Origin of the sequence: Oceanobacter antarcticus, from assembly GCF_044962685.1 — a bacterium.
GTDB lineage: Bacteria > Pseudomonadota > Gammaproteobacteria > Pseudomonadales > Oceanobacteraceae > Oceanobacter > Oceanobacter antarcticus.
The window spans coordinates 1-57,671 of record NZ_JBBKTX010000022.1 but is presented as its reverse complement, the minus strand read 5'-3'; the positions used below and the strand labels follow the sequence as shown (position 1 = coordinate 57,671).

Genomic DNA, 57,671 nt, shown 5'->3' with positions numbered 1-57,671 from the left:
ACACCAATCTGGATGGTTTTTTCAACGTGGTGCAGCCGTTAACCATGCCGATGGTACGGCGGCGCAAGCCGGGCCGAATTGTGGCCATGTCATCGGTATCCGGCATTACCGGCAACCGCGGCCAAGTGAACTATTCCGCTTCCAAAGCCGGTCTGATTGGTGCCTGCAAGGCGCTGGCGGTCGAACTGGCCAAACGCAACATCACCGTCAATTGTGTTGCCCCTGGCCTGATTGAAACCGATATGATCGAAGGCGTGCATATCGATGAGGCAATGAAAATGATTCCGGCCAGACGTATGGGCCGTCCGGAAGAAGTGGCAGCCGCAGTCAGTTTCCTGATGTCTGAGGATGCGGGTTATGTGACCCGCCAGGTGATTTCTGTCAACGGTGGTATGTGCTGATGAAACGCGTTGTGATTACCGGCATGTCGGCCATTTCACCGATTGGCCAGGACTGGGACACCATTGCTGCCAATCTCAGGGCCTTAACGACTGGCATCCGTTATATCGAAAGCTGGGACAAATACGAAGGTCTGAATACCCGCCTGGGTGGCCCGGTCGATGACTTTGAAAAACCGTCACACTATACCCGTAAGGCTGTACGCAGCATGGGCCGGATGTCGGTGATGGCCACTCGCGCCACCGAACTGGCACTGCAACAGGCTGGCTTGCTCGATGATCCATGTATTCAGGATGGCCGTATGGGCGTGGCTGTCGGGTCGTCCTCCGGCACCCCGGATGCCATTGGGGAATTTGGCCAGATGCTGTTTAACCATTCGGTGAACGGTCTGAACGCCACCTCTTATGTACGCATGATGCCGCATACCGCACCGGTGAATATTGGCGTGTTCTTCGGCTTGAAAGGCCGCATCATCACCACCTCCAGCGCCTGTACATCCGGCAGCCAGGGCATTGGTTATGCCTACGAAGCCATCAAATATGGCCATCAAAAAATGATGGTGGCCGGTGGCTGTGAAGAACTCAGCGCCACTCAGGCAGCGGTGTTCGACACCCTGTTTGCCACCAGCACCAATAACGCCAACCCGGATCTGGCACCACGCCCGTTTGACCAGGATCGTGACGGTCTGGTGATTGGCGAAGGCGCCGGGATTGTGATTCTGGAAACGTTGGAATCTGCCCTTGAACGAGGAGCCACCATTCTGGCGGAAATCGTTGGTTTCGGTACCAATTCGGATGGCGCACACATTACCCAACCCAACGCCACCACCATGCAAGTAGCCATGGAAATGTCGCTGCGCGATGCCGGACTAACCCCGGCTGATATCGGTTATGTCAGTGCCCACGGCACCGCCACCGACCGTGGTGATGTGGCGGAAAGCCAGGCCACCTTTCAGGTGCTGGGGAAGAAACCGATCAGCTCATTCAAGAGTTTTACCGGCCACACCCTGGGGGCTTGCGGCGCGCTGGAAGCCATTGTCAGCATCCATATGATGAATGAGGGCTGGTTTCACGCCACCGCCAACCTGACTCATCCCGACAGCGACTGTGCCGATCTGGATTACATTATGGGGCAGCCGCGTCACCTTGAGACCGACCATGTCATGAGCAACAACTTTGCGTTTGGTGGTATCAATACCTCACTGATCCTGAAGCGCTGGCGCTGATTCTGAAACGCCAAACAGCGGGCATTCAAACATCAGCTCGCTGGTGTCAGCCCCGGCAAATCTCCACGATGGCATTCAGGCGACGTTCCGCCTGACTGACAAACGGATTGGCCTGATCCCAGGCATAACCGGCCAGAATCGAGCTGATCATCTTGCGAATATCAACGTTGGCACCGGCGTAAAAAATGGCATCCTGAAAACGGCCGTCGTACCAGGATTCCACAAACACCCGGAACACATCCACCCCCTGCTTCAGCGGTTTGGCGTAGTCTTGCTGCCAATCCACCGCGTCACCCGACAAGTGACGATCCAACACTTCCGCCGCCAGGCTGGCGGATTTCAGCGCAATCGTCACACCAGACGAAAACACCGGGTCGAGAAATTCCCCGGCGTTGCCCAACAAGGCGTAACCCGGCCCGCACAGGCTGCTGACGTTGGCGGCATAGCCATGAATTTCCCGCACTGGCTGATTAAATTCAGCCTTGGCCAGCAGCTGGCTCAGCGCCGGATCTTGCTGCACCAGAGTACGTAAACGGGCTTCCGGCTTCAGTTCGCTATAACGCTCAAAAAACGACGGTTCTGCCACGACACCCAATGAACAAGTACCGTTGCCAAACGGAATCAGCCAATACCAGACATCCCGATGTTGCGGGTGAATGGTGATCAGAATTTTATTGCGGTCGTGTTGCTCATCACCGATGTGGTCGACCACATGGGTAAATAACGACTGCCGCAGTGGGAACCCGGAGGGCGACTCCAGCGCCAACAAACGCGGTAACACCCGGCCAAAACCGCTGGCATCGAGCAGGAAGCGACCTGCTATGCTGAATGGCTTGCCGGTGGCATCCAGGCCACTCACCGTCACCCCATCGTCCCGGTTATCGACCGCTGTGATTTCATGCTGATAGTGAATACTTACTCCCTGCTCAGCCGCTGAATCGGCAAGGATCTTGTCGAAATTACCCCGCTGAACCTGAAACGTGGTGCCCCAGCCTGGGGTAAACTTTTCACGAAAATCGAAAAAACTGTACTGCTCCTGGTAACGAAATGCGGCACCGTTTTTATACTGAAAACCAGCCGCTCGCACTGCATCCAACATACCGGCCTGCTCGATGAATGCCATGCACTGTGGCAACAGGCTTTCGCCAATCGAAAAGCGTGGGAACGTCTGCTTTTCCAGAATAACCACCCGGTATCCTTTGCGTTTCAGCAGGGCTCCCGCCACCGCACCAGCAGGGCCGGCACCAATAATAACGACGTCTGCTGACTGCTTCCGATCCGTCATGCTTCATCCTTTGATAGTTGATTTTGATTACTCTGGGTACGCCGCGATGGCGTCCGTGCAGAGCCGGCGTTAATACCACAGAATACGAATGACGCCTATCTCGGGCTGATGCTCCGTCAGGGCGGCGGTAACCCAGACCCGCTGGCATAATACCGGACGAGAATGGATAATAGCCGCCTTTTTACCTTCCCCCGAAAATGCCCCAGCAAAGGATACTGTCGTTGAATACTTTAGAGTTCCAGATCAAGCAACTGATCATTGATACCCTGAATCTGGAAGACATCCGTCCTGATGACATCGAAAACGACGCCCCTCTGTTTGGCGACGGACTCGGACTGGATTCGATTGATGCACTGGAGCTGGGTGTGGCGATCAAGAAACAGTTCAATATCGCCCTGACCGACGACTCTGAAGAAAACCGTCAGCACTTCGCCTCTGTCAGTGCGCTGGTGAAACTGGTCGAATCCCGAACCCAAGCCTGATTCGAGGCCAGCCACGTGAGCTATTGCTTCATTATTCCCTGCTACAACCATTCCACCACATTGCAGGCAACGCTGACGGGCTTGCAGCCGTACCACCTGCCCATAGTGGTGATTGACGATGGCTCAGCAGCCGAACACGGTGTCCGTATCCGTCAGGTCTGTGATGGTTTTAATAATGTTGAGCTACTGACTAAAACGGTTAACGCCGGTAAAGGCGCTGCGGTGATCTCTGCTATCCAGCTCGCCAGCCAACGAGGTTACAGCCATGCCCTGCAGGTGGATGCTGATGGCCAGCACAACCTGGACGATATTCCACGGTTGATCGAACGATCCCGAGCGCATCCCGAAGCGCTGGTTAGCGGCCAACCGCTTTACGACAGCTCAGTGCCCAAGGCGCGCCTCTACGGCCGTTACGCCACCCATGTATGGGTATGGATCGAAACCCTGTCATTGACCATTCCAGACTCCATGTGCGGCTTTCGTGTCTACCCGCTGGCAGCGTTTGTAGCACTCAGCAACAAGGTACGTATTGGCAGACGCATGGACTTCGATACCGAGGTGATGGTGCGTCTTTACTGGCAAGGGACGCCGGTACTGTTTATACCTACCCGAGTTATCTATCCGGAAGGAGGCACCTCCAACTTCCGGGTCTGGCGTGACAATCTGATGATCAGCTGGATGCACACCCGTCTCTTCTTTGGCATGCTGGTGCGCCTGCCGATGCTGCTGGGTCGGAAACTGCGACCCGCTGCGGCGCTGCAGAAACGGCCATGAAGCAACAGCCGCCCAGCGACCCACCATCGAACAAGAGCCAGCATTGGTCTGACGTGACCGAAAAAGGCTCCTCCTTGGGCATGACACTGCTGTTGTGGTTTTACCGTTATCTAGGGCAACCAGCGTTTTCGGTGGTGGCATTTTTTGTGATTGGCTGGTTCTACCTGAGCGCCAGGGTACAGCGGCAGGCGGCACAGAATTTTCAGCACAGAGTCGCACAACACCGGCTCCGATTGGGTATGCCCGAATGGCAGCCCAGACCCTTTCGTCAGTTTCTGGCGTTTGGCTTTTCTGCCCTCGACAAAATTTCGGCCTGGGCCGGGGACATCCATGTTAATGATGTCGATTTCCGTAATTTTCAGACCATGCAGCAAGCCGTCGGCAGTGGCCAGGGGGGCATCATTCTGATTTCCCATCACGGTAATATGGAAATCTGCCGGGCGATTGGCCAACAGATTCCGACCCTGAAAATCAACGCGGTGGTGCATACCCGCAATGCCGTCAAATTCAATCAACTGCTGCAAAAAGTCGCTCCGGATGCCGGTCTGAACCTGATCGAAGTGACGTCGTTCGGCCCGGAAACAGCCGTTATGATGCTGGACAAAATCGAGCGTGGTGAGTTTATTGTGATTGTCGCCGACCGGACGTCGGTGCAACATCGTGAGCGCAGCCTGACGGCTGATTTTCTTGGTGCTCCCGCCTACTTGCCCGAGGGGCCGTTTATTCTGGCCTCGATTCTGAAGTGTCCGGTGTATTTTATGGCCTGTTTACGTGGTGACGACAATCGCTTCCTTGTTGACTTTACCCCTTATACCAAGCGCCTGCTGCTCGACCGCAAACACCGCCAGCAGGCACTCGCTAACGCCGCTCAGGATTATGCCCACTGGCTCGAAGGGTTGGCGCTGCGCTTTCCGACTCAGTGGTTCAACTTTTTCGACTTCTGGGAAAAACCCCGCCCATCCAGGGACAAAAATCCATCAAAGACACCCTGACCTGCCGCTGCTGCTGCTGTCGGTCGTTCTGTTCCAGGGGCAAGAAACCGGATACCCGGAAGCAATTGCTTTTATTCCGCCAGGGTAACCTTGGGTATACTGGTACCATCCCAGCCGGAGCCAAACCATGAAACTGATTATCCTCGACCGTGATGGTGTCCTGAACCAGGATTCCGACGCCTATGTCAAATCGGCGGCGGAATGGATTCCTATTCCCGGTAGTGCCAGGGCAGTCGCCCGGCTGTGTCAGGCGGGTTATCAGGTCGCGGTAGCCACCAATCAATCGGGCTTGGCCCGTGGCTATTTCAGTCAGCACGACCTGGATGCGATGCACGCCAAAATGACCGCACTGGTCGAGGCCGAAGGTGGCAAAATAGCCCATATCGCCTGGTGTCCCCATGGCCCGGATGATCACTGTCTTTGCCGCAAACCCCTGCCCGGCCTGATCCACCAGATTGAACAGGCGCTAGGGATCTCGGCCCGAGGGGCTATCATGGTGGGAGATTCAATTCGGGATCTTGAAGCCGGTATCGCCGCCGGATGTACTCCGATTCTGCTACGTACTGGCAAAGGCCGGGCAGCGGAAGGCAAGCTGGCGACGGATTCATCGTTGCAGGCCGTTACCGTCTTTAATGACCTGGAAGCCTGGGTGAATCAACTGCTCGGCCCGGAAATTTAACAAATACTGTCTCGGTGGCATGGTTTGTCGAGCAGGGATCAGGTAATTTGCCTCATGGATTGTGGTGCCCACAGGGAAACAGTCATAGGAAATGACGTAACAATCAAAACCGCATGGCAATGGTATAAACACGCCGACAGTTTGATTTTCAACAAGGCTTCTTCAGCACTATGAACAGCTCCAGTCCTTCGGCCGTTGCCGATACTCCAAACCCTCCCCTCAGCCATAAACTGCGCAGTGTGCTGTTTTATATCTGGCTGGCGGTAGTGACTATTATCTGGTTTATACCCAGCCTGCTGGTCGGTTTGTTTTTACCGCTCAAGGCACGCAATTATTGGGTCATGGGTATTCATTGCCGGCTGGTAATGTTTGGCTTGCGCTGGATCGTCGGCATTCGCTGTGAAGTGGAAGGGCGCGATAACATCCCCAGTGATGGCCGTGGTTACGTGATTATCAGCAAACATCAGAGCACCTGGGAAACCTTTATGCTGCCGACGCTGATTTACCCACACGTTCAGGTGGTCAAGAAGGAGCTTTCCTATTTGCCATTTTTTGGCTGGGGTTTGCAGCTGATCCAGCCGATTTTTATTGATCGTAATAAAAAAACCAATGCCCTCAAGCAGGTAATCCAGCAAGGGGAAATACGGCTGAAGGCGGGTATTCATGTGCTGGTATTCCCGGAAGGCAGCCGCATCCCGTCAGGCAAACGCAAGGCATTTTCCAAGGGTGGTGCCATGCTGGCGACGAAAACAGCCGCACCGGTGATTACTGTCGCCCATAACTCCTCTGAGCGCTGGCCTAACACCCATTGGGTCAAATCTCCCGGCGTCATCCGGCTGGTTATTCGTGAAGCCATCGAGACGGAAGGGTTAAGTACCGCCGTATTAAACGAATTGACTGAAACCTGGATCAACGAACAAGTGGATCGTATTTCCGCGCTGCCGTTCCAGGGTGAATATGTAGAGGCAGCGACCAGCGGCAAGCGCTTCTGAGACTGACTGCCACAGCCCGACATGCCACACTGACAGACAAATAAAAACGGCTCCTTGTTCAGGAGCCGTTTTTATTTGATCCGCTTCTGCCTCTTTATAAGCCGCCGCCGATTATAAGCCGCCGCCGACAAACGTTTAATCCTTACATCGGAACGTCGACCGCCAGACAATTCAGCTCAGGGAAGTCCCATTCACAAATTCACAAGAGTCCGAGTCGAGCATGAGATTGCAGCAGCACCCGACTCTGGCTAGAGTCAGCGTTCTATTCCCGATGAGCATTCACGATGCGTAGCCAAAACAGCCTGTTTTCGCGTTATTTACCCAGTATGCAACCTGGTCACCTACAATGGATTGGCCTGCGTCCGGCGCGTCGTGAAACTGTACAGGTGGTAGAGCAAACTCGAGCAGTAGCGACATTGGGACTAATAGGTGACAGACGCTGTGAGGGCACCCCAGGTAGCGCCCGTCAGGTAACGCTGATTAACGCCGAACACATCCAGCTAATCGCCAGTTTGCTCGGCTTCGACAGCATCGACCCTGCCCGATTACGGCGTAATCTGGTGGTGTCCGGTATAAATCTGCAGGCACTTAGACATCAGCGTTTTCAGATTGGTGCAGCCATCTTCGAAGCGACAGCCCAATGTCACCCGTGTGGACGCATGGAGGAAGTATTGGGGCCTGGCGGAACAGCAGCGATGCTTGGGCATGGGGGGTTGTGTGCGAAGATTATTCAAAGCGGTGAGATTCGAGTCGGAGATAAGGTAGTGCCGTTACTGGAGCAGCCGGGGTTGTTCTAGCAACTTGCCCGTCAGACAAGTCGATAATGTTTCATGTGGAACACTGCTGCTTCTTGTTCTTATATTCGTGCGGCTGTGATAGCACATAAACCTGACCACTATTACCAACACGATATTAGATTCCAATATTTGCCGCAGTGTTCAGTGTTATTTGATCCATAAAAAACGACCCTCCCCTACGGGAAAAATCGGTTTTTCCCAGCGTGGGCAAGAACAGTGTTTCACGTGAAACACCGTTCTTGCCCTATCCCTATCAGCCAGCAGATCATTTACGCCGTGAGCGACTACTCAACCATGCCTTTGATGTCGACCACCGGATTAACCTCTGCCTCGTAATCCACACCTGCAAGGCCAAAACCGAACAAACGCAAAAACTCAGCCTTGTAACCAACAAAGTCGGTATCGGTTGCGATGGTTTCAGTAGTGATTTTATCCCACGCATCTTCAACCGCTTGTTGTACTTCTGGCGTCAACTCCAGCTCGTCAACACGGGCCCGGCCTTCGTCATCCAATCGCGGGCTGTCGCTATACAGGCATTCGGTGTAGAGACGGTACAACTGTTCGATGCAGCCTTCATGGGTGCCCTGCTCTTTCATCACTTTGAACAACAAGGACAGGTACAAGGGCATGATTGGAATAGCCGAACTGGCTTGGGTAACCACTGCTTTTAAGACGGCAACACGGGCATCACCACCCTTGGTCGCCAGCTTTTCGCGGATAGTGATAACGCGCTTGTCCAGATCCTGTTTAGCCTGACCAATAGTGCCACCCCAATACAGATCCCAGGTCACCTTGTCGCCAAGATAAGTGAAAGCAGAGGTCTTGGCACCGTCGGCAAGAACACCGCCTGCATCCAGTGCATCAATCCACATTTGCCAGTCCTCACCACCCATGACAGCGATGGTATTGTCGATATCTTCCTGGGAAGCAGCAGGCAGGGTAAATTCCTGAATGACTTCTTTATCGGTATTGATACCCAACAAGGTGACGTCTTTACCAATAGGCTTCAAGGTCGATGTGTGCACCACATCCGTTACCGGGTGCTGGCGACGGGGTGCTGCCAAGCTGTAGATCACCAGATCTACCTGGCCCATATCTGCTTTGATGGTATCTATGGTTTTTTGCTTGAGTGCATTGGTGAAGGCGTCGCCATTAATGCTTTTGGCGTACAAGCCTTCTGCTTCGGCAAACTTGTGAAAGGCAGCGGAGTTATACCAGCCTGCTGTGCCGGGTTTTTTCTCGGTACCTGCTTTTTCGAAAAACACACCCAGAGTATCTGCACCGCCACCAAACGCTGCGGCGATACGAGCGGCAAGTCCGTAACCCGTCGAAGCACCAATCACCAGTACACGTTTCGGCATATCGATCTTGCCTTGTGCCTTGATGAAGTCAATTTGCTCTTTAACGTTTGCTTCACAACCCGTTGGATGGGTGGTCACACACATAAAACCGCGAACTCTCGGCTTGATAATCATGAATCATTCCTGTCGATCTGGATTACGGGATATCCGAAGTACTCGTCTGACAGCAACAAGCAGCCTTCGGCCAATGCGGGTGTCATTGTATCTTGCCGCTGTCCATATAGCAGCCACCCTTTGAGACAAGCACTTTTGATCGGGGTTACGCCATGACTAACGGGCTTTTCTGTGGATAACTCAGTGGATGAAATATTCTAGCGACTTATAACTGAAACATAGCCAAGCAGGTTTTTAAGCTGAAATAAAAAAGCCCCGGCTGAGATATCCCAGCCGGGGCCTGATAAACACTGGAGAAATCAGAAATCCAGGTTCGCTACGTTTAATGCGTTTAATTCAATAAAGGCCCGACGTGGCTCAACTTCGTCACCCATCAGGGTTGTGAACATCTTGTCGGCAGAAATCGCATCTTCAATGCCTACCCGTAGCATGCGACGGGTATTTGGATCCATGGTGGTTTCCCACAACTGATCCGGGTTCATCTCCCCCAATCCTTTATAACGCTGGATATTGAAGCCTTTTTTAGCTTCGTTCAGCAGCCACTGAATGGCATCCCAGAAATCCACGATTGGGTAAACACGCTCGCCACGCTGGATATAGGCATCACTTTCCAACGTGTCTTGCAGACGTTTGCTGATGGCAGACAGTTTGCGATAGCCAGATCCGGTAAAAAACTCATGATCGAGCACGTAGTCACGCGGAACGCCATGGGTAATCACTTTCACCAGTACGTTAAACTCGTTCCGCTCTTTATCCCGTATATGTTCCACGTGGAAATGGTTACCACTCCGTCCGGCATCTGGGAGCGCAGCAGCCAATTGTAATCCCCAGTTTTGCACGAAGGCTTCATCTTCAAGTGCAGACGCTTCCACCACTGGCAGTGTCAGCAACTGATGAAGGACGGCCTGAGGGATCAAGCCAGACAAGCGCTGCACGGTTTCCTGCGCAGATCGGTAATCGGCTACCAGGGATGCGAAGGCAGCATCGGTAATCGCAGGCGCGTCTGCGGAGGGGTACAAGGCGGCCTTTTCCAGAGCGATATGAGTCAGATATTCTTCCATCGCTTCTTCATCCTTGATGTATTGCTCTTGTTTGCCACGCTTTATCTTGTAAAGCGGAGGCTGAGCAATATACACATGGCCACGCTCGATAATCTCGGGCATCTGGCGGAAGAAGAAGGTCAGTAGCAGGGTACGGATGTGCGCACCATCCACGTCCGCATCCGTCATAATAATGATGCTGTGGTAGCGCAATTTGTCCGGATTAAATTCTTCCCGGCCAATACCACAACCCAACGCAGTAATCAGCGTGCCAACTTCAACAGAAGATAACATCTTGTCGAAACGGGCTTTTTCTACGTTGAGGATTTTGCCTTTCAGCGGCAGAATCGCCTGAGTGCGACGGTCTCGGCCTTGCTTGGCGGAACCGCCAGCCGAGTCCCCTTCCACCAGATACACTTCGGAAAGCGCCGGGTCTTTTTCCTGACAATCCGCCAGCTTGCCTGGCAGCCCTGCGATATCCAGTGCTCCCTTGCGGCGAGTCATTTCACGGGCGCGACGTGCAGCCTCACGAGCCCGGGCAGCATCGATCATTTTACCCACCAGGTCTTTCGCCTGAGATGGATTTTCCATCAGATAGTCACTGAATAGTCGTCCCATTTCCTGCTCGACGGCTGGCTTCACTTCGGAAGACACCAGCTTGTCTTTGGTTTGGGAGCTGAACTTGGGGTCTGGTACCTTGACCGAAATAATAGCGGTCAAGCCTTCACGAGCATCATCACCGGTTGTTGCAACCTTGGCTTTTTTGGCCAGGCCTTCTTTCTCAATATAGGTATTCAAGGTACGCGTCAACGCGGCCCGGAAACCGGCCAAATGACTGCCGCCATCACGCTGGGGAATGTTGTTGGTGTAACAGAAGATGTTTTCCTGAAAGGTGTCGTTCCACTGCATCGCTACTTCGACAACAATGCCATCTTCGCGCTCGGCGTTAAAATGGAAGACCTCGTTCAGTGCGGTTTTACCATCGTTGAGATATCTCACAAACGAAGCCAAACCACCTTCAAATTCGAACACGTCTTCCTTGTCAGCGACCCGCTCATCTTTCAGGTGAATACGTACGCCGGAATTCAGAAAGGATAATTCCCGCAAACGCTTGGCCAGATAGTCGTATGAAAATTCGGTCTTGGTGAAGGTTGCTTTTGATGGTAAAAAAGTCACCATTGTGCCGGTGGTTTCGCTGACACCCACTTCTTTCAGCGGATAGTTTGGCACGCCATGGCTATATTCCTGCTCATACAATTTGCCACCACGACGGATGGTGATTTTCAGGCTCTCAGACAGGGCATTGACCACTGATACACCGACACCGTGCAGGCCTCCCGACACCTTGTAACTATTGTCATCAAACTTGCCTCCGGCGTGCAGTACCGTCAGGATTACCTCCGTTGCCGAGATACCTTCTTCTTCATGGATCTCGGTTGGGATACCTCGGCCGTTATCTGATACGGAAACTGAATTGTCGGTATGAATAACCACGTCAACGCTGTCACAATGGCCACCCAGGGCCTCATCAATGGAGTTATCGACCACCTCGAACACCATATGATGCAGACCTGTGCCATCATCCGTATCACCTATGTACATGCCTGGACGCTTGCGAACGGCGTCGAGACCTTTCAGTACCTTAATACTGGACGAATCGTAATTCTGCTCACTCATTCAGTGTTCCTCTTGGGCGGAAATAGCTTCAGCAATTGCTTGTTGGATCAGATGATCAGGGAAGGCTTTCTTCTTCGATTTTGCCGTGTTCCACATGGAACACCTTGAATTCGGAGGGGGTCCAGCTGTCCATCAATTGCTGTTTTTCAATACTTGTAATAAATACCTGACATTTTAAATCTTCCAGCACTTGGCATAAAGCCAAACGGTGGCGAGAATCCAGTTCAGACGCCAGATCGTCAACCAGATAAATCGGAGCATTCCCGCAGCTCTGCTTGTACAAAATCCCCTGGGTAAGCTTCAGTGCAGCAACAACGGTTTTTTGTTGGCCACGGGACAACACATCGGCGGCGGGTAATTTATCAACCCGAATACGGAGTTCTGCCCGATGCGGGCCGGACTGGGTATAACCCAATTGTAGATCCCGATCCTGTTGTCGAGTCAAAATATCCTTGAGCTGACTGTCTTTTTCCCAACCTGGGTAATAATGCAATCGCACCTTGATCTCAGCGTCGAGCGCAGCGAGTGTCGACTCAAACTGGGGCACAAACACTTTCAGATAAGCCAGGCGATACTGGTGAATTTTTTCACTGGCTTCGATAAATCCACCATCCCAAACGTCCAGCCAGCTCACTTCCTTTTGTTTCAACACGCTATTGCGTTGTTTTAACACCTTACGAAAAATTCGCCATTCCTCAATAAAGCCGGGTTCCACATGGAACACCCCCCAATCAAGAAACTGGCGTCTGTCTTCCGGTGATCCGACCAGCAATCGGAAGGTATTTGGCTCAATAACCTGAACCGGCAAGCGGGTGGCTACTTGTGCCTGGGAGGTCAGAACCGAACCATCAAGACGAAATAACACATCACCATTACGCAGGCGGAGACTGTACAAATCCTGGGTCTGCGCATCCGCCCCCGTCGTCCCATCCAATTCACATTCCAGTTCGAGCCGATCGGCATCATGATGGATGAGCTGCTTGATCTGAGTTGAGCGGAAAGATTTCCCCGAAGACAGCAACGCGATTGACTCCAGCAAGCTGCTTTTGCCGCTGCCGTTATCACCATAAATGAAGTTAACGCGAGAATGAGGATGGATATCCAGCGGTGCCAGATTACGGACACCGCGTACGGACAAGCGCCGAATCGGCATAAATACCTACAGGCGCATCGGCATCACAACGTACAGCGAGTCGCCGCCTTCTGGCTCTTCCAGCAAGGCACTACTGTTGGCATCTGACAGCGTCATTTTAACGTTCTCATTATTAATAACCGACATAACATCCAGCAAATAAGCAACGTTGAAGCCCATTTCAAGAGAGTCGCCGTTGTAGCTGACCGCAACGGACTCCTCTGCTTCTTCCTGCTCCGGGTTATTGGCAAAGACCTGCAGCAAGTCTGGTGCCAGTACCAGGCGTACGCCACGGTACTTTTCATTCGACAGAATGGCGGTACGGGCAAATACCTGACGTAGTTCCTGACGATCAGCCAGCATCACATTGGTACCGTTTTTTGGAATCACTCGGGTGTAATCCGGAAATTTTCCGTCGACCAGTTTTGAGGTAAAGGTGAAATGCTCAGTCTGTGCCCGAAGGTGATTGCCACTGAGTGACAAGGTAACACTCAGTTCTGCATCGGTGAGCAATTTTGCCAGTTCCAGCACGCCTTTACGGGGCAGGATAATCTGGTTCAATTCGTCAGGACCACTGATCTCAACACAACAGGTTGCCAGGCGATGGCCATCTGTTGCTACCGTCCGCAGTGAGTCAGTACTTACTTCAAATAACATACCGTTAAGATAATAGCGCACATCCTGTTGCGCCATGGCAAAGCTGGTACGATCCAGCGCCCGGCGTAATACCTGCTGACCCATGGAGAAGTTTTTTTCTTCTCCAACGGACTCAACATTGGGGAATTCGGTCGCCGGTAATGATGACAAGGTGAAACGCGAACGACCAGCACGAACAGTAACCCGCTGATCTTCCAGCGCAATTTCAATCTGGGCACCGTCTTGCAGTGAGCGACAGATATCCATCAGTTTTTTGCCCGGTACCGTGACTTCACCTTCAACTCCGACTTCGTCAAGAGTTACCCGGCCAACCAGTTCGACCTCGAGATCGGTCCCTGTCAGGGACAACTGCTGACCACGCACTTCCAACAACACGTTGGAGAGCACTGGCAGCGTCTGTCGTTTTTCAACAACACCCGCCACCAGTTGCAGGGGACGTAGCAAAGCTTCCCTAGAGATTACGAATTTCATGGTTCTCCACTCAGGTCTAGGTTGTCAGTGAACGCAGCAGGTTCTTGTAATCTTCAAGAACGTCAGCGTTGGTTTGTTGCAGCTCTTTCACTTTTCTGCAGGCATGCAACACAGTCGTATGATCCCGGCCACCAAAGGCTTCACCTATTTCAGGAAGACTATGATTAGTGAGCTCTTTGCTTAGTGCCATCGCCACTTGTCTGGGTCGGGCGATCGATCGTGTACGGCGTTTAGATGATAAATCAGAGATCTTGATTTTGTAATACTCGGCAACCGTACGCTGAATATTATCGATACTGACTTGTCGCTCCTGCAACGCCAGCAAATCCTTGAGTGATTCTTTAATAAACGGCAGGTTGATTTCACTGCCGGTAAATTGCGCACTGGCAATCACCCGTTTCAGTGCACCTTCCAGCTCTCGTACATTTGAGCGAATACGTTGAGCAACAAAGAAGGCCGCATCATCCGGCAAGTGTACCCCGCTTTGCTCCGCTTTTTTCATCAAAATCGCTACACGGGTCTCAAGCTCGGGGGGTTCTACACCAACCGTCAGGCCCCAGCCAAACCGACTTTTCAAACGCTCTTCAAGTCCGTGAATTTCTTTTGGATATCGATCACAGGTCAGAATCATCTGCTGACCGCCTTCAAGCAAGGCATTGAAGGTATGGAAAAATTCTTCCTGGGAACGTTCTTTACCAGCAAAAAACTGAATATCATCAATCAGCAAAGCATCCAGACCACGATAAAAACGCTTGAATTCATTGATGGCATTCAGTTGCAACGCTTTAACCATATCCTGGACAAAACGTTCGGAGTGCACGTAGAGCACCTTGGCATTCTGATTTTTCGACTGCAGGTAATTCCCCACCGCATGCATCAGATGCGTCTTACCCAGGCCAACCCCCCCATATATAAAGAGTGGGTTGTAAGAGCCACCGGCATTTTCTGCCACCTGCTGCGCCGCTGCATGGGCCAGCTGGTTCGATTTACCCTCAACAAACGATTGAAAGGTAAAGGTCGGGTTTAAAAACGAACGGTGCTTGAGGCCGCCTTCAACCTGAACTTCCCGCCGTGGCAAAGGTGTATTAACCGGCTGCTGAATCGGCGTGATTGAGGCGACGGTAGGTGACTGGAATTCGTCAGCCATGGGTTCATCATCTTCCGCCCGTGCGCGAGTAGCAGCAAAGCTGGACGCTGGATTACGAACCATCGGCGGCTGGGGATCAACCTGCCGCTGAGCTGGCTGCGGAGCGCGAAACATCGGCTGTGATTCACCCACCGTCAGATCCACATGGGTGAGACGTCCGCCATTCAGCTCTGAAAGAATTTCCTGAATACGTTGCAGATATTTGTCTTTGACCCAGTCACGTACAAAACGGTTTGGTGCGCTTAGCACCAGCCGCTGATTCTGCTCAGATGCCATCAGAGGTCGAATCCAGGTGTTGTACTGCTGGGTAGGCAACTCATGTTCCAGATGCCGTAAACATTCATCCCAAAAAACAGCCACACCCACCTCTATTTACATTTTGGTTCAAGGTCGCACAGTGTATCCAAAGCAGCAGAAGTTATCCACAGAATAGTCCCGCTTCATCACCGTCGATTCACCACGGCCAACACGCCACCAACAACCTGTGGAAAACCTGCCTGTAATATCAGAATTGATCCACAGGAAGGAACCGGGATCTTGACCTGGCGGTATATCGATGCCTTTCACCCACCACTTACGGTCAGCTTAATACCATCTTCATCACTGGAAAAGAGCCTGGTTATAAAACCTATAAATCAATAAAAATCAATAGCTTAGATAGGTTATCCACAGAAAAACCCGCTACTAATAATAATAACTTCATCAGTCCTTTATCTCTTTTCAAACATCATTTCATACAAAACAATAAATACCGTACGCAGGATTATGCTGACCGATTCGGTCATCAGAATTGGTCAGGGAACAGCCATTGCCATTTGTCGGGGTTTCTCATACAATTGCCGCCCTTTAAAAACTGACCCCAAACATCAACCGGGTATACGAATATGAAACGTACATTTCAACCAAGCGTTCTGAAGCGCAAGCGTAGTCACGGCTTCCGTGCACGTATGGCTACCAAAAGCGGCCGTCAGATTCTGGCTCGCCGTCGTGCCAAAGGCCGTCAGCGTCTGAGCGCCTGAGCGGGCTGCTAGCTCCCGACCACAGTTTGCCGATGACAGATTTGAAATTTGGCCGCAACGCAAGATTGCTGAAGCCAGCCGAATTCAAACAGGTTTTTGATAATACTGAGCGGCGCGGGAGTACTCCCCAATTGCTGGTCCTTGCTTCTGGCAACCAACAACAGCGTTCACGTCTGGGGTTTGTGTTAGCCAAGAAGCAGATCCGACATGCAGTCGATCGAAATCGTATCAAGCGACTGATTCGGGAATCATTCCGTTACCACCAACATGAGTTGGGGTCATGCGATTATGTCGTACTGGCTCGGTCCGGAATTACCGAACTGGACAACCGTCAGATACGTGAGATGATTGATGCCCTCTGGTTCCGATTAAAGCGACCAACCCATGGCAAGTCCGGCAACACTCAAAGAAAACGGCGACGTTAGTTTTACAGCCAGATTACTGCTGTTGCTTATTGCCGGCTATCGTTATGCCATCAGTCCGTTATTACCCTCCCGGTGTCGTTTTTACCCTACCTGTTCGTCCTATGCAGCTGAAGCTGTAACACGATATGGTGCCTTCCGTGGTGGCTGGCTTGCCATTCGTCGGCTGGTCAGATGCCATCCCTGGGGGGATCACGGCGTTGATTTGGTACCTGATTTACCCAAACATTCTTCCAACTGTTGTCAACGGAAACCCTGAACATGGATATCCGCCGTACGGTTATATACCTTGGCTTGGCCATTTCGAGCTATTTTCTCTTCATCACCTGGAACGACGACTACGGACAAAAAACCCGTATCGACGCTCCAATTCAGGCTGAAGCGCCTGTCGGTCCGGATACGCCCAGCGTTACCGGAGTGACCGCTGATACCGAACATCCTCAGCTGGAAGCACCTTTGGTTGCTCCTGCTGGTGATGTTTCTGCGCCATCAGCTGAGTTGATTAAAATCAAGACCGATGTGTTGCAAGTGACTATCAACCCTCGTGGAGGGGAAGTTACTGAAGTATTGTTGCCGGAATTTCCGGCATCGATCGAAACCAAAGACATTCCGTTCGTGTTATTGGAAAACAATCAGCGTCGTACCTATGTGGCTCAAAGTGGCCTTATTGGACGAGATGGCATCGACACCAACGGTGGTGCCCTTTTTAGTGCTGAAAGCAATGAATACACACTGACTGAAGGCAAAGATGAGCTCGTTGTGGTGCTGTCAACAGAAACGGCCAAGGGACTGGTCGAGAAAATATTTACCTTTCATCGGGGTAACTATCTGATTGATATGCAATACCGGATTCACAATAGCTCGGCCCAGCCATGGGAAGGGGTGTTTTACGCGCAGCTAAAGCGTGATAACTCACCTGATCCATCCGCGGGCAGTGGCATGGGCATGCAAGCCTATCTTGGTGCAGCGTTAACGACGAAAGAAAATCGTTACGAAAAAGTTACCTACGATGACCTAGAAAGCGACGCCTACAAGAACCAGCAAGAGGGTGGCTGGGCAGCAATGCTGCAACACTACTTCCTGTCAGCCTGGGTACCGCCACAAGATACAATCCATACCTACAACGGTCGTTTTGTTAAGGGTAACTATATTTTTGGTTTTTATGATCAGCCCCTGGTTGTAGCAGCTGGATCGGTTGGTGAGACCGGTGCCAGCCTCTACGTCGGGCCAAAAGATCAGGACAAATTGGAAAAAATTGCTCCCCACCTGGAACTGACGGTCGATTATGGCTGGTTGTGGTGGATTGCTCAGCCACTGTTTTTCCTGCTGACCTTCTTCCACGGCATCGTCGGAAACTGGGGTGTCGCCATTATTTTGCTGACCCTGTGTGTGAAAATCCTGTTCTTCTACCCGTCTGCGATGAGCTATCGCTCAATGGCCAACATGCGCAAGGTTGGTCCAAAGATGCAGCAGATCAAGGAGCAATACGGCGATAACCGGGAAAAACTGGGCCAGGAAATGATGGCGCTGTACAAGAAAGAGAAAATCAACCCGCTGGGTGGCTGTTTGCCAATGCTGATCCAGATGCCGGTGTTTATCTCCTTGTACTGGGTACTGATGGAATCGGTTGAGTTGCGTCAGGCACCTTTTGCACTCTGGATTACCGACATGTCGGTGATGGATCCGTACTTCATTCTGCCGTTGTTAATGGGTGCCTCGATGTTTGTCCAGATGCGCCTTAACCCGACGCCACCAGACCCGATGCAGGCCCGAGTAATGCAGTTTATGCCGGTGGTGATGACAGTGTTCTTCCTCTGGTTCCCGGCTGGCCTGGTGTTGTACTGGGTGGTCAACAACCTGCTGTCTATTGCCCAGCAGTACGTGATTACCAAACAGATCGAAAACAGCTGATTGTTATCGACTGCGGAAACGGGAGCCTCTGGCTCCCGTTTTTGTATCTATTGCCATCGAGCTATACCATCGAGCTTATACCATCAACAGATTGCTTTCCCACTTGTGAGGCCGCTATGAGTCATGCCATCCATCAGGACACTATTGCTGCCATTGCCACCGCCCCCGGCCGTGGCGGGATCGGTATTGTGCGGGTGTCTGGTGCTGCGGCACAAACCATTGCGCAACGTATTATCGGCTATCAGCCACAACCTCGATATGCGCACTACGGCGCACTGCGTGCCGCTGCTGGCGATATTCTGGATGAAGGTATTACCCTCTTCTTTCCAGGGCCACATTCGTTTACCGGTGAGGATGTGGTTGAGTTTCAGGGCCATGGTGGCCCGGTAGTACTGGACCTGTTACTGAATGAGCTGGTGTCACAAGGTTGCCGGCTGGCCCGTCCCGGCGAGTTTTCCGAGCGGGCATTTCTCAATGACAAGCTTGATCTGGCCCAAGCGGAAGCCATTGCCGATTTGATTGATTCTGCCTCTGAACAGGCTGCGCGCTGTGCGTTGCGCTCGCTGCAGGGAGAATTTTCCCGACGTATACAGCAATTACTCGATCAGCTGATCGAATTACGTATTTACGTCGAGGCGGCGATGGATTTTCCCGAAGAGGAAATCGACTTTCTCTCTGACGGCAAGGTAGCAACCAAACTGGCTGAAGTCATAACCGCTCTGGATCAGGTACTGGCAGAAGCGACCCGAGGCTCAATTTTGCGCGAAGGCATGACCGTGGTGATCGCCGGGCGACCCAACGCGGGTAAGTCCTCACTACTGAATGCCCTGGCAGGCCATGAACGGGCCATTGTGACCGCCATCGCCGGTACCACACGGGACGTACTGAAAGAGCATATTCATATCGACGGCATGCCGCTTCACGTAGTGGATACCGCTGGCTTGCGCGATGCCCCTGACGAAGTGGAACGTATCGGCATCCAGCGTGCCTGGGACGAAATTCGCCAGGCCGATCGTATATTGCTGATGATGGACGCCAGTAGTGATCAGCACAGCCCGCAACAACTGCTACACGCCCTCTATGACGAACAGGGCCTGGCTGCCGAAACCGACGCACTGATCCGCAGCGGCAGGCTGACCGTGATTCGTAACAAGATCGACCTTGCCAACGAAGCCCCAGGACTGGACAACAGCGGCGCTTTGCCAATCTTACGAATTTCAGCTCGCCAGCAGCTGGGCATCGACGCCCTGCGGCAGCACCTGAAACAGGTGATGGGGTTTGAGGCCGGTGGTGAAGGTGGGTTTCTGGCCCGCCGCCGTCACCTGGATGCTCTGGAGCGTGCCCGTGCCGCTCTGCAACAGGGGCAACAGCAGCTACTGGGCCTGGCCGCAGGTGAACTGCTGGCAGAAGACTTGCGCGATGCTCAGAAAGCCCTGGGAGAGATTACCGGTGAATTCAGCGCTGATGACCTGCTGGGCAAGATTTTTGGCAGTTTTTGTATCGGTAAATGAAGTACGTAGTAACGCAAAGGAGAGATAACCAGATGGATTTAACTAGCTATTATTAAAGGGATTTAATTGAAAAGCTGCTGATTCCGGATCTGCGTACCGTCGATAATCATGGTGTCGTTTGTCCCAGTGCTGAGCTGCTGGATCTCATCAAGCTGACGCTGCAGCGCCAAGAATGGTACCACGAGTATCTGATAGCAAATTTGCCGAACCCTGCGCTGTGGTTGGATGCACTGGGGGTTTCCGGTGTCTCTGACGCCAGTGAGAATACTCGGCGTGAGACAGAGCCATGATGCAATGCGGTTGCTGCCGAGCTTTTAGTGCCCGAGCAGGAGTTGCGGGCACACTGGGTTGAACAAGAAGATTGGCAGGTTAACTTGCCGAACCAGGGGGCTATTTCCGTGTTAGCAAGTGGGTAATTGCTCGCAGGGCGTTGATTCTTGGTTATGTGGAGTCTGGACACTATCGAGTATTCATTGCTGAGCAGATTACACGTTGGAAGGCGCGAGAGAAGAGTGGTGGTAGCGCTCTTTATTACAAAGCCAAGAATACCCAAGTATGTACTAATTTATCCAAAGCTGTGATCTCTCAGACATTTAATGGTCACCTGCTGTTGAGGGATGCTGGGGACATCTACGTATCTTTCAGGAAGCAAGCGAATGCTCACTTCCTGAAAAAAGATACGATCACAGACTGGTCAGCGTGCCGATCCATTCACGCACCGACGCCAAATGTACGGCGTCTTGCCCTACCCGATCAGCAACCAGTGCGCCCTGCAATGCCGATACCACCACCCGTGCCAGCGCTTCCCGTGAGACCGGCAGGAAGCGGGCGGAGCTGAGGCATTCCAGTACCCAGTCGAACAGCGCTTCATAGAAGGCATGGATAGCGGTCTGACTTTCCTCGGTCAGTTCATTCATTCCGGCACTGTAGGCCTGGGCGAGGCACTGGCGGTTATTGGTGAAATGTTCCGTATACAGGTCACAGAGCTGTTGCAGACGCTGGCGGGGACTGGTGATTCCCTCTGTGCGTTGCTGCAGTTCAGCAAAAAAAGCATGTTGGTAGTCGGTGGCCAGTTCCAGCAGCAAGGCATCCCGGCTTTTGAAGTGATAGTGCACGGAGCTGGATTTGATGCCAGCCGCCTTGCCCATTTCACGAAAACTGGCTGCAGCCAGGTTGTTTTTGCAGATCTGATCGGTCGCAATGGTTTTGAGATGATCTCTGGTTTCGCTCACAGCAAGTTCTCCCTGTATATATCTTGTGCAAATTCTATCGGGTGTTAGGAGTCAATAGAATGGCCTGGATCAGAAATATGCCGCTTTTTTGAGCAAATATGACGAAAACATGGCCTTGATGGCCTCTTTTGTACTCTGCCGGGCGAATAAATCAGGAGTTGCTATGGTTATTAGAGAAGATCACCGGAGCCAATTCCCATGCGCTTGTTCTTGTTAGTTGTTTTTTCAACCTTGATGACGGCCTGTATTTCCATTTCCAGCGATGATGATGGTGTCACTAATGCCGAGGGGCAGACGGTGAATGCCGAGACCCTGGCGTTGAATGGCTTCTGGGATGGTCAGTTGGATCAGGCGGGCAGCTTAAGAATACTGATGTATCAGGGAACAATTTTCGGGCTGGATGAAAGCCGGGGCTATTATGGCTCGATCAACCTCGACAGTTCGACCCAGATCGCCAACCTTGATCTGACCGCTTATGCCATCACCGCTGCCGATGCCACGGCAGGCCACTATCTGGCCGATGGCAGTAGTGTGGACTATTTGATGGAGGGACTGGTTTACACCACGGCCAGCACCAGCGACACCCTGGTAGGAGATTATGACAGTGATCGTGGTGCCGGCAGTTTTCTATTGATGGACGATGCTACCTGGAACAATAACGCTGGTATCGCGCTGGTCTCTGGGCAATGGCAGGCGGGCGACTACAGTCTGTACATCACTTCGTTGGGCAGCCGAGCCAGTTTGAAAGCCATTTCTGCGGCCAGTGGTGGCTGCACCTTTGATGGCTTTATTGAGCCGGTCAACAAGCAATATAATCTTTATCACGTGACCCTGACCGAACGTAAAAACTGCAGCGATTATAACGCCGCCAATGTGACGGGTTACGCCACGATTACGGCAGCCGGGGCGCTGGAGTTTTTTCTGTTTGATACTGGTTCGCTGTACTACATGATTTATACGGCTGCAACGACTACAACCACAACAGAAGACACGAGCACGACGGTTGAATAAACCGGGAGCGAGTTATATCACGCAGGCTCCCAGTAGGAGTTCACATTTTGTACATAAAAAATGGGGTGAATGGCTATCTTTGTTGACTTTTTTATGAATTTTTGATGAAAAGACTGGCTGCAAGGAAATTTTCCTGATTGTGCAGGTACTACCCTTGTGACGATCCATTCTTTCTTTATAGAGCATCGCCATGCGCGTTTTTGCGATAACAACAATAATTACAATGCTGGGCTGTTCGGGGTGTGTTTCCGAGGGCAGTAATCAACCTTACGAATCTTCTTACAATCGTGCGATTGCATTGAACGGTTTCTGGGATGGTCAGTTTGACCAAGCAGGTGCTGTGCGGTTGTTGATGTACGAAGGTAATGTCTATGGTTTTGATGGCACCCGTGGCTTTACCGGTACTGTTGAGTACATCAGTTACGAGCGCAGCATTTCGATGGATCTTGACGCCTGGCCGATCAGTGGCAGTAATAAAGCGCAGGATGAGATGGCGGCCAGTGGTGCAGCAACCAGTATGGCCGTTGATGCCCTATTGGTTGAGCAGACGGATAGTGCTGGCACTATCGTAGGCACGTTCGAGACCAGTCAGCTGGCTGGTGGACTGACGCTGGAAGCCGATGGCAGCTGGGAAGAAAGCTCAGCGCTGTGGAAGCCCGTAGGTACTTGGAAAGCCGGCACAACCAGCGTGTTTATTACCGAGCTTGGCAGCAAGGCCAAGTTTGTTGGTCAGGGGGCTGATAGCTGCAGCTTCAACGGTGAGCTCTTTTTGCTGAATAGCAGCTATCCCTTGATGAAAGCGCATCTGTACAACCGCTCCGACTGTAAATTTTTTAATAAAACCGCAACAGTGAATGGTTACGCCGCCATTACGGCAGCGGGTACGCTTGAATTCTACTTTGCTGATGACAGCGAATTGTTACGCCTCGAATACAGTCGTTAATAGATGTCCCCTATCGTGCAGCGGCCTTCCGGCCGCCTTCCCTGTTTTTCCCTTACTGTTTCGTTCTGACCACCCTGCAAGCGCCTGAAGCGATCAGTAATGGTGCAGGCATCCGGCTGGATGTTCTTCCTTGGTCATCATCTAATGGCTATTTTTTCTGTGGATAACCCTGTTAGGAAATGTGGTAAACCCTTGTTGTAAGGGGTTGCTATCCTTCAATAACCTTTATTCGGTAATTTTTTTATACCGATAAAAAATCACTTATCGGCTATTTATTAACAATATAACTCATTGATTAACAAGGATAAAAAATGATTTCCCAGTGGCTGTGGATAACACTGTACACAATGGATTGAGTGCCTTATTTACCTGTGGATAGTGCTACTGCTCATATTTTGTACAAAGCCCTATCTGCTTACTGGGGTAATTGCTATAATCCGCGCCCGTTTTTGAAATTCCTGTTATTTGGTGAGGTGGCTGTGGAGTATCCCGTTCGATATGACGTGATTGTGGTCGGTGGTGGTCACGCTGGTACGGAAGCCGCACTGGCAGCGGCTCGCACCGGCAGCAAGACGCTGTTGCTGACCCATAACACGGACACGGTCGGCGTGATGTCCTGTAACCCGGCCATTGGTGGTATTGGCAAAAGCCATCTGGTGAAAGAAATTGATGCGCTGGATGGCGCGATGGCGCGGGCAACTGATCGGGGGGGGATCCAGTTTCGTACCCTCAATAGCCGTAAAGGCCCGGCGGTGCGGGCGACACGGGCCCAGGCCGACCGTGCGCTGTATCGTGCTGCAATTCGTAACATCGTGGAAAATCAGCCCAACCTGGATATTTTTCAGGCAGCCTGTGATGACCTGATTCTCGATGGTGATGGTATTGGCAGTACGGTGTGTGGCGTGGTCACCAACACCAATATGAAAATTTATGCCACCTCGGTGGTGTTGACGGCGGGGACGTTCCTCGGTGGCCTGATCCATATTGGCATGGAAAATCACAGTGGCGGTCGTGCCGGAGATCCGCCATCGACAGCGCTTTCCCAGCGTTTGCGGGAAATGCCTTTTACCGTTGGCCGACTGAAGACAGGCACGCCGGCACGCATTGACCGTCGCAGTGTCGATTTCTCGGTGATGCAGGAGCAGCCGGGTGATACGCCGCTGCCAGTGATGTCATTTATGGGATCGCTGGCCGAGCATCCACAGCAGGTCAGCTGTTACATCACCCACACCAACGAGCGGACCCACGATATTATTCGTGCCAATCTTGATCGTTCGCCGATGTATGCCGGTGTGATTGAAGGGATTGGCCCGCGCTATTGTCCATCGATCGAAGACAAGATCACCCGTTTCGCCGACAAGAGCAGTCATCAGGTGTTTGTTGAGCCGGAAGGATTAAACAGCAATGAGCTGTATCCAAACGGTATTTCCACCAGTTTGCCGTTTGATGTGCAGCTGGATCTGATTCACTCGATCCCCGGTTTTGAGAAGGCGCACATTACCCGTCCGGGCTACGCCATCGAGTATGACTATTTTGATCCCCAGCAGCTCAAGCACAGCCTTGAAACCCGCTGTATCAATAATCTGTTTTTTGCTGGCCAGATCAACGGCACGACAGGTTATGAAGAAGCCGGAGCCCAGGGCTTGCTGGCCGGTCTGAATGCGGCCTTGCGGGCGTTGGAAAAAGACGTCTGGGTGCCGCGCCGTGACCAGTGCTATATCGGTGTGCTGGTTGACGACCTGATCACCATGGGCACCAAGGAACCGTATCGGATGTTTACCAGCCGGGCGGAATATCGGCTGGTGCTGCGGGAAGATAACGCTGACCTGCGGTTGACTGAGATTGGCCGCGACCTTGGCATTGTGGGTGATCAGCGTTGGGCGGCATTTTGTGAAAAACGGGAGCAGATCGAGCAAGAAACCCAACGCTTGAAAACCACCTGGATTCAGCCGGGCTCGACCGCAGCCGAGGCACTGGCAGAGCTGGGTGAAACGGCCATCAGCCATGAATATAACCTCCATGACCTGCTCAAGCGCCCTGCCCTGACCTATCCGCTGGTGGCCAGACTCAAGGGCGAGCCACTGAGTGATGACCCGCGCGTGGCAGAACAGGTCGAGATCCAGGCCAAATACGATGGCTATATCGCCCGTCAGCTGGAGGATATCGAGCAATTACGCCGCTATGAACATACGCTGCTGCCGGATGACCTCGACTATGACGCCATTGGTGGCTTGTCCAATGAAGTGAAGCAGAAGCTTTATTCGCTCAAGCCGGAAACCCTGGGTGCGGCGTCACGGCTTGCGGGTGTTACGCCGGCAGCGATCAGTCAGATTATGATTCATTTGAAAAAACGTAATATGGCCCACCGGATGGAAGCCTGAGTCAGTCGTACCCGTGCTGCGGTCTTATGCCGGTTGTTGCGGAAGAGGTTCAAACTCGCTGCTGACTTTGTGCTAGTATCCGCCGCCCGCTGGCTGGTATGTGGTTATGTTGCCGGTGAGTATGAGGATTGCGTGCGCCAGAGAGTCCCGAGACGGGGCGATGGGCGCGGCAATCATCTTTGTTGGGCAGGACTCAAGGCACGGAATATATGAGCATGGCAACTTCTCTTCCCGCCGGATTGCGTAATCGCTTGATGCGTGGTGCGGCTCAGCTGGACATCAAGTTGAGCGATCAGCAAGCCGATCTGCTGATGGGCTATCTGGAGCTGCTGCACAAATGGAACAGGGCGTATAACCTCACCGCCATCCGTGATCCATCCGCGATGGTGGATTTACACCTGCTCGACAGTCTCGCCGTGCAGCCACACCTTGGTTCTGCTACCCATATTCTGGATGTTGGCACCGGCCCAGGGCTGCCTGGTATGGTATTGGCGGCGCTGAATCCGCAGTGCCATTTTACCCTGCTCGACAGTAACGGTAAAAAGACGCGCTTTATGTTTCAGGCCCGTACCAGTCTGAGGCTGGAGAATGTCACCATCGTTAACGACCGGGTTGAGGCATATCATCCCGACGTCCCATTCGATATGATTGCCAGCCGCGCATTTGCCTCGCTGTCCGATATGGTGACCTGGTGCCGCCATTTACTGGCTCCCGGCGGTTGCTACCTAGCGATGAAAGGACAGTACCCCCAGCAAGAACTTGAGGCATTACCCGCTGATGTGGCACTGGCATCGGCCGCCATCGTCGAGGTTCCGGGCGTCGAAGGCCAGCGCCATCTGCTGCGGCTGGTCGCTGTTCCGGGCGCAGACCGTACACCGACTGATCAATAATATCCCTGTAGAGCGAAGACGATGATTCTGGCGATTACCAATCAGAAAGGCGGCGTAGGCAAGACGACGACGGCAGTGAATCTGGCTGCCTCACTGGCGGCGACCAAGCGCCGCGTGATGCTGATCGATCTTGACCCTCAGGGTAATGCTACCATGGGCAGTGGTGTCGACAAATATGCACTGGAAAACTCCCTCTACGAGGTATTGGTGCAGCGTTGCGCGGTAGAAGAGGCCATTGTACCAGCTGGCGAAGCGGGTTATGACCTGATTCCTTCCAACGGCGACCTGACGGCTGCAGAAGTGGAGCTGATCAATGTGATCGGACGCGAGCAGCGGTTACGCAAGGCGCTGGCGAGTGTACAAGGGCGTTACGACTATATACTGATCGATTGTCCGCCATCGCTCAGCATGTTGACGGTGAATGCGATGGTGGCTGCCGATGCGGTGCTGATTCCGATGCAGTGCGAATACTATGCTCTTGAAGGCCTCAGTGCCTTGATGGAAACCATCGACTCGATCAAGGATGCCTACAATCCACAGCTCCATATTGAAGGTCTGCTGCGCACCATGTATGACCCGCGTAATAGCCTGACAGAAGATGTATCAGCGCAGCTGGTGAGTCACTTTGGCACGCGGGTTTACGATACAGTCATTCCTCGCAATGTGCGTCTGGCCGAGGCACCAAGCTACGGTATACCAGCATTGCTGTATGACCGGAATTCGCGTGGTGCCATGGCTTATCTGGCGCTGGCCGGAGAAATGAATCGCCGTCACCGGGTGGTAACGGCCTGAATAGAGATGTTCGAAACGGACATGATCGGAATCAAGGTATGACAAAACGTAAACGTGGCCTGGGGCGCGGCCTCGATGCGCTATTGGCAGCGTCACACGCTGGCCAGGACGACGACTCGGCCCCAACCACCGCCGATCTCCCATCGGAGCAGGCAGATGGCGACCTGATCCATCTGTCGCTGGATGTGATCCAGCCGGGCCAGTATCAGCCCCGGCGTGATATTCAGCCGGAAGCGCTGGAAGAACTGGCAGATTCGATCCGTGCCCAGGGCCTGATGCAGCCGATTATGGTGCGTTTGCTGGCCGGTTCGGAGGATCGCTACGAAATCATTGCCGGTGAGCGTCGCTGGCGAGCAAGCCGTATGGCAGGGTTGGAGCAGATCCCGGCGCTGATTCGCAATGTGCCTGATGATGCGGCCATCGCCATGGCCCTGATCGAGAATATCCAGCGTGAAAACCTCAACCCGATGGAAGAGGCGATTGCGTTACACCGGCTGCAGCAAGAGTTTGAACTCACCCAGCAGGAAGTGGCACAGGCGGTCGGCAAAAACCGCACCACGGTGGCCAATTTGTTACGGTTGATGAACCTGAATACCGATGTCAAAACCCTGTTGGAGAATGGCGACCTGGAAATGGGGCATGCCAGAGCGTTATTGGGATTGAGCGGTCAGGCACAAAGCCTGGCGGCCGATCAGGTCGTGGCCAAGGGCCTGACTGTACGGCAAACCGAAGCGCTGGTGCGTAGCCATGAACAAAAACAACCTGAAGCCGTAGCACCAGCAGCCGTGCCGGATCCGGACGTCGAGCGACTGGAACGCATGCTGGGTGAGCGCCTCGGTGCCAGTGTCTCGATCCGTCATAACGCCAGGGGCAAGGGAAAACTGGTAATCAACTACACCAGCCTGGATGAACTCGACGGCATATTGAGCCACCTTCAGTAATCTGCCTGACGATTCCGCTGTGTCTTCTGCCACCGGAGCACACCGGGCTGCTGGTAGCCAATGGGTGCTGAGTGAGAAGGCAAGGGGGTGTCAGCCTTGTTATTGACAAAAATCGCGCCCATTGACCGGGATCAAGGGTGCGAAGGGCACCTAAAGCACTACGACCAATTTATTACAGATAGATCCGCTAACTGGTTGAAGGCCGGGTACCTTGCCCATATAATCACCGCGCTTTTGCACTGGCCAAAGCAGAAATCCAATAAGTAATGAGGTCAGGTTGTCTACTGTACCGCGTCCGCCTGCGTACCGGATCGTCATCTTGCAACTGATCCTGGCGCTGATTTCTGCTCTGCTTGCCTGGTTACACAGCGATGTAGCCGCCATGTCGGCGTTATTGGGAGGGTTAACCTGCGCCCTGCCCAACGCCTACTTTGTCTGGCGCGCGTTCCGCTATACCGGGGCCCGATCTGCTACCAGGATCGTGCAATCGTTCTACCAGGGAGAATCCTGGAAATTTTTGCTGACTGCGCTGTGTTTTATGGTCATCTTCCAGCGGGTTGAGCATCTGAATGTACTGGCACTGTTTGCAGGATTTATAACAGTGCAGCTGGGGCATCTGGCCTCAGCAAAAGTCGCCAATTTATAAACTATGGACTGAGAGTGAACGATGGCTGGAAACTCCCAAGAGTATATCTCGCACCACCTGACCAATCTTACCTATGGCAAACTGCCAGCGGGCTACGTTCGCCACGAAGTCGACGAACAGGGCCAGGCACATGAGCACGAACTGTCTCATGACACCTGGACCATGGCTCACAGCAAGGAAGAAGCCGCCGATATGGGCTTCTCTGCCGTGCACGTCGATTCCCTGGGCTGGTCTATCGGCCTTGGCGCCCTGATCATGTTCCTGTTCTGGCGCGGCGCAAAACGTGCCACGACAGCGGTTCCGACCGGTATGCAGAACTTTGTCGAAATGATCGTGGAATTTATCGATGGCACCGTGAAAGAGTCGTTTCACGGCCGCAATCCGCTGGTAGCACCGCTCTCGCTGACTATTTTCTGCTGGGTATTCATGATGAACTTCATGGATCTTATCCCGGTTGACGTTTTGCCTTCTATCTTCGGCCTGTTTGGTCTGCACTACATGAAAGTGGTTCCCTCCACCGACGTCAATATCACCATGGGTATGGCGTTGACTGTCTTCAGTCTGATGATTTTTTACTCTATCAAAGTCAAGGGCATCAGCGGCTTTGCCGGTGAACTGTGCCTGCAGCCATTCAAGGTCAAAAATCCGGTACTGCAAGCCGTCTTTATCCCTGTCAACTTGTTTCTGGAATCGGTTGCCCTGCTGGCCAAGCCAATCTCTCTGGCGCTGCGGCTGTTCGGTAACATGTATGCTGGCGAAATGATTTTTATCCTGATTGCCCTGATGTTCACTGCTGGCGGAGCGTTGTTCCTGCTGGGCGGTGTACTGCAGTGGGCATGGGCTGTTTTCCACATTCTGGTGATCACTCTGCAAGCCTTCATTTTCATGATGTTGACCATCGTGTATCTGAGCATGGCCCACGAAGATCATTAATTTTTAACCATTAACTTACTAACTAACTTAACTACTATTTGGAGAAAACTATGGAACAAGGTCTGGTATTCCTGGCTGCAGCTCTGATGATCGGTCTGGGTGCGCTGGGTACAGCTATCGGTTTTGGTCTGCTGGGTGGTCGTCTGCTGGAAGGTACTGCGCGTCAGCCTGAGCTGGGTCCAATGCTGCAGGGCAAGATGTTCCTGATCGCTGGTCTGCTTGACGCCGTACCAATGATCGGTGTTGGTCTGGGTCTGTACCTGATGTTCGCTGCCTAAGGGTCGTTCCTTTTTTAACGAACTTCCTTAACCAACGAACATGAGGAGTCTGGCGTGAACATTAACGCGACACTTATCGGCCAGATCATCACATTCGCGATTTTCGTGTGGTTTTGCATGAAATTCGTATGGCCCCACCTGCTGGGTGCCATGCAAGAGCGTGAAAAGAAAATTGCCGATGGTCTGGACGCAGCAAACCGTGCCGAGCGCGACTTGGAACTGGCTCAGGAAAAAGCCGTTTCCCAGCTGCGTGAAAGCAAAGAAAAAGCTGCCGAAATCATCGAACAGGCTAACAAGCGTGCCAACCAAATCATCGACGAAGCGAAAGAAACCGCTCGCGCTGAAGGTGACCGCCTGGTAGCTGCTGCTCAAGCAGAAGTTGAGCAAGAGGTTAACCGCGCGAAAGAAGTTCTGCGCAAACAGGTATCTGAGCTGGCGGTTGCCGGCGCTACCAAGATCCTGGGCAAGTCAGTCGATGCATCAGCTCACGCTGATCTGCTTAATCAACTGACTGAAGAACTCTAAGCGAGGTTGCCATGGCTGAATTAACCACTCTCGCTCGGCCATACGCCAAGGCCGTGTTTGCTGAAGCAGAAGAGAAGAAGTCCCTGGATGCATGGTCAGACGATCTGGCCCTGCTGTCCACTTATGCATCTGACGCCGAGATGGCGAAGCTGCTGGTACATCCTTCTCTGACTGCGGCGCAGCAGGCACAAGCCTTGATTGACGTATGTGGCGAAAAGCTTAATGACGCAGCCAAAAACCTGGTGCACGTACTGGCAGAAAACAAGCGCCTGACGCTGTTGACTGAAATTACAGCTCTTTATGAAGAGCTGAAGGCCCAGCTGCAAAACGCAGTAGATGTCGTAGTGACCTCTGCGTACGCACTGACCGAAACTCAGTCAAACAAGCTCGCTCAGGCGCTTAAAGCCAAACTGCAACGCGATGTCCGAATGACCAGCGAAGTCGATGAGTCACTCATCGGCGGCGCTATTATTCGTGCAGGCGACCTGGTTATTGACGGCTCACTCACAGGCAAGCTGTCAAAGTTGGCCGAAGCGATGAAATCCTAGTTTGAGGGACGATGCATGCAGCAACTGAATCCATCCGAGATCAGTGAAGTCATCAAAAAACGCATCGAAAGTCTCGATGTGACTTCACAAGCCCAGAACGAGGGCACCGTTGTATCCGTATCCGACGGTATCGTTCGTATCCATGGTCTTGCCGACGTAATGTACGGTGAGATGATTGAATTTGACGGCGGTGTCTACGGCCTGGCCATGAACCTGGAACGCGACTCTGTAGGCGCGGTTATTCTGGGCGAATACAAATCGCTGGCCGAAGGCCAGAAAGCGAAATGTACCGGTCGTATCCTGGAAGTTCCAACCGGCGAAGCCCTGCTGGGTCGTGTTGTGGACACTCTGGGTCGCCCGATTGACGGCAAGGGTCCGATTGAGACCAGCACATCGGCACCTGTTGAACGCGTTGCACCTGGCGTAATTGCTCGTCAGGGTGTAGATCAGCCGTTGCCAACCGGTTACAAGGCGGTTGACTCCATGGTTCCTGTCGGTCGTGGCCAGCGTGAGCTGATCATTGGTGACCGTCAGACCGGCAAGTCGGCGATGGCGATTGATGCCATCATTAACCAGAAAGGCACTGGTATTAAGTGTGTCTACGTGGCGATTGGCCAGAAGCAGTCTTCCATTGCGAACGTGGTTCGTAAACTGGAAGAGCACGGCGCCATGGAACACACCATCATTGTTGCCGCTGGTGCCGCCGATCCTGCAGCGATGCAGTTTCTGGCACCATATGCCGGTTGTGCGATGGGTGAATACTTCCTCGATCGCGGTGAAGACGCCCTGATTGTATACGATGACCTGACCAAACAAGCCTGGGCTTACCGTCAGATCTCATTGTTGCTGAAGCGTCCTCCTGGTCGTGAAGCTTACCCTGGTGACGTTTTCTATTTGCACTCCCGTTTGCTGGAACGTGCTTGTCGGGTGAACCCTGATTACGTCAAAAACGTAAGCGGTGTTGAAGGCAAGACTGGTTCGCTGACGGCCCTGCCGATCATTGAAACCCAGGGCGGTGACGTCTCGGCGTTTGTACCAACCAACGTGATCTCGATCACCGATGGTCAGATCTTCCTGGAAACCAACCTGTTCAACTCTGGCATACGTCCAGCGATGAACGCCGGTATTTCGGTTTCCCGTGTCGGTGGTGCAGCACAGACCAAAATCATCAAGAAGCTGGGCGGTGGTATTCGTCTGGCGCTGGCTCAGTACCGTGAACTGGCAGCGTTTGCCCAGTTCGCTTCTGATCTGGATGAAGCGACCCGCAAGCAGCTGGAACATGGCCGCGCAGTGACCGAGCTGATGAAGCAAGGCCAGTACGCACCGATGTCGACTGCGGAAATGGGTCTGGTGATTTATGCCGCCAATGAAGGCTTCCTGAACGACGTAGAAGTGGCGAAAATCCGTCCATTCGAAGCTGGCCTGCTGAGCTTTGCCAACAGTGAGTTTGCTGAACTGATGGCGAAAATCAACGTGAAAGGCGACTTTAACGACGAGATCGCAGCCGGTCTGAAAGAGTGTATTGAATCTTTCAAGAGCTCTCAGACCTGGTAAGTCCGGGGCTGGCACGGAGCTAATCCCGTGCCAGCGTGGATTCACGCAACGTAAGGCAGCTTGATTATGGCAGTCGGTAAAGAAATTAAAGAGCAGATTACGAGCGTAAAAAGCACGCAAAAAATTACGTCAGCCATGGAAAAAGTGGCTGTTAGTAAAATGCGTCGCGCTCAGCTGCGCATGACCCAGAGCCGTCCATTTGCGGATAAAATCCGTAGTGTTATCGGTCACCTGGCGAATGCGACATCTGAATACCGCCATCGTTATCTGCAAGAACGCGACATCAAGCGCGTTGGTTACATTGTGGTTTCCTCCGACCGTGGCCTGTGTGGCGGTTTGAACAACAACCTGTTCAAGCGTGTTGCACAGCAAGCGAAAAACTGGAAAGAACAAGGCGTGGAAGTAGACTTCTGCTCTGTGGGTGCCAAGGCATCGCTGTTCTTTGCCAATTTTGGTGGCAACGTTGTGGCTGCAAAAACCCATTTGGGTGATGCGCCGGAACTGGCCAGCCTGATCGGTTCGGTAAAAGTGATGCTGGATGCATTTGATGAAGGCAAGATCGATCGCCTGTTCATCATGCACAATCGCTTTGTGAACACCATGACGCAACAGCCCATCGCGGAACAATTGTTGCCGCTAAAAGCGGAAGAAGACGATTCACTGAAATACCACTGGGACTACATCTACGAACCGGATGCCAAGGATATCCTTGAAGGCTTGCTGGTTCGCTATGTTGAGTCCCAGGTGTATCAGGGTGTGGTTGAAAATAATGCCTGTGAACAGGCCGCGCGTATGCTGGCAATGAAAAGTGCCACCGATAACGCCGGTGAGATGATTAACGAGCTGAATCTGCTATACAACAAGGCTCGTCAGGCAGCGATCACCCAGGAAATTTCGGAAATCGTTAGCGGCGCCGCGGCTGTATAAGCCGGGGAACGAAGGTTTTAAGGTTAAGAGGAACCGAATATGAGCGGACGTATCGTACAGATCATCGGTGCCGTTATCGACGTGGAATTCCCACGCGACAGCGTACCCAAGGTCTACGACGCCCTGACCGTTGATGGTACTGAAACTACTCTGGAAGTTCAGCAACAGCTGGGTGATGGCGTGGTTCGTACTATTGCGATGGGCTCCACAGAAGGTCTCAAGCGTGGCCTTCAGGTAACAAACTCTGGCGCTCCCATCTCTGTACCAGTCGGTATCGAGACGTTGGGACGTATTATGGACGTCCTTGGCCGTCCGATTGATGAATGTGGCGAGATCGGTGAAAAAGAGCGTTACTCTATTCACCGTGCAGCGCCCGGCTTCGATGAGCAAGCCAACTCCACCGACCTGCTGGAAACCGGTATCAAGGTAATTGACCTTGTTTGTCCGTTTGCCAAGGGTGGTAAAGTCGGTCTGTTTGGTGGTGCCGGTGTTGGTAAAACCGTCAACATGATGGAGCTGATCAACAACATTGCGAAGGCACACTCCGGTTTGTCGGTATTCGCAGGTGTGGGTGAGCGGACTCGTGAAGGTAACGATTTCTACTACGAAATGGCGGAATCCGGGGTTGTAAACCTGGATGACAAAGCCAAATCCAAAGTAGCGATGGTGTACGGCCAGATGAACGAACCCCCAGGCAACCGTCTGCGTGTGGCTCTGACTGGTCTGACCATGGCAGAGAAATTCCGTGACGAAGGTAAAGACGTACTGTTGTTTGTTGACAACATCTATCGTTATACCCTGGCGGGAACCGAAGTATCTGCACTGCTGGGCCGTATGCCTTCCGCAGTAGGTTACCAGCCGACTCTGGCTGAAGAAATGGGTGTTCTGCAGGAGCGTATTACCTCCACCAAGAACGGCTCCATTACTTCTATCCAGGCGGTATACGTACCAGCGGATGACTTGACGGATCCATCTCCAGCAACCACCTTTGCCCACCTGGACTCCACTGTGGTACTGAGCCGTGACATCGCATCCAAGGGTATTTACCCGGCGATCGATCCACTGGACTCTACCTCACGTCAGCTGGATCCACTGGTTATCGGTAATGAACACTACGACATCGCTCGTGGGGTTCAGGGTGTACTGCAGCGTTATAAAGAGCTGAAGGACATCATTGCGATTCTGGGTATGGACGAACTGTCCGACGAAGACAAGCAGCTGGTTGCTCGTGCACGTAAGATCGAACGTTTCCTGTCTCAGCCGTTCCACGTGGCAGAAGTGTTCACGGGTGCGCCCGGCAAGTACGTTTCACTGAAAGAAACCATCCGTGGTTTCCAGGGTATCCTGAACGGTGATTACGACAACCTGCCAGAGCAAGCCTTCTACATGGTTGGTACCATCGACGAAGCCGTCGAAAAAGCCAAAAACATGTAATACGGGCTGGTAAGGCCGGGTTATTCCGGCTTTACCTCCTCAACCTGAGGAATACCTTATGGCGATCACTGTACATTGCGATATTGTCAGTGCCGAAGAGAATCTCTTCTCCGGTCTGGTCGAGCGCGTCGTCGCTGCAGGCCTGCTGGGTGATCTGGGTGTTGAACCAGGCCATGCGGCGCTGCTGACCCCGCTGAAGCCAGGTCCGGTTCGTATCGTCAAACAAGGCGGTAGCGAAGAGATTGTTTACGTCTCTGGTGGTTATCTGGAAGTTCAGCCAAACAGTGTGACTGTATTGGCTGATACAGCAGTTCGTGCGCACGATATAGACGAAGCTGCTGCTCTGGAAGCCAAGAAACACGCTGAGCAGGCGTTGGAAAATCAGGGTGCAGATTTTGATTATTCTCGTGCTCTGACCCAGCTTGCTGAAGCCGCAGCCCAGCTGCGTACCATTCAGCAAATTCGCGAGAAACTGGGCAAGCATTAAGCTGCCCGTTTTTTTCGTTTAAGCCCTCGAGTATTCGAGGGCTTTTTATTATTGACTGACAGGATGTCGGGTCCCTCCTTTTTCTTCCCAGCCCCTCTTCCTGTTTGCACCGTGTGATTTTCCCAAAGCTCAGGAGAGCGTCATGATGTCTAAAATATTTGCAAAATCCTTGCTGCCTTTGATGGTGGCGTCTTCTTCGTCTGTGATGGCAGGCCAGTTTTATATTGGTGCCGGGATGGCCGGGTTGGCAGGCAGTGGCGAAGAAGAGTACACACAGGGCTCAACCTCCACGACGTACGACTACAGCTATTCGAACGCTTCAATACGTCTTGGCTATCAGTGGAGTTATGCCAATCGTCTGGAGTTGTCTATTGGCTCCATTGATGTCGAATACGATGAAAACTATGAGGATGAAACGTACAGCGGTTTTGACGTTGACTACTACTTCGTCTGGGGTGAAAGCATCAAGCCTTACCTGATGGTGGGACTGGGTTCTTATACGTTTGAGGATTCTGCTCAGTACTTTTCGGATAATGACGATCTTTCCGGGTTGGCATTCAACTTTGGCGGTGGTGTGATCTGGCAGTTCCATGAACATCTGGACGTTGAGTTAGGCTACAAATTCAAGTCCATCAGCTGGCAGGATGCTACGGATGGCTATAATACCTACGAAACCCAATCTACCCACAGTGGTATTGATGCCGCCGTGCACGTGTTGTTCTGATAAACCGTGCTGTCGCCATTTGTGAAACCAGACGTTCAGGCGTCTGGTTTTGTTTCTGACTTGTCTGTTTGCACAGCGTGTATCGACTGATTTTGTTCAAATACCTGGTAAGCCGTTTTCACCACGCTGGCATGGCGTTCGGCCAGGCGTTGGTGATCTTTGTCGTAGCCTCCGCCAATCACAGTCACTACTGGTATTCTTCGTTGCTGGCAATATTCCAGTACCCAGCGATCACGCTGCTGAATCCCCTCAAGGGTTACATTCAGGTGGCCGAGCTCATCCCCTTCCCACACATCCACACCGGCATCGTAAATCACCAGCTCTGGCTGTTGTTCATGAATCAGGCGTTCGAATGTTTCTCTAACGATCGCAAGATAGGCAACATTATCGAGGTATTGATCAAGGCCAATATCGAGGTCACTGCGGCTTTTACGAAATGGAAAATTTTTCTCGCAGTGAATGGAACAGGTAAAGGCGCGGGGTTCGTGCGCCAGCATGGCGGCGGTACCATCGCCCTGATGCACATCCAGATCAAACACAAGCAGCCGTTTGACTTCTCGTCGTCGCAATAAGGTGAGTGCGGTATAGGCGAGGTCGTTGACCAGACAAAAACCGGAGCCAAAATCATAATGGGCATGGTGAGTGCCGCCGCCCAAATGGCTGGCGATGCCATACTGGAGTGCCAGCCGGGCGGCCAGCAGGGTGCCATTGGGTGCGGTCAGGGTGCGGTCAATCAGCCCCTGGCTCCAGGGTAAGCCCAGACGTCGCCAGGCTTTTGCCTCAATGGCATTGTCGAGCAGCCCTTGCAGATAAATCGGACTGTGGGCAATCGCAAGGTCGGCGACGGAGGCCATGGCCGGTTGGTAGAGGTTGTCGCTGATATATCCCTGCTGCAACAGGAGTTCGTACAAACGCACGAACTTGGACATCACAAAGCGGTGGTTTGCGGGGAAGGGACAGGAGTAGTTGGAGTGATAAACCAGCGGCAGCTTCATGAAGAATCAGGGGTCAGGTACTCGATAAAGGCAGTTTCATCCAGTGGTTTGCTAAACAGATAGCCCTGGAATTTGGTGCAACCATGGGACAGAAGGTACTCCCGTTGCTGCTCGGTTTCCACACCTTCGGCGACAATATCCAGATACAGGCTATGGCCCAGCTGGATAATGTAGTCAACAATATTGGCATCGGCAGCGGAGTTGTTGATGTTACTGACAAAGCTGCGATCAATCTTGAGTGTTTGGATCGGCAGGCTCTGGAGGTAACTGAGGGAGGAATAACCAGTGCCAAAATCATCCATCGAGACATTAAAGCCGTGGTGTACCAGCCGTTGAATCAGTGATTTGACCAGCTGCTTGTCATTGACAAAAATCCCCTCGGTGATTTCCAGTTCCACCAATCCTGGCGGGATATCAAATGCTTCGATATGGAACACCAATTGGTCAAAAAAGTTGGCATTGAGGAACTGTACCGGACTGATATTGATGGCGAGTCGTTCGAATCCCTGGGGGAGTAAATGCTGCTGTCGCAGCCTGGCCAGTGTCTGACAGCTGGCTGACAGCACCCAGTCACCCAGTTCTACAATCAGGTTGGCCTCTTCGGCAGCAGCGATAAACAGGTCGGGCGACACTGGCTTGCCCCGGTGTTGCCACCGGCACAGCACCTCAGCGCCAATGATGCGCCCGAGATGGTCAAGCTGTGGTTGAAAGGCCAGGCTGAAGGCTCTGGCCTTGATGGCATCGTGAAGGTCATTGATCAGGCTGAGCTTGCTCTGGGTTTCCCGTTGCATATGCTCGCTATACAGGCTCCAGCCATTACGTCCATGGGCTTTGGCATAATACATGGCGGTATCGGCTTGGCGGATCAGGTCAGACGAGGTGCTCTGGTCAAAAGGAAATAATGAAATACCAATGCTGGCAGACAGGTGGAAGCTGTGTCGATCGTATAAAAACGGTTGCCGGAATTGTTCCAGCAAGGCGCTCGCGAAGTTGGTGGCCTGGTCGACAGCTTCATTGGCATCGCTGTAAAGTTCATCGGGCAGCAACAGGAATTCATCGCCTCCCAGCCGGGCGCACAGATCACGTGGCCCGGCGCAGTGGATTAATCGTTCCGCTGCCTGTCGCAATATGGCGTCGCCGACAGGATGACCCAGCGAGTCATTGATATTCTTGAAATGATCCAGATCGATAAACAGCAGGGCACCAAAACGGGAGCATTTGCGCGCTTCCGACAGGTGTTCCTTGACACGACTCTGCGCCATCTCCCGGTTGCTGAGCCGGGTTAGGGTGTCGTAGTGGGCGCGGTATTCCACCTCTTGCTGTTTCAGCCGCAGTTCCGTCACATCCCGGATCAGCCAGAAGACGCCGTCGACACCCTGCCCATCGCTGCGTTCAAGGCGAAACGGGGTCATGCGGGATTCGAGATAGCGATCCTGATGCTGCAGCGACTCAATCACTACTGACTCCTGACTGATGGCACGTAGCCAGCAAGCCCGGACACTGTCTGACTGTTCGTGTTCGATCCAGCCCCAGGCCGGTTGACCGGTCAGATTACGTGATAGCTCTGACACGCTGCTGTGCTGGTTACCGATGCGTTCGCGAATGTATCCCTCGCGGTCAATCAGGAAGGCAACATCGGGGAAGGTGCGAGAGAAGGCCCGGTCGACAGCGTTTTGCCGCTCAATCTGGGCGATCGATAACTGCAAGTGGCGGCTGAGTTGATTGAAGGTATCGCCCAGCTCGGTAAATTCCCGGCTGCTGCATTGTTCCAGGGTCAGGCCGAGTTCACCCTGGCGCAAGCTTTGGGTAAAGCCCTGCAAGCGTGTTAACGGTGCCAGCACCTGACGTTTGAGTAATTGGCTCAGGCCAAGGCTATAGAGCAGGATCAGGCCCAGTAGCAGGGCCAGCTTTTGCGCCAGGTCGATCAGCATATGGTGATATTCCTGCCGAACGTTGTACCAGGCGACCAGCAACCCCCTGGACTGCTGGCGAATACCACTCTGGTAATAAATCGGCAAGGCGGCGGTGTAGATATTGCCCTGTTCTGACAGTAGCAATGCTTGTTGCTGATTGCCTGGCGATGGGCGACTGTTATGGAGTACGGTTGGCAGTTGCCCTGATGCGCCCATGCGACCACGATCAGTAGAGAACAGGATCAATCCATGTTGAATCACATCGACACGGGTGATATAGCGATGAGTGGCCATATAGCTGACGGATCGGTCTGCGAGGGCGGTGTTTTCTACGGCCAGTGAATGTTGCAGCTGCTGTTGCAGTACACCAAGGTCGTATTCGATCTTGTTTTTCCAGCTGTCATGGAACTGACTGTTGGTCGCATCAAAAAGAAAGTAGGCCACTGCAATGGCTGTCGTGCCCAGTGCCAGTACGGCCCAGGACATCAGAATGAGGCGAATGGAGTAGGATCCATTAGGTCTCACGGCCCGTTCTCTGCGACCAGGGACGCCGTCGTGCGCAGGGTCGGGATAGAGCCGGGCTTCAGCAAGTGGTGGGTTTGCATCAGCTTGACGAGATCACTGGCGTGACGGGACAAGCGGGAGCGAGGGCCAGCCAGTAGTCGCAGATTCTCATCCTGATCGGGCATTGTCAGACCCAAGTAGGCATCTTTGATGTGAGTGGCTGGTAACTTGAGCCGTCGGTTAATGATATCAAGGGCAGCCGGGTCGCCACGTTCAATACGTTGTTTTGATACCAAAAAACCGTTTACCAGGCCACGTAAGGCGGTGTGTCGGGTTGCCAGTAACTCGGTTCTGACGGCGAGCACATCGACAATCTGGCCAGGAATATCGGCACTGGAAAACAGCGGAGTCGCACCGGCGGCAAGCAACTGCAAAGAATACGGCGCAAAGGTGACAGCGGCATCTATCCGGCCAGCAGCCAGCGCATCAAGATATTCATTCTGCCTCAGGTTGACGATGGTGATATCACTGAGCGTGAGCTGTGTCGATGCCAGTGCGGCTTGCAGCATCAAGGCACCGACGGCACTGGTCTCAACGCCAATGCGCAGGCCTGCCAGCTCGGCGACGCTGTGAATCTCTGGCCTGGCCAGAACCACATCGGCTCCCAGGGATTGGTCGCAGATCAGCACCACGGTGAGATCCAGTCCCTCGCTGGTGAGTAGCAAGACCTCGTCCAGTGTCAATGCGGCGCCTTCCAGTTGCCCTTGTCTCATGGCATCCATTACATCGGGAGCACTGGCCAGCTCTACAAGACGTAGTTGCCCGGTATCCAGCAAGCCGTCTTCCCTGGCCAGATAAAAAGGCTCATAACCGGGCCAGACGTTGGTGCCGATGCGTAGCAAGGGTAAGGGAGCATGCTGATCACAGGCACCCAGAGATAGCAATGTCAGCGTGAACAGGCAAAGGTGGAGAAAAGGCACGGCCGCTCCAAAACAAACGATTATTATCAGTCTAGCAGTCAAACTTATAACAGGTTAAGCCGTCCTACGACCAAGGGCGAGTGGCAATCGGGCTGTCAATATGATCCCTTAGCAGACTATCAGGGTTGTCCCCGATCTTGCTGAGCAACGCCTGTTCAGCACTTTATAAAGGCAGCAGGCCTGAAATCCATCCCGCGCAGCAGAGCATATCCTTCAGAGGTTGATGTGAAAAAAGATAATAAAAACAAGATAACAACGACGGAAAATCAGGCAATCTCCAGTTTCGAAAACTTCTTCTATCGCTATGTTGCCTGGTTTCCGATTCTGGTACTACCGGCGCTGGTATGGGAAATGTTCAGCGTCAACGACTATGCCCCGGCAGGGTTGATCGGCGTTATGCATGCCGTGCTGGTGTTCCGTCTGGTCACGATTGCCGGGCAGCAAGGCTGGTTCAAAAAGCGGCAGCAGCTGTAAACAGACAGTGTGCGGTATCGATTGACGTACGGGACTTTTGGGCACGCCGTACTTTTTGACGGGCCACTTTTTGACGGGCCACTTTCTGAGAGGGCAGGGCTGTTGACTGAAGCCAGTATTGGCGGGAGTCCAGCGGATTCCTGTCAATACTGGTGACTCTAAAGAGCCAGATTCCACTCTCCTGCAGCAGAGCAGCCCTAAGTTCGGCAGACTTCCGGGTATTTCAGGCAAGGTTTTCTTCGCGGTCAGCCAATGCACGGCTGGCGCGTATTGCCGCAGCGCGTACCTGGTCTGGCGCAGTGCCACCAATGTGGTTACGAGCGGCGACTGAGCCTTCCAGTGTCAGCACTTCAAACACATCGGCACTGATTTCAGCAGAGAACTGCTGCAACTCTTCCAGCGTCATGTCACTGAGATCCTTGCCCTGTGCCAGACCATAAGCGACAGCCTTGCCAACAATTTCATGGGCATCGCGGAAGGGAATGCCCTTGCGCACCACGTAGTCAGCGAGGTCGGTGGCGGTGGAGAAGCCGCGCTTGGCAGCATCCCGCATATCGTCCCGGCGTGCTTGCAGATGGGGAGCCATATCGGCGAATGCCCGCAGGCTGTCCCGCAGGGTATCGACGGTGTCAAACAGTGGCTCCTTGTCTTCCTGATTGTCCTTGTTGTAGGCCAATGGCTGGGATTTCATCAGTGTCAGCAGGCTGACCAAGTGGCCATAAACCCGACCGGTCTTGCCGCGTACCAACTCGGGGACGTCCGGGTTCTTTTTCTGCGGCATGATGGATGAACCGGTACAGAAACGATCCGGCAGATCGATAAAACGGAACTGCGCCGAAGCCCACAGCACCAGCTCTTCTGAAAAACGCGACATATGCATCATGATCAGGGCCGCAGCGCTGCTGAATTCGATGGCAAAATCGCGATCGGAGACCGAATCCAGGCTGTTCTCGGTAGGGGCATCAAAACCCAGTAGTTCGGCAGTGTAAAAACGATCAATCGGATAGGTCGTGCCCGCCAGGGCAGCAGCGCCGAGTGGCAACTGGTTCATGCGTTTCCGGCAGTCCTGCAGACGCGCATAGTCACGTTCCAGCATCGCATTCCAGGCCAGCAAATGGTGACCAAAGGTGACGGGTTGTGCCGTTTGCAGGTGGGTGAAGCCGGGCATGATGGTATCGGCTTCCCGGCTGGCCAGTTCGATCAGGCCCTGCTGCAAGCGGGTCAGTTCGGAGCAGATGAGATCAATTTCGTCGCGCAGGTACAAGCGGATATCGGTCGCGACCTGATCATTACGAGAGCGGCCGGTGTGCAGTTTTTTGCCGGTAATACCGATTTTGGCGGTCAGCGCGGCCTCGATGTTCATATGAACGTCTTCCAGTGCGACCGACCAGTTGAAGTTGCCGCGTTCAATTTCGATCCGAACTTCTTCCAGACCGCGAATAATATCGTCGCGCTCGGCGTTGGTCAGCACGCCGACATGCGCCAGCATGCGGGCATGGGCAACCGATCCCTGAATGTCCTGACGGTACATGCGCTGGTCAAAGTCCACCGACGCGGTGTAACGGGCAACAAAAGCATCGGTTGGCTCGGCAAAACGGCCGCCCCACGAGGCATTGGTGGATTGATCAGTCATGTGGTCCCCTTAAATAAACACAAACGTTGTCGGCCGCTGGCGATGCCAGCGGCAACATAAAATTTCAAGGGGCAGAGTATACCTGCGGCGTGCCAACGGTTTAACCGGAATGTGGAGCAGATACTTGCCGTCACTCGTGACTAAAGCGAGACTAGCGACCTGTCGGTGCTCCAAGTCCGACAGACTCCCAGCTGTTTATCTCATTCCATGGCCAAAGGCGTCCGTTATGCCGAACACTCCCGCCGTTGTCAGTCGTCAGCATGATCGCGGTTTGCTGGATGCTTTTTTTCTGCCGGATCTCTGCAACACCCGAGCGATCCTGTTTTTGTTGGCGGTCAGCGAGGGGCTGGTGGCGATTCTGACGCTGATGGAGTCGTCCCTGGCGGCGTTTTCCTGGGAGCGGTTCGGCCTGGTGTCGCTGTTTGTGCAATGGGTTGCGTTGCTCTCGGTGGCTATTTTGTGTCAGTTACGTTTTGTTCTGGTGCAAGTCAACGTCATGCTGGTGTCGGTATTGGCGTTGTTGCTGGTGCAGCTGGTGACGCTAGGGGTCGGACTAATGGCAGACTGGCTCTGGCCGACCAGTCTGCGGAGCATTGATTGGCTCTGGCTTGCTCGCAATGCGCTGGTCAGTGCGCTGGTGACGGCGTTGGCGTTGCGTTATTTCTACGTTCAGAGCCAGTGGCGGATACAGGCACAGGCCGAACTCAAGGCGCGGCTGTCGGCCTTGCAGGCGAATATTCGTCCGCACTTTTTTTTCAACACGCTGAACACTGTGGCGGCATTGATTGTGATCGACCCGGAAAAAGCCGAAAACATGCTGCTGGATCTGGCGCAGTTGTTCCGGGTGGTATTAAAAGCCGATGACCAGCCCTCTACCTTGGCGCAGGAGATTGAATTTGGCCAGCGCTATCTGGACATCGAGCATACCCGGTTGGGCGCGCGGCTGGAGGTTGAATGGCAACTGCCAGAGCCATTGCCAGAGATCACCATGCCAGCACTGATTCTCCAGCCCTTGCTGGAAAATGCCGTCTACCATGGTGTGCAGCCATTGGTGGAGGGTGGCTGGATTCGTATTTCGCTGACCGCCGTCGCCGATGGCTGGGAGCTGGCGGTGGCGAATGCCCGCCTTCCCGGTGCCAGTACGCCAGGTAACGGCATTGCCCAGCGTAATATTCGCACTCGGCTGGAAACTCTGTTTGGTGAATCTGCCCGGCTGCAGACCGCAGAGCTGCCAGATGAATATCAGGCGCGGATATTGATTCCGCAGCATTCTGGAGAGTATACCCATGAGTTATCGCATCGCTCTGGTTGATGATGAGCCGCTGGCCCGTGACCGGCTGGCGCGATTGATAGGAGAGCACCCGGACTTTGAACTGGTGGCTGAACTGGAAAGCGGCGATGCCGTGTTGGAGTGGCTGGTATTCAACGGTGTTGATGTGCTGTTACTCGATATCCAGATGCCCGGTCGTAGCGGCCTCGAAACCGCGCAGGCCTTGCAGCAACACGCGCATCCCCCGCTAGTGGTGTTTTGTACCGCTTTTGACGAACACGCGTTGGATGCCTTTGGCGTCAGTGCGATTGATTATTTGCTCAAGCCGGTGCGTCCGGCGGATTTGCAGCGGGCACTGGATCGGGTCAGAGAGCGCTTGGCCGGCCGGGCGCAACGCCGCATCGCCACCCTTGGGGTGCGCAGTCATCTGACTGCCCGTACCCATATGGGGCTGCAGCTGATTCCGGTGGAAGAAGTCTGCTACTTTTTGGCCGACCAGAAATACGTAAACGCTATCCACGAGCAGGGCGAAACCCTGATCGATGACAGCCTGCGCCAGCTTGAAGACGAGTTTGGTGATCGCTTCGTCCGTGTACACCGCAGTGCACTGGTGGCGCGGGATCGTATCGTTCGGCTGGAAACCCTGGAAGGTGGTGGCCACCTTGTCTATTTGCGTGGTCTTGAAGTGGGTGTGGCGGTCAGTAGGCGTCATTTGCCGGAAGTTCGCAAGGTAATGAAGTCACTGTAATGGGCCGATAATGGCATTTGCTGATCCGGGTAATTTCAGCTGACGCGCCAGCACTGGTATGATTCGGCAAATTTATGATATCGCGGCGGTCTGCCAGTCAGGCCGTTACGCTTCTCGTCGAACAAGGATCATTATGTCGTCAGCACGCCTGCTCCGTATTGCCACCCGCAAAAGTCCCCTGGCCCTGTGGCAGGCTGAACATATCAAAGCCCGCCTGCTGGCATTGCATGGCGGGCTTGAAGTCGAGCTGGTGACCTTCTCGACCCAGGGCGACAAAATTCTCGATACCCCATTAGCCAAAATCGGTGGCAAGGGCTTGTTCGTCAAAGAGCTTGAGGTGGCGATGCTGGACGGCCGGGCGGACATTGCCGTGCACTCCATGAAAGATGTGCCGATGGAATTTCCGCCAGGACTGGAACTGGGTGTCATCTGTGAGCGGGAAAATCCGCTGGATGCCTTTGTATCCAACCATTACCGCAGTGTTAACGAACTGCCACAAGGGGCCATCGTCGGCACGTCGAGCTTGCGTCGTCAGTGCCAGTTGCAACAGCAGCGACCGGATTTACAGATCCGATCTCTGCGGGGCAATGTCCAGACCCGACTCGGCAAGCTCGATGGCGGTGAGTTTGACGCCATCATACTGGCATCCGCCGGGCTGTTACGGATGGCAATGGCAGACCGCCTGACGGCGTTTATGGCGGCGGAACAGTCACTGCCAGCCGGTGGTCAGGGGGCCTTGGGCATCGAATGGCGCAGCGACGACGACACCATCAAGGCACTGATTGCCCCGTTGGGCCATGCCGACACCACCGCGTGCGTACTGGCGGAGCGGGCATTGAATCGTCGCCTGCAAGGAGGCTGTCAGGTGCCGATTGCCGCTTATGCCGAACGTGTGGGCGAACAACTGACCTTGCGGGGGCTGGTCGGTTCGGTGGATGGCAGTACCGTATTGACCACCCGGCAACAGGGAGCGATAGCCGATGCCGAGGCGATTGGTATTCTGGCGGCGGAACATTTACTGGCCCAAGGTGCTGGCGAGATTTTGTCGGCCGTTTACGGCCACGAGGTGCGCTAGGCCTTGGTGACGATTCTGGTGACTCGCCCCGAGGGTCAGGCTGATCGGCTGATCGGCGCACTGGAGCAGTGTGGTTATCAGGTATTACATCGTCCACTGATGGCGATTCAACCGGTTGCCGCAGACAGCCCGGCAGCGCGAGCAACCCGCAGTTGTATGCTCGACCTTGACCTGTATCAGCAGGTGATTGCTATCAGTGCCAATGCCGCCCGGCAAGGGCTGGCCTGGCTGGATGAATTCTGGCCCCAGCCACCACTGGGTCTGGACTGGTACGGCGTTGGCCCTGCCAGTGTCGAGCCACTGCGGGAGTTCGGTCTGGATGCCCAGTGTCCGGCCAGCCGCTATGACAGTGAAGGACTGCTTGCATTAGCCGCCTTGCAGCAGATCGCAGAACAACGCATTCTGATCTGGCGCGGAGTGGGCGGCCGTGAAACGCTGGCCAGTGAGTTACGCGCCCGAGGAGCCCGTGTTGACTATGCCGAGCTATATGAGCGGCAGCCGGTGCCGTATAGCCGCGACGACTGGGACGCGGCATTGGCAGCTTGTCCATGGCTGTTGCTCAGCAGCGGGCAGGCGCTGGATATTATTGAAGGGCAGGTGCCAGAGTTGGCCAGACGTATCGCCGGGTTGATATTGCCCAGCGAAGGTATTGCCGCAGCGGCGCGCGCCAAAGGCTATGATCCGGTACTGGTACCCGCCAGTGCACGGGATGAAGATATGCTCAGTTGCCTGGCAGCGCAGCTGTAACCCGATAACCAGGTCGCAAGCGGCGGCGGTGACAGGAAGACAGACGTGGATAACAACAAAGACAAGCAGAACACAGCAGGCACGCCGGCAGACAGCAGCGGCTCCGGCTCCGATCAGCCGTCCAGCCCTGAAACGCTGGCGCTGGAACCGCAAACAACGACTGCAGCCGCAGACAAAATGACGGCGGCAGACAGTCTGGCAGATTCTGATGTTGCTCCTGAAGAACCCGCACCAAATCGCACAACGGTCAAGGCCGACCAGCCGCCACGGCGATCGTCGCTTGGCATCTGGCTGCTTGTGCTGTTGGTATTACTGTCGTTGGCGGCATCTGCTGCACTGGTGTGGTACGGATTACAACAGCGTCAACAGGTCGACCAGCTGCAACAACAGTTGCAGGGACTGAGCCAACAAGCACAGTCTGATCATCAGGCGTTGAGTGCCCTGGGCCAACGTCAGCAACAGCTGGACGCTGGCAATCGTAGCCTGAAGGAGCAACTGGCGACGGTATCGAATCAGTCGGTACACAATGAGCAGCGACTGGCCCAGCTGGCCGGTTCGGATCGTCAGGACTGGCTGCTGGCAGAAGTGGAATATCTGCTGCGCCTGGCCAACCAGCGCCTGGGTCTGGAACACGACGTGAGCGGTGCCGCCGCGATGCTGGAAGCTGCAGACAAGGTGCTGCTGGAAACCCGCAATCCGGCTTACGATGCGGTGCGAGCTAAAATTGCTACTGAAATCCAGCAGCTGCGGCAGGTTCCGGGTGTCGACAAGGTGGGTGCGATTGCCCGCTTGCAGGCGATGCAGGATTCACTTGATCAGATCGACTGGTTACCGCAAGTACGCTTGTCGTCAACATCAACATCAACATCAACATCAACATCAACATCAACATCAACATCAACATCAACATCAACATCAACATCAACGTCAGTGCCAGCGCCAAGTGCCACTGTCGAGGTTGAGACCGACACGGCACCACAACACTGGTACCAGCAGTTATTCAGCGAGCTAAAGCAGGGCATTGGTCAGGTCGTGCGTATTCGTCGTCAGGCAACCCCCCTTGATATTCCGATGGCACCGGAGCAGGCCTATTACCTGCAACAGAATGCCCGCTTGATGCTGGAACAGGCACAACTGGCCATGTTGCGCGGTGATCAGAATCTCTACGATCGCAGCCTCAGCCGGGTAAACCGCTGGGTAAGCCAGTATCTGCCGAAAGAGGATCAGGCAGTGCTGGCGTTACGTGAGCTGCTAAGCCAGCTGCAACAATGGCAGGTTAGTCCGGCAGTTCCGGATATCAGTGGCTCCTTGCAGGCCTTGCGTGTCCGTATGGCACTCGATACAACCACATCGGCAGCTGAGCCAGCCCGAACCCACACGGTCGAACCTCCGGTGGTGTCTGAGGTGCCAGCGGAACCCGGCTCGCAAGGAGCACAACCATGAAGCGCTGGTTGCTGTTTTTTGTGATTACCCTGGTCGTCGCGCTGGGGGTCGGATCGCTCGCCGGGCAGGATGCTGGCTATGTTTTGTTGAGCTGGGGCCATTACAGCATTGAAACCAGTTTGTGGTTTTTTCTGCTGCTGTTGGGCTTGATGCTGGTGGTGGTGTATTTCCTGTTTCGCTTTAGCCTGGTGATGCTGGGATCCGACTGGCGTTTTAATGAATGGCGGCGCAGCCGGCGTACGGCCCGCGCCCGCAAGCAAACCACCCGTGGGCTGTTGTCGTTGGCGTTGGGCCAGTGGGCCAGAGCCGAACGACTGCTGACGCGTTCAGCTACCGATACCGACATGCCGCTGATCAACTATCTGGCGGCTGCCCGTGCGGCGTATGAGCAAGGCAAGCACGACACCACCGATGAGTTGTTGAATGCCGCCAATAAAAGTACCCGTGGGGCCGAGTTGGCAGTGGGGATTTCCCATGCGCAACTGCTCATCTCCCGTGGTCACAAGGAGCAGGCGCTGGCGGTGTTGGTCAGCTTGCGGGATCGTTATCCGCGCCACAGCTATTTGCTCAAGCTGCTGGTACGGCTGTATCAGGATCTTGAAGACTGGGTGGCTTTGCATGAGTTGCTGCCGGTACTGAGTAAGACGGGTAAAATCCCTCAGAATAAAATTATCGAGCTGGAAGAAAAAGTTTATCTGCAGTTGATCGACCGCACTGCGAAGAGTCATCAGGGCAAAGACCCGGTTCCAGCACTAAAAAAACTGTATCAGTCGATGCCGCGCCATTGTCGTCACCAAGCGGATATTCTGCTGCACTACGCCAAAACCTTGCATGAGCTGGGTGAAGACGAACAGGCGGAAACGGATTTGCGCCATGGCCTGACTTACGTCTGGCGCGATGAACTGTTGATCGCCTATGCCGGATTAAATGGAGTTGATGCTCGCCGACGTTTCCTGTTCGCAGAAAAGCAGTTACAGGGGCGGCCTAATGATCCGGTACTGCTGCTGATATTGGCGCAGCTGGCGCTACGTATTGAGCAGCCAGAGCGTGCCAAGGAATTTCTGCTGATGGGCTTGAAGCTTAAAAGCTTGCCGGAGCTGAACGCCGAAATGGGCAAGTTGCTGGTGCAGGAGCAGGATCACGTCGGTGCCAGCCGCTATTTCCAGAAGGCGCTGGCGCAGCAGGAGTGCCAGCCGGGCGGGTAAACACCTCCCCGCTTGTTGGCTGGCGGTTTATCGCTGAGCTATTGCAGGCGGACAGGCTTGCCAGCTGCTTGCCGCGTTGCCACCCACTCGTCATAAGTTTTAGCGGCGGTGTTGCCTGAGATGTTCAGCAAGACCTCGAAATAGTCCTCATTAAACTTGTCTGCCAGTACCCTGGCACGCTGTTTACCTTTGACGACATAGACGGATTGCAGGTTCTGGTGATCAAAATCCCGCCAGGTTTGTGGATCCTTGACACTGGTGTAGGTGTGGTTTTCCAGCGCTGTGATCAGCTTGCTGCTGTTCAGGCTGCCCGTCCGTTCTACGGCAGACTTGAACTCATAAACAATACTGTAGGCGGAAGCGGCAGAGCTGGAAGGGTATTTCTGGAAGCGCTCGGCAAAGCGTTCGACAAACTGTTTCCCTTTTTCAAAGCCGTACAAATAGGGCACTTGCCAGCACCAGGGCACGGCTCCGATCACATCTTCCATCACACCAGCACCGGCTGACTTGGCCATTCCCAGCGTCAGATTCGGTACTACAATCGTCATTTTTTCTTTCAGCCCCATGCGATAGGCCAGGTTCAGCGCAGTCGCCATATCATCACCAAACTGGATCATCATCAGTACGTCAGCCCCGGAGCGTTCTGCGGCGGTCAGGGCGTTTTCAATATCAGACTGTTTCGGGCGTGGGAAGGGAACCAGCACGCCGGGGTGCATGTTTTCGTCTTTGGTATTGGTGAAGTTACGCAACGAGCTCTCGGTCGAATGGCCCCAGCTATAGTCTGCCGTCAGGTAGAACACTTTTTTGCCCGCCAGACTCTGGTTGAGATAAAACGCCAGCGCCTTGGCTGCCATCCAGGCGTTGTAGGTTTCGCGAAACATATACCGCTGGCCTTCTTCGTCGGTGGTCTCGTTGGCATAGGTCAGGGTCCCGAAGTAGATCAGTCCCTGGCGTGCCGCTTCTTTGCCCGCCGCGATAGCAACGGCACTGGAAGAGCCACCAAACAGCATGGAGGCACCCTGAGCAGCAAGATGCTTGACATTTTCAACTGCTTTTTCCGGTTTGGAAGCGGTGTTGGCGGTGAGTAATTCAAGCGGGCGTCCCAGCAGGCCACCAGCCGCATTAATCTCTTCGATGGCCATCAGTGCGCCACGGGCCTGGGCGATACCCTGTTCCTTGTAACGACCAGTGGACGGATAGTTCAGCCCTAGCCGAATAGGATCGGCGGCGTGGCTGGCGAGTGTCGACAGGGCGAGAGCAATGAATACAACGCAACGAAACATGGAGGTAACCTTCTTATTATTGTGGTTACATCTTGAGCGTTTTTGGCGACCAAGGCGTTACGCCATTGGTCGCATAGAGGGTGGTATTTATAGCCAGGTTGACGGCTGAGTCGACGTTTAGTCCGGGTTGTTGATATGGACATCCATCTGTGGAAATGGAATCTCGATGCCTTCAGCGTCAAAACGCAGCTTGATGGCTTCGGTCAGATCCCATTTGACGGCCCAATAGTCCGATGCCTTGACCCAAGGACGTACGACAAAGTTGACGGAGGAATCGGCCAGTTCGGATACCGCGACCTTGAACTCGGGATCCTTTAATACGCGCTCATCGCTGGCCAGCATGTCCATCAGAATTTTTTTGGCCAGCAGCAGGTCACTGCCGTAAGAGATGCCGACCACCATATCCAGACGGCGGGTGGCCTCTTCCGAGTAGTTAACCATAGTGTTGCCAAAGACATTGGAGTTCGGAACGGTCACTACCCGGTTGTCGGGGGTTTTCAGGCGTGTGCTGAAAATGGTGATTTTATCAACGGATCCGGCAACGCCATCAACTTCGACATAGTCGCCGACCTTGAACGGGCGAAACAGAATCAGCATGACTCCTGCGGCAAAATGCGACAGCGAATCTTTTAATGCCAGACCAACGGCCAGGCCAGCGGCACCGAGCAAGGTGATCAGTGAGGTGGTATCCAGCCCCAGCTGCGAGAGTGAGATGACAATCACCAGTACCAGTAACAGCGCACCCAGTACCGTACCCACAAAATCGGTCAGGATAGGTTCAACCTTGGCTTTGCCCATCATGCTGAGTACCGCCTTGACCAGCAGATTGGCGATCATGCGGCCAACAATAAAAACAACCAATGCCAGTATGATCTGGGTTCCCCACGGTAGCAGGTATTCTGCCCATATTTCTTCGCTGGAAATTGAATTGCCCAGTTGATTTAACCAGTCCATAAATGCTCCTTGATGATTGCTCTTTCGATGTCAGGTTAGCGTATGCTCGGCTCACCATAGTCGAGTAACTGGCCAGGGTTGTCGGAATGTTAAGACCGCAACGGTGCCGTTACTCGAACTCCATTGTTGGCCAAATCGGCAGGAGTCTGCCAGCTGTCACCCTCTTTGTCAGGCCTTTTGTGGCCGTGGTGCGTAGGCCAGGACATCGGAATGAAGATTGGCTTCGCTTAACCCCAGCGGCTCCAGTTGGTCGAGGGTGCCGTACACCATATTCGGTGAACCACAGGCATAGGCGTGGACGCCATTCAGATCTTTGAAGTCGTGTTGAATCACCTGATAGATCCAGCCCGCACGGCCGTTCCAGTCGTCGGCGTGTTGTTCCAGAATCGGGTGAAAATGCAGGTTGGCGTGGTCGTGATCCCACTGCCGTGGCAAGTCGGCCATGTAGAAGCCGCCGGAACTGCGGTTCGACCAATACAGATGAATTTCCTGCTCCGGTGCCAGTGCCAGAATCCCTTCGGCCAGTGCCTTGATTTGAGCAAAACCGGTACCGGCCGCGATCAGAATAATCGGCTTGCCAGCGCAGGCCTGCAACTGTGTTGGCGAGACAAAGCAGTCACCCATTGGCAGGGTGACTGTGATTGTCGGGCTATTTTGCAGCTGGCTAATCACTCGTGCCGCAGTATCGCTGGCATTGGCAATATGCAGTTCCAGCAGGCGTGGCTCTTTGCCGGTTAGGCTGCCCGGCGCGCTGGCAATGGAATAGGGAATTTGCCGGGTGGCACCGTCGGCCTCCTGGATAGGCAGCATCAAATACTGTCCTGGCCAGAAATCCAGCACCTTGCCCGCCGGAGCCAGCAGCTCGACGGCATACACTTCGTCATTCAGTGCGACGACTGACTGAATCTGCATTGCCAGGTTAACCTGGTGCTTGAAATCCGGCTGCTGAACATTGGCCATAAAAATCTGGGTATCCGTTTTGGGAATTGCTACGCAGCATAATACCCGATTGTTTTTATCAAGTATTTGGCTGCCCATGGGATTGATAAATTCCAGTGCGCCAGTGACCCAGTCGGCGGCACAGATTTCACAGACGCCGTTTTTACAGGCGGTTTTCATCTTGATGCCGTGTTCACGGGCGGCATCCATCAGCGTCTGATCGGTGCGACAGCGCATGGTTACCTGGTTGGGCATAAAGGTGACGGTAACCGTTCCGCTGTTTTGAACGTCACTCACGGCTCTGCATCCATCGGGTCGAGGCCCAGTTCCGACCAGATGTCATCGATATATGCAACGACGCTCGGGTCTTTCACAATCGGGGTGCCCCATTCGCGGCTGGTTTCGCCAGGCCATTTGTTGGTGGCATCCATCCCCATTTTCGAACCCAGACCAGAGACTGGCGAGGCAAAATCGAGGTAGTCGATGGGGGTGTTTTCTATCAGGGTGGTGTCCCGTGCCGGATCCATGCGGGTAGTGATCGCCCAAATCACGTCTTTCCAGTCGCGAGTGTTCACATCGTCGTCTACCACAATGACAAACTTGGTGTACATAAACTGGCGTAAAAACGACCATACCCCCATCATCACCCGTTTGGCGTGACCGGGGTACTGCTTCTTCATGCTGACAATCGCCATGCGGTAAGAACAGCCTTCTGGCGGCAGATAGAAGTCGACGATTTCTGGAAACTGCTTTTGCAGAATCGGTACAAATACCTCGTTCAGGGCCACACCAAGGATTGCGGGTTCATCCGGTGGCCGACCGGTATAAGTACTGTGGTAAATAGGATCGCGGCGGTGGGTAATGCGTTCGACGGTGAAGACCGGGAACTGATCGACTTCGTTGTAGTAACCAGTGTGGTCACCATAGGGCCCTTCCGGCGCCATTTCACCAGCATGGATCACGCCTTCCAATACGATCTCGGCACTGGCAGGCAGCAATAATTCGTTACCGATACTTTTTACCAGCTCGGTTTTGCTGTCGCGCAGCAGGCCGGCAAACGCGTATTCGCTGAGGGTATCCGGTACCGGCGTGACGGCCCCCAAAATGGTCGCGGGGTCGGCCCCTAGTGCCACGGTAACCGGGAAGGGTTCGCCCGGATGCGCCTTTTGCCATTCCAGAAAATCGAGTGCGCCACCCCGATGGCTGAGCCAGCGCATAATCACCTTGTTTTTGCCGATGACCTGCTGGCGATAAATACCCAGATTATGGCGCTCTTTGTGTGGGCCTTTGGTGATCACCAAAGGCCAGGTGATCAGTGGAGCGACATCACCAGGCCAGCAATGCATCACCGGAATCTTGCCCAGATCCACGTCATCACCTTCAATCACCACCTGCTGACAGGGTGCTTTTTTAACCACACTCGGGCCCATGGTGAGGACTTTCTTGAAAATCGGCAGCTTTTCCCAGACGTCTTTCATGCCCTTGGGTGGCTCTGGCTCTTTCAGAAAAGCCAGCAGCTTGCCGACTTCCCGCAGCGCCTCCACCGAGTTTTCACCCATCCCCATCGCCACCCGCTTGGGCGTACCAAACAGGTTCGCCAGCACGGGCATATCGTAACCCTTGGGGTTCTCGAACAGCAGTGCCGGGCCTTCGGCGCGTAACACCCGGTCGGCAATTTCAGTCATTTCCAGATGCGGATCGACGGGATAACTGATGCGCTTGAGTTCACCCAGCGCTTCCAGCTGGTCGATAAAGTCGCGAAGGTCGTTGTATTTCACTCGGTTGCCTCACTTTCAGGAAGGGACATGATAGCAATGGGCTGTGGTGATGGGCCAATGGCTTTGTTGCAATACCGTGTCATGAACTATTGGGCGGGCTGAACGTCCTGCTATTCCTCCACCAAAGCTGACCTGCGTCCCTCGCTCCTCTATAATAGCCCGCTATTTTGCTGATCGGAGCCGACCCATGCAGGCACGAATGACGTTGATGCTGGCGGCCATCGCCGGTTTTCTGGGCGTAGCACTCGGTGCATTTGGTGCCCATGGCCTCAAAGACCATCTGACGCCGCCGATGATGACAGTCTACCAGACCGCCGTTGACTACCATCTGCTGCACGCCGCCGTGTTGCTGGGCCTGGGGGTTTGGCAACTGCAGCAGCCGCAGGTCTGGCTCAATCGGGCGGCGCTGTTTATGGTGCTTGGGTTATTGCTGTTTTGCGGCAGTCTGTACGCCATGGTGCTGTTGAATATTCGCATGCTGGGCATGATCACCCCGATTGGCGGCGTCAGCTGGCTGATTGGTTGGGGCTTGTTATTTATCGCGGCCCGTTCGATGACGACTTCTACTTCCACTGATTAACGTTAGGCATTCCTGAGTGACAGAACACGAGTCCAACAACCTGAACGACAACCTTCCGAATGACACCGCCACTTCCCTGCCTGAAGGGGATGAAATTGCGGCGGAGCAAGCGTCTGTAGACGACAAGCCGGTCTATCGTCGTGGTATCAAAAGCTTTGTGATCCGCGCCGGTCGCCTGACCAAAGGTCAGGAACAGGCACTGGAGCGTAAATGGACGGAGTGGGGTCTGGAATTGGCCGACGGCCCAATCGTTCCGGCTGACGTGTTTGGGCGTGCCGCTCATACCGTACTGGAAATTGGCTACGGCATGGGCCAGTCACTGGTCGAAATGGCCGTTCAGGCCCCCGAAAAAAACTTTATCGGCGTGGAAGTCCATCTGCCAGGTGTGGGTTCTTTGCTGAATTTGGCGGAAGAAGCGGGGGTTATGAATGTGCGCACCTACAAGGATGATGCCATTGAAGTGCTGAAACTGATTCCGGATAACAGCATCGATACCATCCAACTGTTTTTCCCCGACCCGTGGCACAAGAAAAAACACCACAAGCGCCGCATTGTACAAACCGAATTCGCCCAGACCCTGCGCCGTATTCTCAAGCCGGGTGGCATCTTTCATATGGCCACCGACTGGGAAAACTATATGGAACACATGATCGAGGTAATGGATGCGCAAGCAGGGTACGAGAATATTGCTGGCTCCGGCCAGTGTGTTGAACGCCCGGACGAACGCCCGCTGACCCGCTTTGAAAAGCGGGGTCAGGGTAAAGGCCACGGCGTTTGGGATATAAAGTACCGAAAAATTGACTAACACCCGATAGTAATAGCAAAGATGCATCGTTAAGTGATGGCATCGGATACAGAATTAACTATTCAACGTCTGGCTTCGACGGCCGACGTCTGACGGAGCATCAACATGCAAAAGAAAGATAAAGAAAAAGTATTTGGTGGTGACTGGAGCGAAGCCCAACTGAGTGAATTTCTCAACGTCCCTAGCTACGATGGCGACAGCTCGGATTATATTGGTGCCATCCGTGCCTACCGCTACATGGTACCCGGCACGTTTGCCCAGTATATCGAACTGTTCAAGGCTCAGGGCCACGACCTGAATGCCACCAACGCTGCGGGTGACACCATTCTGGGCACCATCAGCCAGCATGAGAAAGGCGCGGAATACGCCGAGATTCTGAAGGATGCAGGGGCCGTCTGACGTTCGACGTCGGGTGGTGTCTTCAAGTGGCAGAGGACGAATGTTGTCTGCTTTTACTGTTCAGACCATGCAATATCAAAACGCTTGGCCAGTTTTGCCAGGCGTTTATCCTCTGTCCACAGAACGCCTTCCGGGCTGATCAATACCGATGCCAGCAGGTTGATATATGTGTCGAGCGAAGCCGCGCCAGATCGCTCAGTGTCTGTTGTCGTTGCGGCGGCGTACCACACGCCAACTCACCAATGACCATTGGATGCAGGCTGACCTGACCTGTCATCAGTAAATGAGCCAAAGCGGAATTTGGGCGGCGGAAATGATTGACTCATACCGACGTATCAACCAATACGTTCATTGGTTTTCAGGTACTTCTCGCTGGCCGGCCATCGTCGGTGCCGTACCACCCAGACAGGCCAGCCGTTTGGCTGATTCGACACGGACAAAGGTTTGCATTGCCTGACGCACCAGTGCCGCTTTGTCGGTGCCGGGAGCCGCCAGGGACAAGGCGCTGTAATAAAGCTCATCGTCGATTGTGATTGTGGTTCGCATGGTTCTTCCTGTCGGGTTCTGGCCGTATGGTTTTTGATGCGGTTAATCATCAATCAATAGCAGCATTGCTGTACGATATTTGGTCAATGAGATTTTCAAAGGACGATCGTCATATGAACACCACGAACTCCAGTGATTTTGATCAGGAACAAATTCAAGCCAGGCTGGTAACGATCGCTGAAAAAGATAGAAATGGTGTCATTCTGTTCGCTGTCCGTTGTGCTCTTCGAGGAATTCCACGTTTAACAATTTCTTCCAATAAGGGGTTTCATTTTAAGCAGGAGCAGCGTCTCAATATATATGGTTAGGATATGGAGAGCTTGTTATTTGACGCTTCAAAAATGTTGTAACAACGGTCGATTGGATCTACACGAACCAGCTTTTTGGGTATATGAAGCTTCAGTCGAGGCGATTAACTCTGAAATCGAAAATATCGTGTTGGCTGCAAAAGATGCCGCTGATACAGGAGCTGAGATTTTTCGTGAGCATGCCACCCACGGTGCCGCCATTCGCAATGGTACTCGACTGGCAGCGAGTGCTGCATTTCGCGTTGCGTTAATCGACAGCGAGTCTTTATTCGCCGATTTACTGTTGTTGGAGCAGGGTAAATTAACGGTTTTTCATCCACTCTGCTGTGATACATCGGTAGTGAATAAACAGATTGATATTGATTCTTTCGTCTCTGCGTGCGGCTTTTGTGCATTAGGAGAAATTGCTGACGTTTATAGTGTTCTATTTTATGGCGGCGAGAAAGCACAGCACCTTATAGAAAAATCGTGGATGCCGCAGGAGTCTGATATGACGACGCAAACCGTGACCCACCCCATCAGTCCTGCCTTGCGACTGTTGCCTCTGGCGCTGGCCGTATTCTTTGCCGGATGCGCCAACCGGCCCCGGATTACCAGACCCCGGATGCGCCGATAGCCGACTCCTGGCCTCAAGGTGAAGGGGACATATATAGACGCTTCCCCAATATCAAGGATGACTTGGCCCTGACACCTGCCATATGCCCTTGATTTATTTCCTGTTAACCATCACTTGTTCGTTGCGATGACAGTGGCAGTTCT

58 protein-coding genes (1 of these 58 running past the window's edge) are annotated in these 57,671 nt (G+C 53.6%); 41 read left to right on the top strand and 17 right to left on the bottom strand.

What is annotated here, in order from left to right; translation table 11 throughout:
* Together fabG and WG929_RS16375 are read left to right on the top strand one after the other, a co-directional pair.
* Positions 1-401 carry the 3' portion of a 3-oxoacyl-ACP reductase FabG gene (gene fabG, locus WG929_RS16380; protein WP_416206947.1) on the top strand. It extends 331 nt beyond the left edge of the window, so the window shows 401 of its 732 coding nt (coding positions 332-732); the start codon falls outside the window, past its left edge; it ends in the stop codon at positions 399-401.
* Positions 401-1,624, top strand: a complete 1,224-nt coding sequence (locus WG929_RS16375; protein WP_416206946.1) for a beta-ketoacyl-ACP synthase — start codon at positions 401-403, stop codon at positions 1,622-1,624. Before fabG ends, WG929_RS16375 begins: the two co-directional genes overlap by 1 nt.
* A 46-nt stretch (positions 1,625-1,670) precedes the next feature.
* Here the strand turns inward: WG929_RS16375 and WG929_RS16370 are convergent, their stop codons facing one another.
* Positions 1,671-2,909 (bottom strand): NAD(P)/FAD-dependent oxidoreductase, encoded by a 1,239-nt coding sequence (locus WG929_RS16370; RefSeq protein WP_416206945.1) that lies wholly within the window; start codon positions 2,907-2,909, stop codon positions 1,671-1,673.
* 221 nt (positions 2,910-3,130) lie between these two features.
* On the opposite strand from WG929_RS16370, the gene WG929_RS16365 reads away from it, so the two are divergent.
* The 6 genes from WG929_RS16365 to WG929_RS16340 all read left to right on the top strand — a co-directional run bounded on the left by WG929_RS16365 (position 3,131) and on the right by WG929_RS16340 (position 7,625).
* Positions 3,131-3,391: a phosphopantetheine-binding protein gene (locus tag WG929_RS16365; RefSeq protein ID WP_416206944.1), complete on the top strand. Its 261-nt coding sequence runs from the start codon at positions 3,131-3,133 to the stop codon at positions 3,389-3,391.
* A gap of 15 nt (positions 3,392-3,406) precedes the next feature.
* Positions 3,407-4,165, top strand: coding sequence for a glycosyltransferase family 2 protein (locus WG929_RS16360; protein ID WP_416206943.1), 759 nt, complete (start codon positions 3,407-3,409; stop codon positions 4,163-4,165).
* A complete protein-coding gene (locus WG929_RS16355; protein WP_416206942.1) occupies positions 4,162-5,157 on the top strand; it encodes a lysophospholipid acyltransferase family protein in 996 nt (331 codons plus the stop codon). The genes WG929_RS16360 and WG929_RS16355 overlap by 4 nt, the downstream gene beginning before the upstream one ends.
* A 127-nt stretch (positions 5,158-5,284) precedes the next feature.
* Complete coding sequence (gene gmhB, locus WG929_RS16350) at positions 5,285-5,836, top strand: D-glycero-beta-D-manno-heptose 1,7-bisphosphate 7-phosphatase (protein WP_416206941.1); 552 nt, start codon at positions 5,285-5,287, stop codon at positions 5,834-5,836.
* Positions 5,837-6,006: 170 nt separating this feature from the next.
* Positions 6,007-6,828: a lysophospholipid acyltransferase family protein gene (locus tag WG929_RS16345; RefSeq protein ID WP_416206940.1), complete on the top strand. Its 822-nt coding sequence runs from the start codon at positions 6,007-6,009 to the stop codon at positions 6,826-6,828.
* A 284-nt stretch (positions 6,829-7,112) separates the two neighbouring features.
* Positions 7,113-7,625: an MOSC domain-containing protein gene (locus WG929_RS16340; protein ID WP_416206939.1), complete on the top strand. Its 513-nt coding sequence runs from the start codon at positions 7,113-7,115 to the stop codon at positions 7,623-7,625.
* Between the two features lie 284 nt (positions 7,626-7,909).
* Here WG929_RS16340 and fabV read toward each other — a convergent pair whose 3' ends face one another.
* The 5 genes from fabV to dnaA all read right to left on the bottom strand — a co-directional run bounded on the left by fabV (position 7,910) and on the right by dnaA (position 15,590).
* Positions 7,910-9,100, bottom strand: a complete 1,191-nt coding sequence (gene fabV / locus WG929_RS16335; protein WP_416206938.1) for an enoyl-ACP reductase FabV — start codon at positions 9,098-9,100, stop codon at positions 7,910-7,912.
* Positions 9,101-9,399: 299 nt separating this feature from the next.
* Positions 9,400-11,817, bottom strand: a complete 2,418-nt coding sequence (gyrB, locus tag WG929_RS16330) for a DNA topoisomerase (ATP-hydrolyzing) subunit B (RefSeq protein ID WP_416206937.1) — start codon at positions 11,815-11,817, stop codon at positions 9,400-9,402.
* Between the two features lie 55 nt (positions 11,818-11,872).
* Positions 11,873-12,970: a DNA replication/repair protein RecF gene (gene recF / locus WG929_RS16325; protein ID WP_416206936.1), complete on the bottom strand. Its 1,098-nt coding sequence runs from the start codon at positions 12,968-12,970 to the stop codon at positions 11,873-11,875.
* A 6-nt stretch (positions 12,971-12,976) separates the two neighbouring features.
* Entirely contained in the window at positions 12,977-14,077 is a 1,101-nt protein-coding gene (gene dnaN / locus WG929_RS16320; protein WP_416206935.1) for a DNA polymerase III subunit beta, read from the bottom strand.
* Positions 14,078-14,093: 16 nt separating this feature from the next.
* On the bottom strand, positions 14,094-15,590 hold the full coding sequence (gene dnaA, locus WG929_RS16315) for a chromosomal replication initiator protein DnaA (protein ID WP_416206934.1): 1,497 nt from the start codon (positions 15,588-15,590) through the stop codon (positions 14,094-14,096).
* A gap of 518 nt (positions 15,591-16,108) precedes the next feature.
* Here dnaA and rpmH point away from each other — a divergent pair.
* From rpmH to mnmE, 5 genes are all read left to right on the top strand, one after another.
* Positions 16,109-16,243 (top strand): 50S ribosomal protein L34, encoded by a 135-nt coding sequence (rpmH, locus tag WG929_RS16310; protein WP_369856192.1) that lies wholly within the window; start codon positions 16,109-16,111, stop codon positions 16,241-16,243.
* Between the two features lie 32 nt (positions 16,244-16,275).
* Positions 16,276-16,668: a ribonuclease P protein component gene (gene rnpA, locus WG929_RS16305; RefSeq protein ID WP_416206933.1), complete on the top strand. Its 393-nt coding sequence runs from the start codon at positions 16,276-16,278 to the stop codon at positions 16,666-16,668.
* Positions 16,628-16,924: a membrane protein insertion efficiency factor YidD gene (yidD, locus tag WG929_RS16300; protein ID WP_416206932.1), complete on the top strand. Its 297-nt coding sequence runs from the start codon at positions 16,628-16,630 to the stop codon at positions 16,922-16,924. The genes rnpA and yidD overlap by 41 nt, the downstream gene beginning before the upstream one ends.
* Positions 16,925-16,926: 2 nt before the next feature.
* On the top strand, positions 16,927-18,576 hold the full coding sequence (yidC, locus tag WG929_RS16295; RefSeq protein ID WP_416206931.1) for a membrane protein insertase YidC: 1,650 nt from the start codon (positions 16,927-16,929) through the stop codon (positions 18,574-18,576).
* Between the two features lie 116 nt (positions 18,577-18,692).
* Positions 18,693-20,087, top strand: a complete 1,395-nt coding sequence (gene mnmE, locus WG929_RS16290) for a tRNA uridine-5-carboxymethylaminomethyl(34) synthesis GTPase MnmE (RefSeq protein WP_416206930.1) — start codon at positions 18,693-18,695, stop codon at positions 20,085-20,087.
* 683 nt (positions 20,088-20,770) lie between these two features.
* Here mnmE and WG929_RS16285 read toward each other — a convergent pair.
* Positions 20,771-21,319 carry a TetR/AcrR family transcriptional regulator gene (locus tag WG929_RS16285; protein ID WP_369856187.1) on the bottom strand — a complete coding sequence of 183 codons (549 nt, stop codon included), beginning with the start codon at positions 21,317-21,319 and terminating at the stop codon, positions 20,771-20,773.
* 198 nt (positions 21,320-21,517) lie between these two features.
* Here WG929_RS16285 and WG929_RS16280 point away from each other — a divergent pair, with 198 nt between their 5' ends.
* The 16 genes from WG929_RS16280 to WG929_RS16205 all read left to right on the top strand — a co-directional run bounded on the left by WG929_RS16280 (position 21,518) and on the right by WG929_RS16205 (position 36,333).
* Complete coding sequence (locus WG929_RS16280) at positions 21,518-22,330, top strand: hypothetical protein (protein ID WP_416206929.1); 813 nt, start codon at positions 21,518-21,520, stop codon at positions 22,328-22,330.
* Positions 22,331-22,670: 340 nt separating this feature from the next.
* Positions 22,671-23,273 carry a hypothetical protein gene (locus WG929_RS16275; protein ID WP_416206928.1) on the top strand — a complete coding sequence of 201 codons (603 nt, stop codon included), beginning with the start codon at positions 22,671-22,673 and terminating at the stop codon, positions 23,271-23,273.
* Positions 23,274-23,752: 479 nt separating this feature from the next.
* Positions 23,753-25,654: a tRNA uridine-5-carboxymethylaminomethyl(34) synthesis enzyme MnmG gene (gene mnmG / locus WG929_RS16270; protein WP_416206927.1), complete on the top strand. Its 1,902-nt coding sequence runs from the start codon at positions 23,753-23,755 to the stop codon at positions 25,652-25,654.
* Positions 25,655-25,869: 215 nt separating this feature from the next.
* Positions 25,870-26,544, top strand: coding sequence for a 16S rRNA (guanine(527)-N(7))-methyltransferase RsmG (rsmG, locus tag WG929_RS16265; protein WP_416206926.1), 675 nt, complete (start codon positions 25,870-25,872; stop codon positions 26,542-26,544).
* A 21-nt stretch (positions 26,545-26,565) separates the two neighbouring features.
* Entirely contained in the window at positions 26,566-27,336 is a 771-nt protein-coding gene (locus tag WG929_RS16260) for a ParA family protein (RefSeq protein ID WP_416206925.1), read from the top strand.
* Positions 27,337-27,374: 38 nt separating this feature from the next.
* Complete coding sequence (locus WG929_RS16255; protein ID WP_416206924.1) at positions 27,375-28,277, top strand: ParB/RepB/Spo0J family partition protein; 903 nt, start codon at positions 27,375-27,377, stop codon at positions 28,275-28,277.
* 277 nt (positions 28,278-28,554) lie between these two features.
* The gene (locus WG929_RS16250) at positions 28,555-28,923 is read left to right on the top strand and encodes an ATP synthase subunit I (protein WP_369856181.1); all 369 of its coding nucleotides are present in this window, start codon (positions 28,555-28,557) and stop codon (positions 28,921-28,923) included.
* Positions 28,924-28,944: 21 nt separating this feature from the next.
* On the top strand, positions 28,945-29,856 hold the full coding sequence (gene atpB, locus WG929_RS16245; protein ID WP_416206923.1) for a F0F1 ATP synthase subunit A: 912 nt from the start codon (positions 28,945-28,947) through the stop codon (positions 29,854-29,856).
* A 50-nt stretch (positions 29,857-29,906) separates the two neighbouring features.
* Positions 29,907-30,134 carry a F0F1 ATP synthase subunit C gene (gene atpE, locus WG929_RS16240; RefSeq protein WP_015488783.1) on the top strand — a complete coding sequence of 76 codons (228 nt, stop codon included), beginning with the start codon at positions 29,907-29,909 and terminating at the stop codon, positions 30,132-30,134.
* A 54-nt stretch (positions 30,135-30,188) separates the two neighbouring features.
* Positions 30,189-30,659, top strand: coding sequence for a F0F1 ATP synthase subunit B (locus WG929_RS16235; RefSeq protein ID WP_369856178.1), 471 nt, complete (start codon positions 30,189-30,191; stop codon positions 30,657-30,659).
* 11 nt (positions 30,660-30,670) lie between these two features.
* On the top strand, positions 30,671-31,207 hold the full coding sequence (locus WG929_RS16230; protein WP_416206922.1) for a F0F1 ATP synthase subunit delta: 537 nt from the start codon (positions 30,671-30,673) through the stop codon (positions 31,205-31,207).
* A 15-nt stretch (positions 31,208-31,222) separates the two neighbouring features.
* On the top strand, positions 31,223-32,761 hold the full coding sequence (gene atpA / locus WG929_RS16225; protein WP_416206921.1) for a F0F1 ATP synthase subunit alpha: 1,539 nt from the start codon (positions 31,223-31,225) through the stop codon (positions 32,759-32,761).
* Between the two features lie 66 nt (positions 32,762-32,827).
* The gene (gene atpG, locus WG929_RS16220) at positions 32,828-33,688 is read left to right on the top strand and encodes a F0F1 ATP synthase subunit gamma (protein ID WP_416206920.1); all 861 of its coding nucleotides are present in this window, start codon (positions 32,828-32,830) and stop codon (positions 33,686-33,688) included.
* 39 nt (positions 33,689-33,727) lie between these two features.
* Positions 33,728-35,122 carry a F0F1 ATP synthase subunit beta gene (atpD, locus tag WG929_RS16215; RefSeq protein WP_416206919.1) on the top strand — a complete coding sequence of 465 codons (1,395 nt, stop codon included), beginning with the start codon at positions 33,728-33,730 and terminating at the stop codon, positions 35,120-35,122.
* Positions 35,123-35,180: 58 nt separating this feature from the next.
* Positions 35,181-35,609 carry a F0F1 ATP synthase subunit epsilon gene (locus tag WG929_RS16210; RefSeq protein ID WP_369856173.1) on the top strand — a complete coding sequence of 143 codons (429 nt, stop codon included), beginning with the start codon at positions 35,181-35,183 and terminating at the stop codon, positions 35,607-35,609.
* A 142-nt stretch (positions 35,610-35,751) separates the two neighbouring features.
* Positions 35,752-36,333, top strand: a complete 582-nt coding sequence (locus tag WG929_RS16205; RefSeq protein ID WP_416206918.1) for an outer membrane protein — start codon at positions 35,752-35,754, stop codon at positions 36,331-36,333.
* A gap of 35 nt (positions 36,334-36,368) precedes the next feature.
* On the opposite strand, the gene WG929_RS16200 is transcribed toward WG929_RS16205, so the two are convergent.
* The 3 genes from WG929_RS16200 to WG929_RS16190 are packed head-to-tail and all read right to left on the bottom strand — an operon-like array spanning position 36,369 to position 40,725.
* A complete protein-coding gene (locus WG929_RS16200) occupies positions 36,369-37,328 on the bottom strand; it encodes a histone deacetylase family protein (protein ID WP_416206917.1) in 960 nt (319 codons plus the stop codon).
* Positions 37,325-39,766 (bottom strand): putative bifunctional diguanylate cyclase/phosphodiesterase, encoded by a 2,442-nt coding sequence (locus WG929_RS16195; RefSeq protein ID WP_416206916.1) that lies wholly within the window; start codon positions 39,764-39,766, stop codon positions 37,325-37,327. The genes WG929_RS16200 and WG929_RS16195 overlap by 4 nt, the downstream gene beginning before the upstream one ends.
* Positions 39,763-40,725, bottom strand: coding sequence for an ABC transporter substrate-binding protein (locus WG929_RS16190; RefSeq protein ID WP_369856169.1), 963 nt, complete (start codon positions 40,723-40,725; stop codon positions 39,763-39,765). The genes WG929_RS16195 and WG929_RS16190 overlap by 4 nt, the downstream gene beginning before the upstream one ends.
* A gap of 225 nt (positions 40,726-40,950) precedes the next feature.
* Here WG929_RS16190 and WG929_RS16185 point away from each other — a divergent pair, with 225 nt between their 5' ends.
* A complete protein-coding gene (locus WG929_RS16185; protein WP_416206915.1) occupies positions 40,951-41,199 on the top strand; it encodes a hypothetical protein in 249 nt (82 codons plus the stop codon).
* Positions 41,200-41,422: 223 nt separating this feature from the next.
* On the opposite strand, the gene argH is transcribed toward WG929_RS16185, so the two are convergent.
* A complete protein-coding gene (gene argH, locus WG929_RS16180) occupies positions 41,423-42,832 on the bottom strand; it encodes an argininosuccinate lyase (RefSeq protein WP_416206914.1) in 1,410 nt (469 codons plus the stop codon).
* 226 nt (positions 42,833-43,058) lie between these two features.
* On the opposite strand from argH, the gene WG929_RS16175 reads away from it, so the two are divergent.
* From WG929_RS16175 to WG929_RS16150, 6 genes are all read left to right on the top strand, one after another.
* Positions 43,059-44,144 carry a sensor histidine kinase gene (locus WG929_RS16175; protein ID WP_416206913.1) on the top strand — a complete coding sequence of 362 codons (1,086 nt, stop codon included), beginning with the start codon at positions 43,059-43,061 and terminating at the stop codon, positions 44,142-44,144.
* On the top strand, positions 44,119-44,850 hold the full coding sequence (locus tag WG929_RS16170; RefSeq protein ID WP_416206912.1) for a LytR/AlgR family response regulator transcription factor: 732 nt from the start codon (positions 44,119-44,121) through the stop codon (positions 44,848-44,850). Before WG929_RS16175 ends, WG929_RS16170 begins: the two co-directional genes overlap by 26 nt.
* Before the next feature lie 133 nt (positions 44,851-44,983).
* Positions 44,984-45,925 (top strand): hydroxymethylbilane synthase, encoded by a 942-nt coding sequence (gene hemC, locus WG929_RS16165; protein ID WP_416206911.1) that lies wholly within the window; start codon positions 44,984-44,986, stop codon positions 45,923-45,925.
* Positions 45,926-45,931: 6 nt separating this feature from the next.
* Entirely contained in the window at positions 45,932-46,672 is a 741-nt protein-coding gene (locus WG929_RS16160; protein WP_416206972.1) for a uroporphyrinogen-III synthase, read from the top strand.
* A gap of 45 nt (positions 46,673-46,717) precedes the next feature.
* Positions 46,718-48,115: a uroporphyrinogen-III C-methyltransferase gene (locus WG929_RS16155; RefSeq protein WP_416206910.1), complete on the top strand. Its 1,398-nt coding sequence runs from the start codon at positions 46,718-46,720 to the stop codon at positions 48,113-48,115.
* Entirely contained in the window at positions 48,112-49,320 is a 1,209-nt protein-coding gene (locus WG929_RS16150) for a heme biosynthesis HemY N-terminal domain-containing protein (protein WP_416206909.1), read from the top strand. Before WG929_RS16155 ends, WG929_RS16150 begins: the two co-directional genes overlap by 4 nt.
* Positions 49,321-49,358: 38 nt before the next feature.
* On the opposite strand, the gene WG929_RS16145 is transcribed toward WG929_RS16150, so the two are convergent.
* The 4 genes from WG929_RS16145 to ubiD all read right to left on the bottom strand — a co-directional run bounded on the left by WG929_RS16145 (position 49,359) and on the right by ubiD (position 54,274).
* Entirely contained in the window at positions 49,359-50,603 is a 1,245-nt protein-coding gene (locus tag WG929_RS16145) for an ABC transporter substrate-binding protein (protein ID WP_416206908.1), read from the bottom strand.
* A gap of 117 nt (positions 50,604-50,720) precedes the next feature.
* Positions 50,721-51,557 (bottom strand): mechanosensitive ion channel family protein, encoded by an 837-nt coding sequence (locus WG929_RS16140; RefSeq protein WP_416206907.1) that lies wholly within the window; start codon positions 51,555-51,557, stop codon positions 50,721-50,723.
* Between the two features lie 168 nt (positions 51,558-51,725).
* Complete coding sequence (locus WG929_RS16135; RefSeq protein ID WP_416206906.1) at positions 51,726-52,793, bottom strand: 2Fe-2S iron-sulfur cluster-binding protein; 1,068 nt, start codon at positions 52,791-52,793, stop codon at positions 51,726-51,728.
* Positions 52,790-54,274, bottom strand: a complete 1,485-nt coding sequence (gene ubiD, locus WG929_RS16130) for a 4-hydroxy-3-polyprenylbenzoate decarboxylase (RefSeq protein WP_416206905.1) — start codon at positions 54,272-54,274, stop codon at positions 52,790-52,792. The genes WG929_RS16135 and ubiD overlap by 4 nt, the downstream gene beginning before the upstream one ends.
* Before the next feature lie 187 nt (positions 54,275-54,461).
* Between ubiD and WG929_RS16125 the strand changes: the two genes are divergently transcribed.
* The 3 genes from WG929_RS16125 to WG929_RS16115 all read left to right on the top strand — a co-directional run bounded on the left by WG929_RS16125 (position 54,462) and on the right by WG929_RS16115 (position 56,058).
* Positions 54,462-54,854 carry a DUF423 domain-containing protein gene (locus WG929_RS16125; protein WP_369856157.1) on the top strand — a complete coding sequence of 131 codons (393 nt, stop codon included), beginning with the start codon at positions 54,462-54,464 and terminating at the stop codon, positions 54,852-54,854.
* A gap of 16 nt (positions 54,855-54,870) precedes the next feature.
* The gene (gene trmB, locus WG929_RS16120; RefSeq protein WP_416206904.1) at positions 54,871-55,659 is read left to right on the top strand and encodes a tRNA (guanosine(46)-N7)-methyltransferase TrmB; all 789 of its coding nucleotides are present in this window, start codon (positions 54,871-54,873) and stop codon (positions 55,657-55,659) included.
* A 105-nt stretch (positions 55,660-55,764) separates the two neighbouring features.
* Entirely contained in the window at positions 55,765-56,058 is a 294-nt protein-coding gene (locus WG929_RS16115) for a PA4642 family protein (protein WP_416206903.1), read from the top strand.
* A 53-nt stretch (positions 56,059-56,111) separates the two neighbouring features.
* On the opposite strand, the gene WG929_RS16110 is transcribed toward WG929_RS16115, so the two are convergent.
* Both WG929_RS16110 and WG929_RS16105 read right to left on the bottom strand, forming a co-directional pair.
* Positions 56,112-56,288: a hypothetical protein gene (locus WG929_RS16110; protein ID WP_416206902.1), complete on the bottom strand. Its 177-nt coding sequence runs from the start codon at positions 56,286-56,288 to the stop codon at positions 56,112-56,114.
* A gap of 118 nt (positions 56,289-56,406) precedes the next feature.
* On the bottom strand, positions 56,407-56,604 hold the full coding sequence (locus WG929_RS16105; protein ID WP_416206901.1) for a type II toxin-antitoxin system VapB family antitoxin: 198 nt from the start codon (positions 56,602-56,604) through the stop codon (positions 56,407-56,409).
* Between the two features lie 26 nt (positions 56,605-56,630).
* On the opposite strand from WG929_RS16105, the gene WG929_RS16100 reads away from it, so the two are divergent.
* Positions 56,631-56,912 (top strand): hypothetical protein, encoded by a 282-nt coding sequence (locus tag WG929_RS16100; protein WP_416206900.1) that lies wholly within the window; start codon positions 56,631-56,633, stop codon positions 56,910-56,912.
* Positions 56,913-56,931: 19 nt separating this feature from the next.
* The gene (locus tag WG929_RS16095) at positions 56,932-57,528 is read left to right on the top strand and encodes a hypothetical protein (protein ID WP_416206899.1); all 597 of its coding nucleotides are present in this window, start codon (positions 56,932-56,934) and stop codon (positions 57,526-57,528) included.
* Positions 57,529-57,671 lie beyond the last annotated feature (143 nt).

What these genes read in the sequence shown, in the direction of transcription:
- dnaN (WP_416206935.1), bottom strand. Translation starts at nt 14,077, where the DNA reads ATGAAATTCGTAATCTCTAGGGAAGCTTTGCTACGTCCCCTGCAACTG.
- rsmG (WP_416206926.1), top strand. Translation starts at nt 25,870, where the DNA reads ATGGCAACTTCTCTTCCCGCCGGATTGCGTAATCGCTTGATGCGTGGT.
- WG929_RS16345 (WP_416206940.1), top strand. Translation starts at nt 6,007, where the DNA reads ATGAACAGCTCCAGTCCTTCGGCCGTTGCCGATACTCCAAACCCTCCC.
- WG929_RS16230 (WP_416206922.1), top strand. Translation starts at nt 30,671, where the DNA reads ATGGCTGAATTAACCACTCTCGCTCGGCCATACGCCAAGGCCGTGTTT.
- atpA (WP_416206921.1), top strand. Translation starts at nt 31,223, where the DNA reads ATGCAGCAACTGAATCCATCCGAGATCAGTGAAGTCATCAAAAAACGC.
- WG929_RS16140 (WP_416206907.1), bottom strand. Translation starts at nt 51,557, where the DNA reads ATGGACTGGTTAAATCAACTGGGCAATTCAATTTCCAGCGAAGAAATA.
- gyrB (WP_416206937.1), bottom strand. Translation starts at nt 11,817, where the DNA reads ATGAGTGAGCAGAATTACGATTCGTCCAGTATTAAGGTACTGAAAGGT.
- yidC (WP_416206931.1), top strand. Translation starts at nt 16,927, where the DNA reads ATGGATATCCGCCGTACGGTTATATACCTTGGCTTGGCCATTTCGAGC.
- WG929_RS16355 (WP_416206942.1), top strand. Translation starts at nt 4,162, where the DNA reads ATGAAGCAACAGCCGCCCAGCGACCCACCATCGAACAAGAGCCAGCAT.
- WG929_RS16200 (WP_416206917.1), bottom strand. Translation starts at nt 37,328, where the DNA reads ATGAAGCTGCCGCTGGTTTATCACTCCAACTACTCCTGTCCCTTCCCC.
- WG929_RS16105 (WP_416206901.1), bottom strand. Translation starts at nt 56,604, where the DNA reads ATGCGAACCACAATCACAATCGACGATGAGCTTTATTACAGCGCCTTG.
- WG929_RS16145 (WP_416206908.1), bottom strand. Translation starts at nt 50,603, where the DNA reads ATGTTTCGTTGCGTTGTATTCATTGCTCTCGCCCTGTCGACACTCGCC.
- atpD (WP_416206919.1), top strand. Translation starts at nt 33,728, where the DNA reads ATGAGCGGACGTATCGTACAGATCATCGGTGCCGTTATCGACGTGGAA.
- WG929_RS16280 (WP_416206929.1), top strand. Translation starts at nt 21,518, where the DNA reads ATGCGCTTGTTCTTGTTAGTTGTTTTTTCAACCTTGATGACGGCCTGT.
- WG929_RS16170 (WP_416206912.1), top strand. Translation starts at nt 44,119, where the DNA reads ATGAGTTATCGCATCGCTCTGGTTGATGATGAGCCGCTGGCCCGTGAC.
- WG929_RS16150 (WP_416206909.1), top strand. Translation starts at nt 48,112, where the DNA reads ATGAAGCGCTGGTTGCTGTTTTTTGTGATTACCCTGGTCGTCGCGCTG.
- atpE (WP_015488783.1), top strand. Translation starts at nt 29,907, where the DNA reads ATGGAACAAGGTCTGGTATTCCTGGCTGCAGCTCTGATGATCGGTCTG.
- rpmH (WP_369856192.1), top strand. Translation starts at nt 16,109, where the DNA reads ATGAAACGTACATTTCAACCAAGCGTTCTGAAGCGCAAGCGTAGTCAC.
- WG929_RS16375 (WP_416206946.1), top strand. Translation starts at nt 401, where the DNA reads ATGAAACGCGTTGTGATTACCGGCATGTCGGCCATTTCACCGATTGGC.
- WG929_RS16370 (WP_416206945.1), bottom strand. Translation starts at nt 2,909, where the DNA reads ATGACGGATCGGAAGCAGTCAGCAGACGTCGTTATTATTGGTGCCGGC.
- atpB (WP_416206923.1), top strand. Translation starts at nt 28,945, where the DNA reads ATGGCTGGAAACTCCCAAGAGTATATCTCGCACCACCTGACCAATCTT.
- WG929_RS16340 (WP_416206939.1), top strand. Translation starts at nt 7,113, where the DNA reads ATGCGTAGCCAAAACAGCCTGTTTTCGCGTTATTTACCCAGTATGCAA.
- rnpA (WP_416206933.1), top strand. Translation starts at nt 16,276, where the DNA reads ATGACAGATTTGAAATTTGGCCGCAACGCAAGATTGCTGAAGCCAGCC.
- WG929_RS16100 (WP_416206900.1), top strand. Translation starts at nt 56,631, where the DNA reads ATGGTTTTTGATGCGGTTAATCATCAATCAATAGCAGCATTGCTGTAC.
- fabV (WP_416206938.1), bottom strand. Translation starts at nt 9,100, where the DNA reads ATGATTATCAAGCCGAGAGTTCGCGGTTTTATGTGTGTGACCACCCAT.
- argH (WP_416206914.1), bottom strand. Translation starts at nt 42,832, where the DNA reads ATGACTGATCAATCCACCAATGCCTCGTGGGGCGGCCGTTTTGCCGAG.
- recF (WP_416206936.1), bottom strand. Translation starts at nt 12,970, where the DNA reads ATGCCGATTCGGCGCTTGTCCGTACGCGGTGTCCGTAATCTGGCACCG.
- mnmE (WP_416206930.1), top strand. Translation starts at nt 18,693, where the DNA reads ATGAGTCATGCCATCCATCAGGACACTATTGCTGCCATTGCCACCGCC.
- WG929_RS16205 (WP_416206918.1), top strand. Translation starts at nt 35,752, where the DNA reads ATGATGTCTAAAATATTTGCAAAATCCTTGCTGCCTTTGATGGTGGCG.
- WG929_RS16125 (WP_369856157.1), top strand. Translation starts at nt 54,462, where the DNA reads ATGCAGGCACGAATGACGTTGATGCTGGCGGCCATCGCCGGTTTTCTG.
- gmhB (WP_416206941.1), top strand. Translation starts at nt 5,285, where the DNA reads ATGAAACTGATTATCCTCGACCGTGATGGTGTCCTGAACCAGGATTCC.
- hemC (WP_416206911.1), top strand. Translation starts at nt 44,984, where the DNA reads ATGTCGTCAGCACGCCTGCTCCGTATTGCCACCCGCAAAAGTCCCCTG.
- WG929_RS16175 (WP_416206913.1), top strand. Translation starts at nt 43,059, where the DNA reads ATGCCGAACACTCCCGCCGTTGTCAGTCGTCAGCATGATCGCGGTTTG.
- yidD (WP_416206932.1), top strand. Translation starts at nt 16,628, where the DNA reads ATGGCAAGTCCGGCAACACTCAAAGAAAACGGCGACGTTAGTTTTACA.
- atpG (WP_416206920.1), top strand. Translation starts at nt 32,828, where the DNA reads ATGGCAGTCGGTAAAGAAATTAAAGAGCAGATTACGAGCGTAAAAAGC.
- WG929_RS16210 (WP_369856173.1), top strand. Translation starts at nt 35,181, where the DNA reads ATGGCGATCACTGTACATTGCGATATTGTCAGTGCCGAAGAGAATCTC.
- WG929_RS16115 (WP_416206903.1), top strand. Translation starts at nt 55,765, where the DNA reads ATGCAAAAGAAAGATAAAGAAAAAGTATTTGGTGGTGACTGGAGCGAA.
- WG929_RS16260 (WP_416206925.1), top strand. Translation starts at nt 26,566, where the DNA reads ATGATTCTGGCGATTACCAATCAGAAAGGCGGCGTAGGCAAGACGACG.
- WG929_RS16255 (WP_416206924.1), top strand. Translation starts at nt 27,375, where the DNA reads ATGACAAAACGTAAACGTGGCCTGGGGCGCGGCCTCGATGCGCTATTG.